We start from the raw sequence: 56,135 nt of genomic DNA, 5'->3' as shown, positions 1-56,135 counted from the left end.
TTTCGATTTCGATTTTGTTCATTAGACGATTGACTACCACTGCCGTTTCGCTCTTGCCCGCGAGCGGATGATGGTTGCGATCACGTTCATGGTGAGAACGAAGGCGAGCAAGACCAACGCCGTTCCATATTGGATTTGGATCGGCATTTCAGGCACTTGTGTGGAAATGACGAAGAGATGATACGGCAGTGCCATGGTCGCATCGAAGGGGGAGCCGGGCAGGCGTGGCAGGAAGAAGGCTGCGCCTGTGAAGAGGATCGGCGCTGTTTCGCCTGCGGCACGTTCCAAGCCGAGGATGACTCCGGTGAGGATGCCGGGCAGCGCTTCCTTTATGACGATCTTGCGGATGGTCTGCCAGCGAGTCGCGCCGAGAGAGATGCTTACTGTGCGGAAGGATTGCGGCACGGAACGCAGTGCTTCTTCTGCGGTGCTGATGATGACGGGCAGAGTCATGATGGAGAGAGTCAATGAAGCGGCGAGAATGGATGTACCGAATTGAAGGAACAAGACGAACAAGCCCAAGCCGAACAAACCATATACTACAGAAGGGATGCCTGCCAGATTGATGATCGCCAGGCGAATGAGGCGTGTCAACTGTGTGTCTTTGGCGTATTCAGAGAGGTAGATAGCCGCCGCAATTCCCAATGGCACGGAGAAGATCGCTGTGCCAACGGTTAAATAAAGCGTGCCGATAATGGCAGGCAGGATGCCACCTGCGCGCATACCGTCATGCGGGAAGCCAGTGATGAATTCCCACGAGATGGCAGAGCCGCCTTTAAATAGAATGAAGAGAACTGTGCCAACGATGGGCAGAACAGTGACCAGAGCCATCAGGGTGATAAATCCATACCCAAGCCGTTGGACGGTGTGACGATTACGAGCGAAGACTTTCATCATGAGAGGATCCTCTCTGCAGGTTTCTTGGCTCGGAAGACGACGGAAGATGCAATCACATTGACGGTCAATGAGATCAAGAACAAAATAATGCCGATCAGGAAGAGGGTGTGGTAATGCACGCTTCCATTTGCAACCTCGCCCATTTCGGCGGCGATGGTGGCGGTCATGGTGCGGACGGGGGAGAAGAGGCTACCCAAGCTGGTTGCCAATACGGGAGCATTGCCGGTGACCATCATCACGGTCATCGTTTCGCCGATGGCACGACCCACTCCAAGCATGATAGCGGTCAGTACGCCAGACTTTGCCGCGGGCAGGGTCACACGCCAGATGGTCTGCCATTTGGTGGCGCCCAATGCCCAGGCACCTTCGCGATAGGCGCGCGGCACAGAGTCGAGTGCATCTTCGGCAACGGAGACGACCGTGGGCACGGCGATTCCGCCCAAGAGCAGCGACCCGGTAAACGCGGTCAGACCCGTTGGCAGGTCCAGAAAGATGCGAAGGTTGGGGGAGACGACGAGGATACCGAGAAATCCCAAGACCACCGAAGGGAGTCCACCGAGCAGTTCCACGAGCGGCTTGAGAATTTCGCGCATCCAACGCGGAGCGATCTCGGAGATGTAAACCGCGGTGCCGATCCCAAATGGGACAGCGATAAGTGCCGCGCCGATAGTGACGATGAGCGACCCTGTAATGAGCGGCAGGATGCCGAACATCGCTTCAATGGGATACCAACGCAGGCTAATGAAATTGCTGCCTTCCACTTCACCGAGCGCGGGTAAACCTTCACGCATTAGGAAGAAGAAAATAAGCAAGACAAAAACGATGGCGGAATATCCGCTCGCTTTGATGGCTCTTGTAATGATGAATTCACGCCAGTTTAAAGATTTTTCCATAGTGCTCCACCGTCATTGCGAGGCGCGCTCTTATTCGTTGCGCCGAAGCAATCTCCAGTCTTAAATACTAGATTGCTTCGGGCGAAAAGCATCGCCCTCGCAATGACGTAATAATTTATTTACTTCACAGGCACAAAACCCAACTCCGCCACGATCTCTTGCGCTTCGGGGGAAAGGATCCAATCGAGATATTCTTTCACGATCCCTGTGGGCTCGCCGTCAGTATACATATAAAGGTCGCGCGCGATGGGGTAGGTCTTATCGTTTACTGTGTCAATAGCGGGCAACACATAGGCACTGCCTTCTTCTTCGGCAATCGCGATCATTTTCAGGTCATCAGGCACATACCCAAGACCATCATAACCAATGGCATTTGGGTTGCTGCGCACTTCAGAGATGATCCCCTCCGAAGAGGGCAGCAAAAGCGTATCGGTGGAGAAGAGCGTTTTGTCTTCCTTGCTGCCCAGCCTTAAAACGGTTTCCAGAAAATATACATGCGTGCCAGAGTTGGTTTCGCGCGAGAGTTTTACGATCGGTCTGTCTTCACCGCCGACTTCATTCCAGTTGGTGATCTTGCCGCTGTAAATATCAGAAATCTGTTGCAAAGTTAATTCACTGACAGGGTTTTCAGGGTTCACAATTACCGCAATGGCATCGCGTGCAATGATATGTTCAACGGGCTCGATGCCCTTTGATTGGGCTTCAGCGATCTCTTCATCCTTGATCTTGCGCGAGGCATTCGCCAGGTCTACGGTGTTGTTGATCAGCGCCGCAATACCCGTACCTGAACCGCCGCCCGTCACCGAGATGCGCACATCGCTGTGTTCAGCCTGGTAGGTTTCCGCCCATGCCAGCGCAAGGTTGACGATGGTATCGGAACCTTTATTCTCGATGTATTGAGCAGGGGAGTTGGAAGTAGTATCGGTGGAAGTGGATCCACAGGAAGTAATGAAGAAAGTGGTAAGTACAAAGAAGATTAGTGCACGTTTCATCGGCTGGGATTATACCGCCTCTGACTCAGCCGGGCTTGATTCCAGTCTTGGCGTTTTTGCCAGTTGATGATTTTTATATCGCCTGGAGTTTTCTTTTGATACAATCACTTCCATGATTGCAACTCAACCCGCCTTTACCGTCCAGAACATGGACTTTTACTACAATGCCCCTAAGAAAACACTCTCCAACATTAACTTGGAAATTCAGCCGCAAAAAGTGACTGCACTCATTGGTCCATCCGGCTGTGGAAAATCTACGTTCTTGCGTTGCCTCAATCGCATGAACGATACCATTCCCGGTACAAAAGTGGATGGGAAGATCCTGCTCCATGGACAGGATATCTACGACCCATCCATGGATGTAGTCAATCTCCGTCAGCGGGTGGGCATGGTTTTTCAAAAGCCGAACCCGTTCCCACAGTCTATTTTTGATAATGTGGCGTTCGGTTTGCGAGTGATGGGGCTGGACGTGAATCTGAACGAGGTCGTGGAAAAGTCCTTGCGAGCCGCAGCATTGTGGGACGAAGTGAAAGATGATCTTAAATCCGATGCGATGGGATTGTCGCTCGGGCAGCAGCAAAGATTGTGCATTGCCCGTGTCATTGCTGTGCAGCCAGAAGTGATATTGATGGATGAGTCCACCTCTGCGCTTGACCCGATCGCTACTCTACGCGTGGAAGAACTGATTGCGGACTTAAAGAAACAATACACCATTGTGATCGTAACGCATAACATGCAGCAAGCTGCGCGCGTCTCTGATTACACTGGTTTCTTTTGGCTGGGTGAGATGGTCGAATTTGCGCCCACCAACCAGATGTTCACTGTGCCAAAACAGGAATTAACCGAAGCATATATTACTGGAAGAATGGGATAGGGAGTTACGGAATCCGAAAATTCACTTTCGGGTCATCTAGGTTTCCTGGACTTCAGGAGTTCAGGACAATTAGAACAAAGCGAGTGGATGAGGTTCTCATCCACTCGCTTCTTAATTACTCAGTACGGATTACTTCTTCTGATTTTTCCAAAACTCATCATCGCTGGATTTGATCTCGCCAAATTCGCCGGTGGCGATGAAGATGGTGCGTTCACAAATATTGGTAACGCGGTCAGAAAAACGTTCGAGGTTGTGAGCCACCCAAAGCAGCCAGTTGGCGCGTTCGATGTTCTTGGGATCTTCAATGACGAAGACCATCAACTCCCGGTAGATCTGATTGTAAAGCGCGTCGACTTCATCATCTTCAACGGGCAGGGTTTGAGCGGTTGCTACATCTTCCTGCACGAAGGCGGTCAGGGCGCGATGAAGCATGTCTGCGCCTTTTTGTGCCATGCGCGGAACGTCGATCAATGGTTTGAGCAGGGTTTCTTCGCCCATGCGAATATTGATATTGGCGATGCCTTTGGCGTAATCACCCATGCGTTCGAGCTCGGAGATGATCTCCATGGTCGAGGCGAGCAGGCGCAGGTCGTGCGCCATGGGCTGCTGGGTGGCGATCAGGATCATCAGCTGGTTTTCGATGGCGAAACGCTTCTTGTTGATCTCTTTATCTTCGGCAATGATTTTCTCGGCAGCTTTGACGTCACGTTTCTTCAACGCTTCTACTGAGCCAATAATGGCATGTTCGACCATGCTGCCTAGTAAAAGCACTTCGTCTTTTACCTGCTGCATGTCGCTCTCAAAAGTTTTTTCGAATCATAAGTCCTCTTAGAGTTGATGGTGTTCATTTTACTACTGACAATTACATCTGACGATGGTCTGTTGGATTGATATTTTTTTTCGGTCAGCCAAAAGCGCAAACGCTGCTCGATCTGGTCACGCACGTGGCGGGTCAACTCGAGGCGCTGCTCTTCATCCGCTTTTGCCGGGTCATCGAAGGGGAAATGTTCATGCGTACCCATGTTCAAAAAAATGGCAGGACAATTTTCTTCGGCATCTGCGCAAACTGTGATGACATGCGCGAAGTGAGTCTTGCCAAGATATTCCGTAACGGATTTTGACCACTGCCCTGAAATATCGATGCCAATCTCACGCATCGCTTCCTGGACCTCGGGCAGGATGCTGCCCTTCGGCTCTGTACCTGCGCTGAAAACCTCGAAGTGCTCATCCGCCAGCGCGCGCAGAAGCCCTTCCGCGATCTGGCTGCGCGCTGAGTTGCCTGTGCAGAGAAAGAGGACTTTGGCTTTCATGTTATCCGAACCTTCCGGTTACGTAATCTTCAGTACGCTTGTCTTTGGGACGGGTGAAGATGGATTTCGTCTCGTCGAATTCGATCACACCGCCTGCGCGTTGGTCGTCGATCATCATCATGGCGGTATAGTCGCTGGCGCGTGCGGCTTGCTGCATGTTGTGGGTGACGATGAGGATGGTGTAGTTCTTTTTCAACTCTTGCATCAACTCTTCGATGCGTAGAGTGGAGATGGGGTCGAGTGCCGAGGCGGGTTCATCCATCAAAATAATTTCTGGTTGAATGGCGATGGTGCGGGCAATGCACAAACGCTGTTGTTGTCCGCCGGAAGGGCGTAGGCACTTTCCTGCAGTTTATCTTTTACTTCATCCCAAAGGGCGGCGCTGCGCAGAGACTGTTCAACGAGTTCATCCATTTTGCCTTTGAAGCCGTTGATGCGTGCGCCCCAGGCGATGTTCTCGTAAATGGATTTGGGGAATGGGTTTGGCTTTTGGAAGACCATACCGATCTTGCGGCGCACTTCCACAGGGTCGATGTTTTTGCTGTACAAGTTCTGTCCCTGCAAAGTAGTTCGCCGGTGGCATAACAACCCGGTACGAAATCATTCATGCGGTTGAAGGCACGCAGCAAGGTGGACTTGCCGCAGCCGGAAGGTCCAATAATGGCGGTGATTTTTTGTCTTTCGATCTTGAGGTTCACGCCTCTGACGGCGGTGAAGGTTCCATAATGTATGGAGAGATCGTTTGATTCAATGGCGTAGGTGGGTGAGTTTTGCATATTTACTTCCTTGAAATGACGATTGACGATCTTCTATCGTCTGACTTCTAGTATTTTCTCTGGTAGCGGTTGCGCAGCATAATTGCACTGGCGTTCAATGTGAGCAATAAAACCAACAGCATAATAATGGCGCTCGCAGCAATGGCATGAAATTCAGATTGGGCACGGGTTGTCCACTGGTAGATCTGAATGGGCAGGGCGGTGAATTTTGAGAAAGGACCATCTGGATCAATGCTGATGAAGGTGGAAGCGCCAACAACGATGAGTGGAGCAGTTTCACCGAGTGCCCGAGAGATGGCAAGGATGCTGCCTGTGAGGATGCCCGGGAGTGCATTCGGCAGAACGTGATGCCAGATCGTTTGCCAGCGCGTCGCACCGACACCGTATGCGGCTTGCCGAAGTGAGTCGGGGACAGCTTTGATGGCTTCCTGCGCGTTGATGATAATGAGCGGCAGGACGAGGATGCCCATCGTCAAGCCAGCGGAAAGCACGGTGCGTCCGTTCGAGTCGGTCACACCGAACATGCTGCCACTGGTGAAAGCCTCAAGTGTACGGACGAAGACCGCCAAACCTAACATGCCATACACGATACTGGGGACGCCTGCGAGGTTATTGATATTGGTTTGAATGATGTTGGTGAACCAGCCTTTGGGGGCGTACTCTTGTAAATAGATGGCTGCGCCTGTGCCGATGGGTAGAGCGAAGAGGATGGCAAGCCCGACCATCCATAACGAGCCAAGGATGGCGGTGCGGACACCGGCGAACTCCGCTTTAGAGGACATGGGCGTGACAAGGAATTGCGGTGTGAGCCATGAACGGAATTCGAGAATGGCGTCGGGATATTTTTCGGTAACTTCGGCGCGGATCGCGTCTCCACGCAGGAGTGAGTCGGTCATGCTCCAAGTGTTTTTGGTATCAATGCGTACAAGACGTTCGAGGAAGAGGTTGAGTAAGTCCGCTTGCGAACGTTCTTGCATGGGTTGTTCATTTTCCAGTTTGTTATATGCACCTGAAGAAAGATTTTCTTTTAGGATGACGAGTAGTTCGTCTTTCGTCAGTTCATTCACCGGCGTGGAAGTGAATTCCGCCGGATCATCTTTGTATTCATACGCGATGTAGCCAAAGGCTCCGTCCACGACGTTGTAGAGCAGGGCGGTGAGAGCGATGATGGCGATCAGTAAAGCCGAAAGGAAAAGAATCTGCCAAATAGTGGCGACCCGATACCGGCTGCGTAAAGAGGCGTTGAAATCTGCCCCTTCGGGGAAGTGGTCATGTCTCTGATTCATTCGTAGCGCTCCCTGAAACGATTGACGATGTATTGGCTGATGAGGTTCAGTACGAGGGTCACGAGGAAGAGCATCAACGCGATGGCGAAGAGGCTGGTGTAGTCGATGGAGTTGTACGAAAGGTCGCCGCCGCTGATGCGGGCGATGTGTCCAGTCATCGTTTCAGCGGCTTCGAGCGGATTAAAGGAGAAGTTAGGTCCGGCGCCGGATGCGACCGCGACGATCATCGTCTCACCAACAGCGCGGGAGATACCGAGGATGAGTGCGGCGCCAATGCCAGAGAGGGCGGCAGGCAGAACGACTTGCATACTGCTTTCAAATTTAGTGGCACCCATGGCATAGGCGCCTTCACGCAGAGAACGCGGCACGGCGCTGAGCGCATCTTCGCTCATGGAGGAGATCAGCGGCAGGATCATATGCCCATGACCAAGCCCGCCGAAAGCATGTTGTAGACTTGAATGTTGTCGCCGAAGATTTTTTGCAAAATGGGTGTGACGAACAACAAAGCAAAGTAACCATACACGACAGTCGGGATACCTGCCAGAATTTCAAAACAGGTTTGAGAATACCGCGTGCTTTTGGGGAGGCGTATTCGCTCAAATAGATGGCGGCTGCCAGCCCAAGCGGAAGTGAGATGGCAACATGGCGATCAGGCTTGTCATCAGGGTGGCAGAGATGAGTGCCCAGATTCCATATTGACCGATGCCCGGCTGCCATTTGGTCTTGCCGAAGAACTTGGCAAGGTCACATCGGGATTTGTGAAGAAAAGCAACACGGCTTCCTTGCCTAATTCGTATACGATGGCGACGGTGGCCAAAATAGATAAAATCCCCTGCAAAGAACAAAAGTATTCCTTGGATAATAGTTTCGCTAATTCGGATTTTCTTTTGAGGTCAAATTGCCGAAAACTTTGAGTTTCTGTGGCTTTTATATTCAGGACTTCTTCTTTCATACATTTTCTCTCTGTGCTATGGTGGGTTCGTTGCTACCCTTTTACAGCAGAAATGGGCTGGTCCCATTTTCAGAGACCAGCCCTTTTGTATTCAATTCAATTACTTGGTCGTCGCGGCTTCCCAGGCAGCCATGGAGGCTTCGAGGTCAGCGGCAGGAGCGGGGAAGTAACCTACATCGATGACGTTGTCATTGACATTGGAGAGGTAGAAGTAGATGAAAGCGGCAACTTGGGGCTTTTCCTGCATGATCGCAGCATCAGAGTAGATGAAGAGCGGGCGGGCAAGCGGGTAAGTGCCGTTGTCCACATCTTCCTGATTGGGCTCCACACCTTCGATGTTGAGGGCTTTCAAAGCGCCCTGGTTCTCGACGAAGTAAGCGTAACCGAAGTAACCAATAGCGTAGGGGCTGCCTTCAACACCCTGAACGAGGACGTTGTCATCTTCAGAGAACTGAGCGCCTTCGAGACCGAGGACAGCTTCTTCACCAAGTTTGGTGTCAGCCTTGCCTTCGGCATTGAGGGTCAAAGGAGCAACGACAGCTTCAACGAAGTAGTCGAATGTGCCGGAGTCAGCGCCGGGGGAGTAGATGAGGATGGCTTCAGCGGGGAAGGAGGCATCGACCTGATCCCAAGTCTTGAACTCTCCGGTGTAGATCTTGCCAAGCTGTTCCTTGGTGAGGTTGGTAACGAAATCATTGCTGGAGCTTACGACCACAGCGAGAGCATCGGTGCCCACGCGGAATTCAACGGGGGTGCGACCAATGGCGGCACAAGCTTCAACTTCGCTGTCCTTGATCTTGCGGGAAGCGTTGGAGATATCGGACTCTCCAGCGGTGCAGAAGCGTTCGAAACCAGCGCCAGAGCCGATGCTGTCAACGGTGACGTTGCCAGTAAAGCCTTCGTTCTGGAATTCTTCAGCCATGCGCTCGGAGAGCGGGAAGACGGTGGAGGAACCGGCGGTGACTACATCACCTTCAACGGCATCTGGGGCATACATTGCCATCGGGTCTTCCACAACAGCTTCAGTGGGAGCCTCGGTGGCGACTTCGGTTGCAACTTCAGTAGCGGGGGCTTCAGTTGCCGGGGCGCCACAGGCGGCGAGCACGAGGCTCAACGCAACCAAGACGAAAATGAACGTACGAAAAGTTTTGGACATTTCTCTTTTTCTCCTATATTTTTGACTACGCTCGGATGTTATCAATCTGCGCTTAAGGTCAATGGAAGGACAAGTTAACATCTTGTTAAGATCACCTGGTCAATGGTCCACCGTTCATTAATTTTGTTACAATCAAGATATGAACAAAACTCCCTTCTCACTGGCACCCGAATATCGTGACTATGTTTGGGGTGGAGCGAGACTCCGCCCGGAGGTCGTTCCCACCGCTGAGGCATGGATCATCTTTGCAGGCAACCGCATCACTTCCGGACCGTATGCCGGGCGTGCCCTCTCAGACCTTTCCCTTGAATTTGGCGTAGACCTGCTTGGCACAAAAGCCGTCGCGCAGACGGGCAATCGATTTCCCGTGTTGGTGAAGATATTGGATTGTGCCCAGTGGCTCTCATTACAAGTTCACCCGAATGATGAGCAGGCACAAAAGCTGGAAGGGGAAGGCTTGTTCGGCAAGACCGAAGCTTGGCATGTGCTTGAAGCCAAACTCAATGCTGAATTGGTGGCAGGCATTAAGCCGAATGTTTCTGCCGAGCAGTTGACAGCAGCCATTCAAAGCAAAAGCGAATCTATTTTGGAGTTGGTGGAAAAAGTAAAAGTGACGGCGGGGGACACTTTGTTCATGCATCCGGGCACCGTCCATGCACTGGGACCGGGCATGTTGATCTACGAAATTCAACAGACATCCGATATCACCTATCGCGTTTATGATTGGGGACGCCCCGAAACCGAAACGCGCAAATTGCATATTGATAAAGCCGTGGCAGTCTCCAACCCCAATGCCGCGTCGTTACCGGTCAAGCCGCCGCAGATGGAAGATGGCGAAGTCACCACGCTCACACAATGTCAGTATTTTCAGTTGGATGAAATTCGAGTGGAGAAGAAAACCGTCCGCTTGGAGACGAGGGGCGAATCCTTTCACGGGGTGACCGTGATCGAGGGGCAAGTCCAGGTATCGGCGGAGGGTGAGGCGTTCGTCCTCAATAAATTTGAGACGCTGTTGATCCCCGCATGTTGTGGTGCATATCAAATCACAGCCGTTACAGAAGAGTCGAGTTCTAAAAGCCAGTGTATAACCCCGAAGGGGTGTAATGATTATAGAACTAGGTTAATCCGAAGCAAAATCCCGAAGGGATGATATAGATACAAATCTATGCCACCCCTTTGGGGTTGGTTTTTAAGATCTGCGAAAGCTAGAATCATTTGACCCCTTCGGGGTCGTTTTTATTTCCATTCCCAGGTGCTGACATCTGAGAGGGCGCGATACGCGGTAAGGTCAAGTTGCAGTGGGCTGATGGAGATGTAGCCCTCTGCCAATGCGCCGACATCGGTGCCAGATTCGGGTACACCAGTGGGGGCGTCGCCGCCGATCCAATAATATGGGCGGTTGCGCGGGTCAATCCGTTCGTCAAGACGGCTGTGATATACGCGCAGCCCCTGACGGGTGACTCGGAAACCTTTGATCTCTTCTTTACCTAAAGCAGGAATATTGACGTTGAGCAGGGTGTCTTGAGGTAACCCATGCGATAGCACATTTTCTGCGGCAATGCGGGCGGCATATGCCGAGGCGGAAAAATCCAGCGGGCCGATGTGAGCTTCTGAGACTTCAAGCGAGACAGCCACACCAGGAATACCGGTGATAACGGCTTCCATGGCAGCAGTGACAGTACCAGAGTAGGTTACGTCGTGACCGAGGTTCGCGCCTACGTTAATGCCAGAGACGACCAGGTCAAATTTTTCTTTGAAGTAGCCGAGCAATGCAAGCGAGACACAGTCACTGGGGGCGCCATCACTGGCGAAGGCTTGAGAGCCATCTTCAAGACGGAATTCACGCACACGCAGGGCGCGGTCTAAGGTTTTAACGTGACCGCCGCCTGACCAGTTTCGATCGGGGGCGAGGATGGTCACATCGCCGAGGTTTCGCATTTCTTTCGAGAGGGCGAGCAAGCCGGGGGCGAGCACGCCATCGTCGTTGGTAACTAGGATTCGTTTGGTCATAATGTATGCTTCCTTCGAAATGTTGTTTTCATAATTGTATATGGAAAAGATAATACTGCGATCGGCGCAAAGAGGGCGAATAGCGCGAAAAAACGCGTCATCCGCCTAATTTACGCCATTGTACCTGCAGGGTAAACTCGCGTTAAGGCTCTTTGGTTTGAAGGTTATACGCGTACTGTCGTCAGGCGGGCAAAGGTGCTTTCAATATATCTGAAACCCCAACTACTGACCACGCGAATTGCGCTCCATTCGTTCAGCTTGCGAACGCGCGTGGTTCGTTCGTGTAAGGCTTGAAGCAGATCAGCGGCGGTGCTTCCGGGGAATTCTGTAGCGCCAAACCCGATCGTGTCGATGACGTGCGCATCGCTGTTGCCGGTGTGCGCAATGTTCAATCCTTTGGCAAAGATGTTAGTCGCATGATTACTAATACGGTCAATGGCGGTGCCGTTATAGGTTTCGATTCCGAGCAGGGTTCGGGCTGCCAGGGGATGTTTCAATGCTTTCAAGATGGACGCAGGGGTTAGGCTTTTCATGCCCATTCCGCCTGCCATGGGGTGTGCGGCAATGGCAACCCCGCCTTGATCCTGTATACGCAGCAGGGTTTCGATGAGCGAAAGACCGGGCTTGATTTTTTCGTGAATGAAGAGCGCGAGCAAATCGCCTTCTGCGGTGGTGATCTCACTTCCGGGGATAACTTCCACGCCGTAGTGTGAGGCGAGCTTGACCGCTTCCAGCGCGCCTGCGATCTCATCGTGGTCGGTGATGGCGATGACGTTCAAGCCGATCTCATGTGCGCGGCGCAAAACAGCAGGAACGGTGGCGGTGCCATCGTAGCTGTAGATCGTGTGTAAGTGTAAATCTGCAAGTCCCATTGAATTCTCCAATTTATATCCAGTTAGACCGCGTTAGGCGCGGAAAGTTTCATGAAAAGAATGATGGGTGACAATCCCGCTGGGATGGGTTTGCCCAGATGCCAGTAATTTTCGTGACTGTCACCGCATTCATGCTGATAGTGTATCTGGAGGCTGTTAAGGGAGTTTGAAATATTTGTGCAGATTTTGTTAACGATTCCACCCGCCGGGTGAGGGCGGGTGGCAAAGGAAGGAGGAGAAGAAGTTATGAAAAAGAACTACGCGCGGCTTTGGTTCTGCAAAAACTCGCGGCGTTTGCGAGAGGCGTCTATGGTGAAGACGGTCAGCAGGGATATAAATAAAAACAAAGCGAAGATCGTTTCCATGCTTGTATATTACAACGAACACATTGTGATGGACTTAAGAACCAGTTAACAACTGGTAAACGGTTATGAAAGGTTTTACGAACCTTCTGGTAAAGTCTGTTGGCGGCGTGCTTTTCCGAAAGCTTGGTTGAGATTCACTTCAGGGGTATGTAACATGCGTTGGCAGAGATGTGCGATCTGTGCCGCTGAAGTGCCGCTATTTTGGATGGGCATTAACCGTTTCAATTCGGCTACATTCAATCTGGTATGCACTTCTTTGCCCAATGCTACTGCCACAAAGGTGGAGGTGGATTGCTGGGTGATGACCACTGCCGAATTTGCCATCATGTGAGATACATTCCCATGTGTGAAAACAGTTGCATCAGGCGCTTCTTTGGCAATCTCGCGTATTGCCCTGGGGGCGTTTTCCAATGGATGCAGTTTGAAGATCAATTTTTTATCAGCGGCGATCTCGACACAGCGTTTAATGAAGGCAGAACGATTATCTGGGCGGAAAGTTTCACGCAAGGGGGAGGTGGCAACCAACACATGCCCATGCATCGGGAATTCATTATTCTTGAAGTCAGCCATATTATCGAAATTGGGAATACCTGTTACGGCGATCTTTTCAGGTTTCACACCCTTGCGAATGAAATGCTCGGCATATCCCTCTGATGCAACGCAGAACAGATCATACGCGTTGGATAAGCCATTGGCAGCCGTATTTGCGAAATATCGTGGAAGCCCCAGCCAGCGGACAAACTGATACACCACACCTTCAGGCTCTGTGATCCCTTCTTGAACCAGAATGATGCGTTTATTGCGAATATTTTTTGGGATGATCAGATCACTGCAAGTAAAGACCAGATCGTACTCGTGTTTATCGCCTCTCATATCTACCTTGAGTTTTTTTTGCTGAAGATAAGCATCTGTTTCCCGCCGGTGCCTTCCACCCAGGACAGTGAAATCTAACAGTCCCAATCGCGCAAACATATCTTCAATTCCATCGGCATAGTAGGGAGTGAAATAGCAATCATATACATCCATCAAATGCTGTGCAATCTGGTGCATTTGTGTAGTTTGATTGAGTGATCCACAGATAAATAATATTTTTTTCATATTTAGTTGCTCCAGTGATAGAGCGAGTGTAGCAAAAAGCAATTAAGAGGCTGAAAACGAGAAGTTAAGGTGCGCTTAATACCCCTGTTTCTTTACTTGTTGTTAACAGCCAGAGCATGAGTGCCTTGTGAACTCACTGTATAATTAAGTATAGGTACCTCATGCAAACTCTTGCCGCAATTGATGTCGGCTCAAATGCCATGCGTTTGGTTGTTGGGCGTTTGAGTTATGAAGACAAATTGGAAACGGTCGAAAACCTGCGCCTGCCTGTTCGTTTGGGGCAGGATGCTTTTTCTTTAAAACAAATACAGGAGGGTACAGCGCAGCTTGCTCTCGATGCCTTTATTCGTTTTCGAAAAGTGGCGGATGATTACGGCGTGGAACGCATTCGTGCGGTGGCAACCAGTGCCATGCGCGAGGCGGGCAACAGCGACATCCTGTGCAATCGTATTGCGCGCGCAACCGGTATTAAAGTAGAGATCATTAGTGGGGAAGAGGAGGCGCGTTTAATCCATCTGGCGGTCTCCAGTGTGGTTCCACTCAAAAATAAACACACTATGCTGGTCGATATTGGTGGAGGCAGCGTCGAAGTGACCCTTTCACAGGGAAACAATATCCTTTCCACTGAAAGTTACAACATGGGCACGGTGCGTCTTTTGGCAAAGTTAAGCCAGAAGCCAGCCAAACTTCCATTTGATGAATTGGTGCGCGAATATGCCGAAGCTGCCCGGCGGCGCATTGAACGCGAGATCAAACACAAAAAAATAGATGTGTGTATCGGTACCGGCGGAAACATCGAAGAAATGGGGGCTCTGCGTAAAAAACTTTTTAAACGCGAAAGTGATTCAGCCATTACGTTTGAAGAGTTGGAAAAACTTTCCAAGATATTGAGCAAGATGCCGGTTGAGGAGCGGATGCGAAAGCTTAAACTCAAGCCCGACCGCGCCGATGTCATCCTGCCTGCGATCATCGTACTGAAAACGATCGCCAAAGAAGCTCGTGTCAATGAGATCAAGATCCCGGGTGTGGGCTTGAAAGATGGTTTGCTGCTTGATCTTGCCCAAAGCTTGAGCAAGGCTCCGCGCACTTCGCGAAACGAACAGGTATGGATGTCTGCGATGCGGCTTGGAGAAAAGTATCAATTCGATGGTGAGCATGCGATTCTGATTGCCTTCCTTGCCGGAAAATTATTCGACCAGACTCTCTCCCTGCACAACCTTGAAGCAGAGGATAAGCTGCTATTGGAAGTTGCCGCGTTATTGCATGATATCGGTCACTTCATTAATACGGTTGATCATAACCAGCATACCTACTACATTCTAAAAGCCAATCTCTTGATCGGTCTGACAAACCGTGAACAAAACATTGTTGCCAATGTTGCGCGTTACCATCGCAAATCCATGCCGACCGTGCAGGACGAAAACTTCCGCTCCTTGTCAACGAAAGACCGTTCCATGGTCATCAAACTTTCTGTCCTGCTGCGCCTTGCCGATGCCATGGACGTCAGCCATACGCGCCGTGTAAAAAGCGTGACCCTTCGGCAGGTCAAAAACAAATGGCTATTAAAAATAGAAGGCGGAAGCGGCTCGAGCCTTGAAACCTGGGCGCTTGAAAAACGCTGCTCTTTGTTTCAAGAAGTGTTCGGCATGAAACTGGAAATTGAGGAATGACCATGAACGCCAAAATCGTTTTAGTAGACTCACTTGATACGCGCTGGAAAAGATTTCATTTGGAATTAAAGAATTGCCGCAAGAACTTTTCAGAAGAGGCAGTTCATGACCTGCGTGTGGCAACGCGACGCTTGTTGGCGCTCTTCGACCTGCTGCGCTCTATTATTCCTCATAAACGCATCCAAAAGATTCGCCGCGAACTCAAAGACCATCTCGACGATCTGGATGAACTGCGCGATATTCAGGTTCTACTGGCAGATGTATCTGAATTCATTAATGATGTCCCTGAGTTGGCAGCGGCTCAAGAACGCTGGCTGCATGAAGAGAAAAGACTTATGCGCTCCACGCGTAAACACGTGAAAGCGCACGATATAAAAAACCTTTCGAAGCGTATCGAGAAAACTCGTGAAATGATTCAAAACCTGCCGGAGGAAAATCTCGTAGAACAGAGCCTTGCTGCGGTGGATGAAGCCTACGCGCGCGTTCTGCAGCCTTACAACTTTTTGGATTCAGAGAATATCCCTGGCATTCATAAACTTCGTATTGCATTTAAAAAATTCCGCTATTCCATCGAGATCATCCACCCCTTATTAGTTGAATTCCCGAAAACAAACTTTGAGAGGTTGCACGACTATCAATCACGAATGGGTGATATTCAAGATATGGAAGTTGCCCGCCAGAAATTGACCGAACTAGACCCCGCCTCACAACCCGGATTTACAGCGGCTTCCAATCATTATGATTCGCGCCTTCGCGCGGCCGTCTTAAACTTTTTTGAAGATAAAGGAGAAGCGCTGATCTTCTGGCGTCTTTCCCCTGATCAATCCTTTCCTTGGGAGAATAAATCATGAACCTATACCTTATCCGCCATGCCATTGCCGAAGAAGAGTCGTCTTCGGGTGAAGACAGTCAGCGCGCGCTGACAGATAAAGGCGCGAAGAAGATGCGTCAGGTTGCCAAAGGGTTAAAGATACTCGGAATTGAATTCGACTTCATCCTTTCCAGCCCTTACCTTCGCGCCTATCAAACTGCTGAAATCCTTGGCGACGTTTTTAAGATGAAGAAGAAAGTTGTGCAAAGCGAGAATCTAACACCCATGGGCGATCCCGACCTGTTGCTCGCCGAGATCAATGAGAAATATTCAGTGAACAGCCTCGCCATCGTTGGGCATGAGCCATACCTTTCCACTCTGGTTAGCCTGTTGGTAGCTGGGGGTGCCCCCGTAGAAATGACCTTCAAAAAAGGCGGCATCTGCCATCTTTCAACCGACGATCTTCATCACACACATAAAGCCACACTTGAATGGCTGCTTACCCCGGGCGTCATGGTCGAAATTGCGGAAAGATAATAGAATACAATGACTTCCGACCAACCATCAGAGGTGACCGATCCAATGACGCTATCGTCAATGGACAATCACCCATTGACGACACCCGAGGCGCCACGTATGACCGAAATTGACCTAACATCTCCTTCTCTTTATATCAACCGTGAGCTCAGTCTGTTGGAATTCCAACGCCGCGTGCTGGAAGAAGCTCGCGACGAGGAAAACCCCCTGCTCGAGAGGTTGAAGTTTCTCGCCATCTTTGGCTCAAACATGGATGAGTTCTTCATGGTGCGCGTCTCGGGTATTCGCAAACAGGTGGAAGCCAACATTGCCAAGTTGTCGGAAGATGGACTGACCCCGCGCGAGGAACTGGCTGTTATTCGTAAAAATGCTCAAGACCTGATGCAGGATGCCCAGCAATGTTTTCACCGCAAACTTCAGCCCAAACTGGAAAAAGAAGGCATCCATATTCTCGATTACTCCAAATTGAGTAAATCTCAAAAGGAACGCGCCGACAAATACTTCAACGATGTCATCTACCCGGTGCTGACCCCGCTCGCACTGGACCCGGGACATCCCTTCCCGCATATTTCCAATCTCAGCCTGAACCTTGCCATTGTCATCCGTGATAAAAAAGGGAATGAGAAGTTCGCGCGTCTCAAAGTGCCGGATACCTTGCCGCGTCTTATTCCGATCAAACGCTCTTCGGGCAGTGTCCGTAAAGACGGTACGATCCCCTTCCATCATTATTTTGTATGGCTTGAGCAATTGATCGCTGTCAACCTCACCGGACTGTTCCCCGGTTTGGAAGTCGTCTCTGCTCATCCTTTCCGCATCGTACGTGATGCCGATATCGAGATCCAGGAACTCGAAGCCGATGACCTGCTTGAAAGCATGCAGCAAAGCATTCGAAAGCGCAAGTTCGGGTCTGTGGTGCAGGTAGCGATCTATCCCTCCATGCCCAACGAGATCCGTGACTTGTTGGTGGATAACCTTGAAGTTTCTCAGAACGATGTTTACATTATGAACCATCCGCTTGGGCTGGCGAACTTATGGCAGCTCTATGGCAGTGTTGAACGCTTTGAATTGAAATACCCGCCTTATATCCAACGTATCCCGAAGTCTCTGCGGAATATGGATACCACCGAGAACATGTTCGATATCATCCGTGCAGGGAATATTCTCCTGCATCATCCCTATGAGACATTTTCCCCGGTCATAGATTTCCTCACAGCCGCCGCCCGCGACCCGAACGTCCTCGCCATTAAACAGACGGTCTATCGCGTAGGCTCGAATGCGCCGGTGGTCGAAGCCCTGCTCGAAGCCGCCGAACGCGGCAAGCAGGTTGCCGTATTGATGGAGTTGAAAGCTCGCTTTGATGAAGAATCCAATATTGGTTGGGCGCGCGCATTGGAAGATGCAGGCGTGCATGTGGTCTATGGGTTGGTTGGACTGAAGACCCATTGCAAAGTCGCAATGGTCGTCCGCAAGGAAGGGGAGGGCATTCGCCGTTACCTGCACCTTGCTACCGGGAATTACAACGCAGTCACATCCCGTTTTTATGAAGACTTGGGCATGTTTACCTGTGACGAAGACATGGGTGCTGACGCCACCGACCTCTTTAACTATCTGACCGGTTATTCCACCAAAAAGAGTTACAAAAAATTGCTGGTTGCTCCGGTCAATCTGCGCGAACAGATCGAAAAGCTCATTCGCCGTGAGATCGAACATGCCAAAGCCGGGAATAAAGCCCGTATCATTTTCAAAATGAACTCATTGGTGGATATGGAAATGATCCAGTTGCTCTACCAAGCCTCACAGGCGGGTGTCAAAGTGGATCTGCTCGTGCGTGGCATGTGTTGTCTGCGCCCGGGCATAAAGGATGTGAGTGAGAATATCCGCGTTACCAGCATCGTCGGGCGGTATCTTGAACATAGCCGTGTTTATTATTTCCAGAATAACGGCAGCGATGAAGTCTATATGGGCAGCGCCGACCTGATGCCGCGCAACCTTAACCATCGTGTGGAGGTTGTTTTCCCTGTGGAGAATAAAGCACAGGTCAAGTTCCTGCGCGAGAAAATTCTCGAGAACTATCTCAAAGACAATACCCGTGCCCGCATCCTCGAGTCAGATGGGACATACAAACGCCCGAAACCTGCCAATGAGGAAAAAGGTTTCGACGTACAAGCCCACTTAATGGGTGAGTAGAAAAAATAATAACCTGTTGTTAACACTCATTCTTATTAACGTCCATATAATGAGTCATCTTTTACGCATAGGTGGCTCATTATATGGAATTAAACGTCAGCGAATTGGAAAGAGGGATTACCCTCATCAAACTGCAGGGCAGGCTCGATATTACCGGAGTCAACCAGATCGAAACGAAATTTGCAGCGTATTGTTCAGGGGAGAAACTATCAGTGATCGTTGATCTGTCTGGCGTGGAATATCTGGCTTCCATTGGAATTCGGCTGCTTGTGATAAATGCCAAATCATTGAAAACCCGCAATGGCAGAATGGTTCTCCTAAGCCCAACCACAGACGTTATGAGTGTTTTAGAGATCACAGATATACCAGCCATTATTCCGGTTTATGCACAGCTCGAATCTGCTGAAGCTGTTTTGTTGGGGCGCTGATTTTAAGCGGCGGGGACTTTAAAAAAGAACGCACTGCCGCGCCCTTCATCACTTTCCGCCCATATCTTGCCCCCGTGTGCTTCCACAATATGTTTTGAAATAGAGAGTCCCAATCCCGTGCCGGAACCGGTACGGGATGAATCGACTCGATAGAATCGTTCAAAGATGCGCGAAAGGCTTTCCGATGGTATGCCAATGCCTGTATCCTGCACTGCGCATCGTACCCCGCCGGGAACTGCCTCAGCACCCAGGGTGATCCTTCCCCCAGGCTTTGTGAATTTAACTGCATTATGGATCAGGTTAACCAGCACCTGTTCGAGTCTGCCCTTATCTGCACGGATGTCTGGCAACCCATCAGCACATAACACATCCAATTTTAAATTTGCGCGTTCCACTTGCGCCTTCATCCGGTCAGCTGAAGCATGGAGTAACTTTCGCGGTGAAATGGATTCAAAGTTCAACTGCACCTGCCCCGATTCGATGCGCGAAAGGTCGAGCAATTCCTGGGTCATCTGTGTCAGCGCATCGACTTCAGTGTGAATCCTATCCAGAAAACGTGGACCCGCTTCCGGGTCTGCAAGAGCGCCGCCTTGCAGGGTTTCGGTCAGTGCCTTTAAAGAAGCGAGCGGCGTCCGCAGTTCGTGCGACACATTTGAGATAAAGTCGCGTCGTACGGTTTCCAGTTTCCGCACTTGGGTCAGGTCTTGCACAAGGATCAAACTACCGCCTTCGTGCATATCAGGGATGACGATGATCTGCAGGTGTTGCCTGCGAGTGGGAATCTCCACCGCCTCGATCTGGATCTGACGGGTTTGTTGGCAGCGCTTCCATGCTTCGATCAGTTGATGGCTGCGCACCACCTGTGCCACGCTTTGGTGAGTGGGCTCATCGGTGCCAAAGAGCTTTCCGGCGGCGGGGTTTGCAAATTGCACACGCCCATCTGCATTAGCGATCAAAACACCATCGGTTAGTTGTTCAAGCACAGTGGCAAGGCGTTCATTTTCAGTCTGCAGCGCCTTGATCTCCATGTTGAATGCCAGGCGGCGCGATTCAATGACACCGATCAGGGCATCGATTTCATTTGAGTGTGGGGGAGGTGTTTGCGGGTCACGCATGAACTGCTCAACCTGACGCAGGCTGCGTTTTAGATCATAATATCGCCATGTGCACCAGGCTGCAACCAGCAGAAGAGTGACTGCGAAAACATAAGAGAGTTGATTCATGCTTATTTTTACTGTGCGAAGCCTTATGCCTTGTGCTTCGCTTTAACCTTCAAATCGATACCCGCCGCCACGCACTGTAACAATACGTTTCGGCTCGCTCGAGTTTTCCTCGATTTTTTGTCGCAGCCACCTTACATGAACATCCACGGTCCGGCTGTCGCCGATGTAATCCCAGCCCCAAACACGTTCGAGGATGAATTCTCTCGAGAGCATTTGTCTGCGGTGTTCGGCGAGGAAGAGCAGAAGCTCATACTCTTTGGGCTTTAGCTGGATGGGGGTTTCATTTAACGTCACTTCACGGCGAGTCAGGTTGATGGTCAGGTTGTCGAAGGTCAGGGCTTCATGCGGCGTTTCTTCGGCAGGTCTACCCATTTCCTCTCTTAAAAGTCGGGCACGCCTTAATTGTGCTTTGACGCGTGCGATCAGTTCACGCATTGAGAAGGGTTTTGTCATGTAATCGTCTGCGCCGACTTCCAAACCTACTACACGGTCGATCTCATCGTCGCGTGCCGTGAGCATCAGGATGGCAGTGGTCATTTCTTTGCGTAGTGTGCGGGCAACTTCAAAGCCGTCCATTTCTGGCAGCATGATATCCAGCACGATCAGATCCGGTTTTAGTTTGCGTGCAACAGTAAGCGCAGAACGTCCATCCCCCACGGTTTCAACGGTGTACCCCTCTTTTTTAAGATTATAAGCAAGTGTTTCTTGCAGAGCAATCTCATCTTCGACGATCAGTATTTTATCCGGCATGGCTGGCACTATACCATAGTGAAGGCATCCTTCTGTTAAGGCGATGTTAATGACTTCAGCGTGCTCTTGATGGTGGGTTGGGTGCGGTTATGTTTTCTTTCGCAGTGCGAGAGGGAGTGTGATGACCAATACGATCACGACACCCATCATCAGGATCCCGTCTGTTGAGCCCACTTTTGAATTATCTTCGGGTTGTGGTGTGGCGGTGCTTTGATGCAATGCTGCAGAATTCACCGCCTCGCTGTTTGCGGATACCGTTGGAAGATTGAAATTGGTCAAAACAAGGAGGATGGCCAGGGTGCCCAAAAGGAGGAGGGTGATTCCGAAAAGATGTTTTGCGCTCATTGTACATTCATTATAAATCGAATTGGTAGACTGAACATTCAGGGCATTTTGACCCGTCGGTGATATCTTTAACATCGTATAAGTGTTAAAGATATCAATCGCTTGAATTCAAAGATAAATTTGAGATAACTTGTACTTTTTTACACTTTCATTGTATAATCCGCCCATTATGCCTAGTTCGGCTAATGAATAACGCAGGTTTAGGCAAGCGCGAGGCGATTTTATAGAGTGGTGGATTCTTTTCTTTTAATGGTTTGCTGCGCGCTTTACGATTATTAAGAAGTACATAGGTATTTTGCATACGCCATCGTTTTATACGACGGCGTTACGCTTAGTCTATTTCAGGAGCATCCATGATCAAAAAGTTTTTCGACTGGCTGAAACAGCCTCTTGGTCTGATCGCGGTGGGAATTGTGTTCCTGGCAGTGTTTAGTGCGGCTGCATATGGGATCTACACGACCCAGCAGGCGCCCGAACAACCTGTTCCAGGTTTCCCACATAAGACCCATATTTCTTTTGGCATTCAATGTTTGTATTGCCATCCAGGAGCATCCAAGGGTCCCGCCGCCGGACTTCCCTCCCAAGCGAAATGCTGGGCTTGCCACAATCAGATCGTTAAGACCCGTGACAGTGCCCTGCTTGCCCCGCTTAAGGACGCAGTCTTGAGCGGGCAATCGCTCGAGTGGGTTCCCGTTGCCATCGTTCCGGACTTCGTCCAGTTTAACCACCGTGCGCATATTGCGGCTGGGCGTAACTGTGAGGAATGCCATGGCGATATGACACAGCAGCTCGTTGCCCAGAATCCTCAGGTAATGAACATGGGCTGGTGTTTAAATTGTCACGTTGAAGCTGCTGGTGAAGATCAGGCAAAACTGGTCAAACTTGCAGACTGTGGTACGTGTCACTATTAATCCGGGTGAAAGGACATCCACATATGAATGAACAATTTTCCCGGCGTGATTTTCTAAAACTGGCTGGTTTGGGAGCGGCGACTACAGCGATCCTCACAGGATGTGGTCCCGCTTCGCGTTATGTTAAGCGCGAGCCCTATCAGCAGATGCCTGAATACAACTCGGTCGGGCAGAGTACCTATTACGCCACTACATGCCGCGAATGCGCGGCAGGATGCGGTCTCGTGGTTCGCACCTATCAGGGTCGTGCACTGAAGACCGAAGGCAATGCCAATCATCCGCTGAACCTTGGTAAGACCTGCGCGCGCGGGCAAGCCACCCTGCAAGGGTTGTATAACCCCGATCGCGTACAAGCACCCTCCACCGGAGATTGGGACACCGCCATTCAAGCGGTTGCCGATGCTCTCAAAAATTACAAACCCAATGAAATCGCTTTCCTCATGGGTATGGCTCCTGATCATCTCTTTGACCTCGTGACCGACCTCGCCAAAGCGACCGGCATGAATGCTCCTGTCCGCTTCGGGGCGTTGAGCATGTTCGAAGCCCGCGCCACCTTGAGCAAGGCTGCCGAGAACCTCTTTGGTCAGGCAGGCTTGCCCTTCTTCGATGTTGGCGGCGCACAGACGGTCTTCTCCTTCGGTGCGAACTTCCTCGAAACTTGGCTCTCTCCAGTTTCCTATACCCGCGGTTTCGCTGGTTTACGCGAAGCCGAGACAAAACTTCGCGGTAAATTCGTTCAGTTCGAGCCGCGGATGTCTGCGACCGGTGCCAAATCTGATCATTGGGTTCCGCTTCGCCCCGGGACCGAAGGCTTGGTTGCCCTTGCCATCGGAAAACTCGCCGCTGAAATTCGCGGCGGCTCAACACCGCGTGCCTTCTCCGGTGTGAACCCGGCTGAGGTTGCTGAAACAGCTGGCGTTGAGTTGGCGGCGTTGGAACACCTCGCCGAAATGTTTGCCAATTCCAATGCGCTTGCCATCCCTGGCGGTGCCGCACTGGGTCAATCCAATGGTTTGGAAATTGCCGAAGCGGTTCTGGCGTTGAATGCCCTTTCGGATAATTTCGGCAAACCTGGCGGCGTTTACCTTTCGGCTTTCGCTCCGATGCAGACCGAATACAATCGCCCCGCCTCTGCTGAAGAAATGGGCGCCTTCATTGAAAAAATGAAGAGCGGCGCGTTCAAAGCTGTCTTTATCCACGGTGTGAATCCCGTCTTCGAATTGCCCGCTTCACTTGGCTTCAAAGAAGCTCTTGGAAGTGTCGAGCAGGTTGTCTCTTTTGCCACCTTCCCTGATGAGACTTCTGCCGAAGCGAAGTATGTCTTCCCCGATCACCACGGACTTGAGTCTTGGGGGTATCAGCGTGTAGCCACTGGTGTGGCATTACCTGTGCTCTCCGGCGCTCAACCTGTCGTTTCACCGTTCTACGATACTCGCGCAACCGCCGATGTTCTGATTGCTGCAGCTCAGTTGGCGGGCGGCAAGTTTGCCGAAGCTCTTCCTTACAAGGATGAAGTTGAATTCCTTCAGACAAAGGTTGGGGCTTTGTTGAGCGAAGCGAACGGCTCCTTCACTGCTCCCGATACCGCAACATTCATGGCGTACTTCCAGCAGTATGGCGGCTGGCTCAAGAATACTGATGCACTGGTTGCTCCAGATGGTTCTGGCGTTCTCAATAGCAACCTCAAAGCGACCGATGCTGAGTTTGCCGGTGAAGGTGAATTCTTCTTTGTTCCATTCGTTTCCCCAACCCTTGCAGAAGCTGGCGCGAACAAGCCTTGGTTACAGGAACTTCCCGACCCCACTACCACTGTCATGTGGAATACCTGGATCGAGATGAACCCCGAAACCGCACATGAGCTGGGTATCGTGAATGATGATGTGGTCAAGGTCATCAGCGAAGCCGGCGAAGTGCAAGCTTTTGTTTATTTATATCCGGCTATCCGCCCGGATACGATCGCCATGCCTTTTGGTCAGGGACATACTGCCTTTGGGCGCTATGCTGAAAAACGCGGCGTGAATCCCGCCGACCTGCTCGCTGGTCACTTTAATGGTGCCGGTGATCTTGCATTTGCTGGTATGAAAGTCAAAGTAGAAAAGGTCTCCAGTGCCGTGAGTGGTGTTGGTCTTTCCCGCATGGAAAGCCGCATCGGCGTTTACGGTGAGGCGCTGGGTGAGGAGCATTAATCATGATTAGACCCGAAGAAATCAAAATGAGCACCGAAGAGACCGGCAAGTGGGGTATGGTCATTAATCAGGATATCTGCACGGGTTGCCAGGCTTGTGTAGCCGCCTGTGCGATGGAAAACAATATCTCCTTTGTCGGCGAAGAAGACTCTGGTTATGGTCGCTCCATGCACTGGATCCGCATCGAACGTTTCTGGGAGGGTGAATATCCAGAGATCAAGATGACCTCCCAGCAGCCCATGTTATGCCAGCAGTGTGGTCATGCCACCTGCGAACCGGTCTGCCCGGCGTTCGCCACCGTCCATTCACAGGCGGAACAGTTGAACCTGCAGGTGTACAACCGCTGTGTGGGTACGCGTTATTGCGCGAACAACTGTCCGTACCAGGTGCGTGCCTTCAACTGGCGTGATTACCAACGTCCCGAACCTTTGAACAACCAACTCAACCCGGATGTGACAGTTCGCCGCATGGGTGTGATGGAGAAATGCACCTTCTGTATCCAGCGTATTCACAAGGCGCAAGATACAGCCAAAGCCGAAGGACGCGAAGTAGCGGATGGTGAATTTACCACCGCTTGCGCTCAGGCTTGCCCTGCCAACGCGATCGTTTTCGGACGCGTTGACAATCCCGAGTCGCTGGTTTCACAACTGGCACACAAGAGTCATGGCGTCAAACATCTTGAAGAACTTGGCACGCTTCCCAACGTGACCTACTTCAAGGGAGGGTAAACATGTCAGACAATAAACATCACGCGGAGCACTCTCACGAAGAGCATCTCCGCGAAAAGCACCTCATGTTAGACCCGCTTCCCCGCGGTCGAATGAACGAAATGGTCATGGAATCCATGATGGAACCCCCCACATGGAAATTCTGGGTGATCTTTGGTTTCCTAGCTTTCGTTGTAGTCTACTTTCTGTTCTATAAATGGGGTGTCCTGATCGCAAAAGGTCAGGGTGAAGCCGGTGTGATGCGCCCTGATTATTGGGGTATCTTCCTCGTCAACACCGTGTTCTGGATCGGTATCAGTCATGCCGGTACATTCATCTCCGCGATCTTGCGTGTGTTTAGGGCAGAATTCCGCCGTCCGTTCACCCGCGCCGCAGAATTGATGACTACCTTTGGTTTGGTGCAGGCTGGTTTCAGTATCTTCATGCACATGGGTCGTGTGTGGATCTTCTACTGGCTCATGCCGTACCCCAACCAGCGCTTATTGTGGCCCAACCTGCATTCACCACTTACCTGGGATTTGCTCGCGATCACAACTTATCTGCTGTCTTCCACCATGTACCTCTTCCTGCCGCTCATCCCTGATGTAGCAATGGCACGCGACCGCTCCACTGGCTGGCGCAAGAATTTCTATAAGATCCTTGCTCTTGGTTTCCGTGGTACAGAAGGAGAATGGACCCACCTGCGCAATGCGATGAACATTTTCGCCTTTGCGATCATCCCGGTCATGTTCTCCGTTCACACCATCGTGTCTTGGGACTTTGCCGCTGCCACCCGCCCCGGCTGGTCTTCCACCATCTTCGGTCCGTACTTCATTGTGGGTGCTTTGCACTCCGGTATGGGCGCGGCTGCGGTCGTACTGGCGGTGATCCGCGGTACCATGAAGCACATGAAATACTTTGTGCGCGGCGAGCACTTCGATGCCATTGGCAAACTTATGCTCATCATTTCCATGGCATGGGCGTACTTCTTCTTCAACGATTACATGGTGCAGTGGTATGGCGGCGACAAGTGGACCCAGCAGTTGCTGCATTTCCATGAAGCTGGTCCCCTTGGTTGGATGTGGTTTGGCATGCTGTTCTGTAACATTGTTGTTCCCTGGGCGATCTTGTGGAACCCCAAATGGCGCGCCACCCCCTGGGCGATCACTGTTGTGGGCTTGATCATCAATGTAGGTATGTGGTTTGAACGCTATATTATCGTTCCGGTCTCTGTTACCATCAACCGCATGCCCTTCACTTGGCGTATGTACACACCAGGCATCGAAGTCCCCATGGGCATTGGTACAGTTGCCTTCTTCATCCTGCTTTATATGGCGGCATCCAAACTGATCCCGCTCATCCCGGTTTGGGAAGTGCAGGAAGGTCAGATGGCGCACGAACTCAAGAAATTTGGACGCGAGACCGTTGTTTCGGTCAGCGAACTTGAATAGGAGGATGCGATGACTGAAGAATCTAAAGTTGTCGATCTACTCGCGGTCTTCTCGGACCTCGCTCCTGCTGCGGATGCTGTGGAACAACTCCGCGCCATGGGCGTTCACGATGACTGCATGAACGTGATTTCTGGCGTCCCGGTTACCGAAGCGATGCTTGGGCGTCCGCGTCAGTGGACGAACGTGCCGCGCATTGCCATGGGCGGCGCACTCTTGGGGTTTGCAGCGGGCTTTTTCCTTGCCTACATTTCCCCGTACCTGTATCCTTACCCGATCCAAGTGAGTACTCAGGCGTTTGTTCCGGGTCCTCCCACTGTGGTCGTGTTATTTGAATTGACCATGCTTGGCATGCTACTCTCCACTTTCCTCGGCGTATTCCTTGACAGTTTCTTCCCTAATTACCGCCCGATGAAATATGTACCTGAGATCAGCGACGGCAAGATCGCGATTTTTGTCGAGTGCCCGCATGTGGAAGAAAAGAAGATCACGGACGCCTTGAAAAAACTTGGCGCTGAATCCGTGAAGCCTGCGGAGGCGCAACACTTATGAGACTCTTCAAACAACTCCTTGTTGTATTTGCTGTTCTTGCCGTCCTTGTTGCTGGTCTAATGATCTTTGCCTTTGACGTTATCAAAGTTGACTGGGTTGTATTTATGGAAATCCAGGAATCCTTTGACGACCAGGAAAAACCGCTTGCAGTTCCTGCACAGTCTGTCCCAGTGGATGGTGTTGCCTACCTGCCTGGTATGGGTGAACCTGTGAACCCTGTGGAGGCTGATGAGGCATCCATTGCGCGTGGCGCTCAGTTGTATCAAATCCACTGTCTGATGTGCCACGGCGATACAGCGCAAGGGAATGGTACCGTGGCGGCGTTTCTCGTCAAAAAGAAGCCTGCCGACCTGACCAGCGAAGTTGTGCAAGCCAAATCGGATGGCAGCATGTTCCTGACCATTTCCTACGGCATTTGGAATCCCAACAACACGCTGTTTCCAGAAGTGCAGTTCTCTGGTCAAATGCCGCCGCTGAATGAAAACTTGACCATTCGTGAACGCTGGGATGTTGTCAATTATCTTCGCACCCTCAAAGCGGCGGAGTAGGGAGGGACAAAATGAAAGATGATGTAAAAAAATATATTTTCGGCGCGGTGGCAGTTTTCCTTGTCGGCGTGTTCATTTGGGTGGGGATCGTTTTTGTAAATGCTTGTGGTTTGTCGTTTTCCTGTAAACGTGGAGAACTCGCCGTGGCACGTACACCGATCCCAACCATGATCCCTGCCACTTTGCCTGCCATGGAGATCGCATCCAGCGCATCGGTTGACCCAGATAAGTGTCATGTCGCTGGGGTGGAGCTGGTGGGTGCATGGGTTGAAGCTGGTTCATCCAAGACCGAAGTTTTTGAGTTCACGGACGCGAATGGTGTTTCCTGCGAAGCTACATTTGCGGATGTTTCGCCTCTTTTCACTCAAGCCAACCTTTGGTATTCGGGCTCGCTCTCCTGTGTCTCTTGTCACTCTGTGACACTGGCTGTTTCCCCTGCACAACTGGACCTGAGCAGCTATGATGGTATCATCGCCGGATCACGCCGTGCAGATGACGCTCCCAAGGGGACGGACATCCTTGGCGGTGGAAAGTGGACATCGTCCCTGTTGTATCAGTTCCTTGCTGAAACCAAGGCTGATGTCCCAGGTCATGATGAGGCGCTTTCTTCCGGACTGATGGTGTATGCAGGAACTCCGCTTCCCGCTGCGAAAGCAACACCGAAGCCTTAGTCGAAAGATTTTCAAAAAGACCCGGTCTCACGATCGGGTCTTTTTTGTTGCATATTTCCAGAACCATATGAGCAAGTATCCAAAAAATGCGCCTGTGATGTTGGCAAGAATATCCAGCCAGGTATCGAACCCGCTGCTATCGAATTGGTATCCGGCAACATATTTGGAAACGAATTCGTAAAGCTCAGAGAAAACGCTGAAAAAGGAGGAAAAGAAAGCAATCAGGAAAAGATTTGCGACCAGGTACCCTGCTTTGCTGTTCTGTGTGCTTCGAAGGCTGATCACTCCATCTCCGTATTGGAGATTGAAGTTTAAGACAAAGTATTCATACACCAGGGCGATGGCGATTCCACCGCCTAGAAAATGCAGGATCTTGTCATTGAAAACCCAGTATGGTATCAGCCTGAAGGAGAAAACTACAAATGCTGCTCCAATCAGATGTGAATATGTGCGGCGTTGATAACCCCATGTTAATGGCGGTAGAATGAGATTTAGTTGCTGATTTTTATGAAAGAGAAGCAGAGTAAGCGGGGGCAGGGTGAGTGCATACACCATGAACAACACCCAGGCAATGTTGTAGATCGGATCGTACCAGGAAATGTTCTTGATGAGATATTCAAGGGGATTGAACACAGGATACCTCTATGGTAATTAATAAAAAAACGCCCCTGGAAAAGGGGGCGTTACTCTTCTGGCGGAGAGGGCGGGATTCGAACCCGCGAACCTTTGTGGGTTACACGCTTTCCAAGCGTGCGCGCTAAGCCAGACTACGCGACCTCTCCAAATCAAAAGCGACCGACATTATACCATGTGTTTCCGGATAGGCAAGTTTCTACGGTTTCCAGACGGAGAGGACCTCATCCACGTAAAAGAAGGAATAGGATGATACTTCTGCGTCAAAGACCAATTCACCGCAAACCTGCATCAGCGACCCCGGTTGGGGCAGCATCTCAGTTTCAATGATCACAAAAGATTGTTGATTGGTTTGAAGGTCGATCGTGTAGAAAAGAGTATTCGATGGTCTAATGGATTCCATGATTATGGTGAGGCTGATCTCAGGGAGGCTGTGCGCATTGCGGCGGAAGCCGCTGATGTGAAAGTCTGGCATCCAGTCTAGGAATACTTCGTTTTCCCGGTGGATATTGATCGAGGTGCCTTTGTCGAAGCTTGCAAAGAAGGTATCTGTATTGGGCGGGCAGACAGTTTCGGGCGGGGTGGGAAGCGCGCCTGTCGTTTTTGTGTAGATCGGAGCGGTGAGGAGGAGAACGACAAGAGATGCCGAAATCGTAGTGAGGGGAAAATTTCCCGGCGTTGATTTAAGGTGAGGTTTGAGGAAATTGACTGGCATTTTTTCTTGCAGGAAGGACAATCCCATTCCGGGCAGCAGTATGAAGAAGGGAATCGTTGCTGCATAGAGGCGTACGCGATAAGCATCTGTAGGCGGCACAAAGGGGACAGATGCCAGTACTCCCAGCGCACCCAACACGGCCAGACTGGCGGTTGCATCCCGGAAGTTTCTGAACCATTTAAATATGCCTAGCGCGCTGAGGATATACATTCCCCAGCGGGCTATTTCGTTGACGAGATAATTTTCCCCTGCTACAAAAGCGTATGCGTTGTACCAGGTGCTTGAAAAGAACATTTTCCAGTAGAAGAGTGCGCCAGAGATAATGAGAGAGGGGTTATTGCGAATCAGTTCAAAGGCAAGTCTATATATCTCAGCTGAATCTTTTGCGTTTGGCTGCGCCTCAAAGACATATCTCCAGGATCGTCCGCCTGCTGCCAAACCGTAGAATGCCCATGAAAAATTTTCAAACGCAACGCCGCTTGGACCAGCGACAAAGTCGATCATTTTGTTGTTGGCGTAAAAAACGAAAAGAATGATCGCGGACCCCCATAGGAAGAATTTATAGGAGAATTTTCCCTGTCCTCTGAAAATCCATCCGCCCCATAAAAGCAGGGCAGGCAGGACGAACATGGCACCTGGGCGGATGTTCAGCGCCAGGGCGATCACACCGACCCCGAACAAGGTGAGCCATTCTTTTTGATCGGCGATCCCTTTCCAGATCAAGGCGATGCCAAGCAGGCTAACCGACACGCCCAGCGATTCAGACATGGTTGTGCCGCTGTGATGGCGGTAATACAAAAAGGTGAGTATCAGGAAAAAGACTGCAAGCTCTGTGCCGTGGGTCTTCTGGATTTCACGGCTAGCCAGATAGCTGGCAAAACCGGCAATGGCGGTAAATATGCCCACAGTGACCATTAAGTTCCTGCCTGTGAGGCGGAGAAAGAAAGAAAGCAGCCCCGCAAAGAATGGACGCATGGCTGTGAAGTTTGATACATCTACACCGTATTGCAAGCGGGTCGCATCGGTATAGTACCCGACTGCATCCGTTAGAGGGATCAATCCATTTAGTACAACAGATTGGGTGTTCCCGGAAGCCCATAAACCCGCCAGCCCCAAGGCAAACAATGCCATTGTTGCCGTCAGTGCGAACAACTCACCATAGCGCCCAGGAATACGGAAAGCAGCGTACATGACCAGCCCTGCCAATGGAATAACCATGCCAAAACCCAGCCGCAATGCCATACTGACCGGACGCAATAGAAACGGAGAGCGGTTGACGAGAATTAAAATGAAAACGAGTATGGAAACGCCCAGACAAAGAGTTTGCCAGATACGCGGGGGGATCTTTTCTATATAAGTACTGCTGTTTAGTTTATTTGACATAACCCGGTTATTATAAATGATTTGGTTTTGTGGGCTTATTCATCCCATTCAGGAAGGTGTCTTTTAAATGGGGGAGTGCTTAAATTTATAAAAATCCCGTACCTTTACAAATCAAAGGTGCGGGATTTTTTATTAGACATTTTCTAACATGTAGAGCAGTTTTTCACCCCACCATTTGTCAGGGATCTTAGGCTGCAAGCCTGCCTATATGCAAGAGATCTATTACAAAATTTTTCCGGCTTTTGTCAGGGCATCTTTCAACTCGGTTCTTACATTAAAAATTCCAAAGACCTTGATCGACTCTACTACTTCCAAAGCGAGGGAAACAGGCACATCATCTGGGATTCGGTATACCCCAAGCACATCTACCTTGATCTTCTCACTTTTAGATTTGTAACGCTCAAAATCCTTGATGCTGTGGAAAAAAGCACCCACCCCGAATGAGTGGCGGGTTATAGCCTGTTGAACTTCAACTACGTGCTTATCCAGCTGCGAACGGATCGCAGAACGGATGAAATCTGTGCGGTTCGAGTAATGCCCCTGCTCTACAAGCAGGTCGACCTTCCCAAGGTCAATCGCCCCTAAATTAATAGTGATTTTTTCAGTGTCAGTCATAATACTCTCCTTTTACCATCTGTATGGATGGTTATTGGATTATTTTAGTTGTTTTTGAATTTGTAAGATTAACTCTCTTCGCCCCAAGAGAAAACACCTGCAAATAAAATTGCAGGTGTTTCGAAACAATTAAAGAATGTAGTTTATTTAGGTCCTATGTAATCGCAGGAGCATGAACTGTCGTTCCATACGTATGAAGAATTACAAGACTTGACTACACAGCCTGTTGAACTACCACCAGACGGAGCAAGCGGATCATTTATGATGGGGGAGAACGTTGTGCATAACCCAGGTTCTTTCCCAGTAGGTTGGAACCCAACTGCCATACGGCAGGAGTTATCGATCTCAGCGACTTCCTTAATAGGGTAAAAAATATTCAACCCGGAATCTGCAGCGCCTGCCTGCTCGTGTGTGAATTTATCACTGATATCAAAGAAGGCGGGGTCAATAAGATTTGTACCAGCCCACATGTTGATAAGATATTTCTTCGGTGATTCTAAAACGGTTTGCTTGAGGGCGAATTCGATCGTGTTCGGGTCATTTGGAGAGATGCGTACCCAGGCAGAATCTGCATCATCACCTTGTCCCTGATCAAAGATGTTGGTTTCAAACCCGTCGCTTGTGAATTGGATGTTATCGCTCAACATAGGTTGTTCGCCACCCACATCCTGGTTGGCATCTTTATAAATTTGGACTCCGTCCACGGTCCATTCTGTTGAAGCGGGTTTGCTTGCGATAATCAGCCAATCACCTTTACCGTCGAGATTTACATCCAATTCGATGGCATATTTGACATTTTCTACACCATTCCCCTGAAGTTGATTAAGGGTAATGATGCCGTAGATCCAGATATCATCCTGGTAAACAAGGGTGTTCACGATATCGATCTCGGAATAATACACATCCATGGTATTTGCGTTGAACGGACGCTCGAATTTCTCAAATGAAAAACGATCGCCGCCGATATTGGTTTTGGTTTCGATGATTTTTGAGGAATTGAAGTCTGTAGCTTGTCCGCTTTGTTTTTCGGGCAACCCAACCGGAATATCGGTATGTTGAATGGCAGGAGGAGCTGCTTCTGTTGCTTCCAAAGCTTCTGCTGGGGCTTCTGTTGCTGCTGCAGGGTTTTCAACCGCTGCAATAGGGTTTGCACCTTCAGACGAGGTTTCGGGGGCGGCAGGGATGGGCGAATTGCACGCTGCCAAAAAGACGAACATTACGAGGAACAAAGAATATACTCTAAACTTACTGTGATCCATTTTTTTCTCCTGAATAAAATATATTTGGATTTTACAATTCTCCTTTCAGGAATGAATGGTACGGTAGTCCTTTTTTATGGTGAAGTAGTACTTAAGTATTCAAACAATTTCCGGTTCAATCGAACTGTAGTACTAATCTAATTTTCTTTTTCCATCACTATTCTGATCGGTTGTCTTATAATTTGCACATGTCATTTATCAATCCTCCTAAAAAAATTCCTTTCCTTTTACGTATAGGCATTTGGATTTCTGAGCAGGTCGTAAAGAAGCCCATGCTGCCGCCTCGAATTCTCTCCTGGTACCCCAAGGCTGCGATCGGTGCAGGTGTATTGGAAGCGCTGGTTGCGCATAAAGATGGACGTATGGATAAGCGTATGTTGAAGCTTATCCGTATGACGGCTTCACATGCGGTTGCCTGCCCCTTCTGCGTGGACATGAACTCACACGAATATCGTAGTTATGGCATCACTGATGTCGAAGCCGAAGCTTTACGTGGTGATATTGAAAATGTGGATACGTTTACCGAGCGAGAAAAACTGGCAATTGCCTATGCCCGTCTGATCTCTGCTACACCGCTAAAATTCCACTCTGATGTTGTCGAAAAAGTAAAAGCCGCCTTTACCGAACGCGAATTTGTGATCCTCGTCAGTACGGCGGCTCAGGTTAATTTTTGGGCAAGGCTCATTCAAGGACTTGGCATTCCGCCTGCCGGTTTTGGGGAATGAAACTTTTATTGAAGGATCGCTTTGATCTCTCTCAACATGGTTAATATCTGTTGTCGGGCTTGTTCATCGCCTACGCCTGCCATACCAATGGTGTCACCGCGCCCAAGTACAATGTGATAACCATCCAGACCGATCTCTCGTTGGGTAAAAGCCTCCCAATTCAGGAAAGTGCGTTTGGTATCCACAGACCAGTCATTCTTCCAATATAGTCCGCCGGAGCATATGGCAAACCCCACTTTATTGCTGCCGAAGATGGTGTCATCATAGAGCATGATGACGGTTTCATTTGCGGGGATATTAAAGCTGTTACGCATATTGGTCATGCGTCTCGCGTCTATTGTCTCGTCCATGTGCAGATTCTTTGTTCCCTCATACTTGGTACACACCTCGCGAATGGACCTTGGTTCACCTGTTTTAGGATTATTTTCTGATACTTTGATGGGTGCTCCGCAATTAGGACAATTGGGTTTATGCTCTAAAAATTCAGTGCTGCAGTATTTGCAAGTGAACATTGGATCGCCTCACATTAGGATGGTTTGATTTTACAATAAAAACTTCCCTAGTCTAATAATGACTGGGGAAGTTTTTATACTCTCTGGTGCAAAAAACACTGTATCCCTTACATGGAGATATTATTTGATCGGCTTGCAGCTGCAGCTGCCATCGTCCCAGAACGAGTCGGCGGGGCAAGAGGAGGGGATACAGAATATTCGAATGATGATGCCTGGTTTTCCGCTTCCGCCTGGTGAGCCCGGCTCAGACCCTGCCTGCTGTGATGCTGTGGGGCAAAGCCCGGGTTCCTGCCCTGTGGGTTGAAACCCAACCGCCATACGGCAGGAATTGTCGATCTCGGATACTGCCTTGATCGGGTAGAAATATTCAAGACCTTTATCAGCCGCACCGGCTTCTTCATGTGTGAAGTGGTCGTTTATATCGAATAAGGCGGGGTCAAGCAGATTCGTGCCTGCCCACATGTTGATGAGAAAAGCGCCCGGTTCACCAACGGCGGTTTTCTTGATCGAAAACTCAATGGTATTCTCGTTGTCTGCAGACAAGCGTACCCAGGCGGCATCGGTATCATCGCCTTCGCCGCTGTCAAATATCTTTTTCTCGAAACCATCTCCGGGCGCAATGACCTCATCCGTAAAGTAGGGCGACTCTCCGCCAACATCCCCATTTTCATCTTTGAATATTTGCACTCCGTCGACCGTCCAATCACTGGAAGTTGGTAAAGTGGCAAGAATGAGAAAATCTCCTTTTCCATTCAAGTCTATGTCCAACTCAATGCCATACCTTTTTTCGCTCAACTTGGTTGAAGCGACGTCATTTAGGACGATCAATCCATAGATCCAGGTATCGTCTTGCAAAACCATGGTGTGGACAATATCGATCTCTGGATAATACACGTCCATGCTCTGTGTGTTGAATGGACGTTCCAGCCTCCCATATGTGAAGCGATCACCTCCAATGAAATAGTCTGAACCGGGGATGATCGAAGAATCAAAATCCGCAGCCTGCCCACTTTCCAAACCGGGAAGACTGATGGGAATCGCTTCGTGATTAATGGATGCCTCGGTTGGGGGGATGACCGTGGAGATCTCTTGAGGGGTTGGTTCGGTTTCTATGGCGTCTTGAGAACCGGGCAATCCACATGCAAGTGTAAAAATGATCAGGGCAACAAATGACAGGTTTCTAAGAATTTTAGCGTTCATACTTCGCTCCTTTTGTAATGAATATCCTAATGAATTCAAAGAAGCGAGGCAATAGATAAACTCAGTACATTTGTACTTCCAGTACTTTTGGTAGCTGTAAAACGAATTTGTGGAGTTGGCTAAAAAGACCCCAAGGTCATTTTGACCTTGGGGTCTTTTTGCATTGTGAATTACAAAATTATTTGACTTCGATCAGCACCGCTCTGACAACTCTTCTGAAGAGATAAGATTCATTGAGCGGGTTGTACCCAGAGCAGGTGACAAGAGTGATATAGGATGCATCCTGCTTGGACTCGAAGGCGTAGCTGGTGGCATATGGACGGGAGAGCTTCGTCTCGCGCACTTCATAGATGTACTGCGCGCCTCCCAAGTGGACGATGATCTGGTCGCCATATTTGACCTGTTTCAACGCTGCGAAGGGTCCCGTCAACCCGTCTGCGTTGGTGACGTGGGCCGTGAGCACCGAGTTGCCATTCCAAGTGGGGAAGGCGGTGCCGTTGAGCCAGCCGGTGTCATTGCCGAGCCAACTTACATCCCAGGTCTTGTCGGCGTTTTGGGGTACACCCACAATATTAGACTTTACATTTAAGGAAGGGAATCTCCAGCCAGAGGTCGCTGAGTTCGGCATAGGCGAGTTCTGCGGGTTGGGCTGGGAGGGAGGTGATTTTATTGGGAGCAAAACCAGTTTTGGGTAAGGAAGAGGCGGATGTGGATTTTGCACGATTACCTGCGTTGCCAGTTCCAGCTGCAACACCGATGGTGAAGTCAACGGTGGCATCGTTGGCGCCGTTGTTGAGTTCGAGTCCAGCCACACTCCAAATGGAGGTGGTACCGCAAATGAAAAGACGGTAGGTGCCATTTGTGAGTGGGTTGGCAAGAGTGAGGGTGGACATGAAGACCAGGTTGTTGTAATTTGCTGTGTTGATGGTCTGTGGCACATCGTCAGCGACGAGACCACCATTACAAGAAAGAGTATCGAAGGTGCCGTTGGTGCCGCGCTCGACGAGCAAATAGTTGGCGGTGGTATTGGCTGCTTCGGAAGAACCGTCATTCTTCATATCTTGATTGAAGGTAACGTTAATGGTGGTAAGGCTGGTGAGTGTGGCATTGGCAGAAGGGTTAGACGCCGTGACTCACTGAAGGTGACGGTGAAACTGGAAAGACCTGTGGCATTATTGGTTTGCAGGGTGTGGCTGAGCACAGTAGGTGGGGTGCTATCAAGGTTGAATGCGGCAAAATACTCGCGCGCCGCCCCGCCGATGGTTGTGAAATCCCCTCCTACATAGATCGTGCTCCCGTTTACCGCGAGAGCAAACCCCCAGGTAGGTGCATTTGGGTTCCACGCCGTGGCAAGCCCCGTCGTCGCATTCAGCGCGGCGATATAGTTGCGCACCTGCCCGCCGATGTTGGTAAACCCCCCTACTGCATAGACCGTGGTCCCGCTCACCGCGATAGCAGTCACTTCGTTGCCCGCATTCGGGTTCCACGCCGTGGCGTTGTTCGTGTTAATTGTCGCATCCAGTGCGGCGATACGATTGCGCGTCTGCCCGCCAATGTTGGTGAACTGACCTCCCGCATACACCGTGCTCCCGCTTACTGTAAGAGTTGTTACCCCCCCCCCGGCGCCCCTGGCATTTGCATTCCGGGGTCCCACGCTGGCAAGTCCCGTCGTTGCATCCAGCGCGGCGATGCGGTTGCGCGTCTGCCCGCCGATGGTTGTGAAATCACCGCTCGCATAGACCGTGGTCCCACTCACCGCGAGAGCGTACAGATGGTTGTTCGCATTCGGGTTCCACGCCGTGGCAAGTCCCGTCGTCGCATCCAGCGCGGCTATATAGTTGCGTGTCTGCCCGCCGATGGTCGTGAACTGCCCGCCCGCATAGACCGTGGTTCCGCTCACTGCAAGAGCACTCACCCTAGAACTCGCATTCGGGTTCCAGGGGGTGGCAAGTCCTGTCGTTACATCCAGCGCGGCGATGCGATTGCGCGCTTGCCCGCCAATGTTCGTGAAATCACCACTTGCATAGACGGTGACGGCGCTTACCGCGAGAGGAGCACCCTTTGTTTGCATTTGGGTTCCAAGGGTTAATTGAACCATCAGCATTGATACGTGCAATGTGTTACGCGTCACGGCAGGTCCCCCGCCCGCAGAGTCAACTGCGTGGAAAGTCCGCCAATATATACGCCACCCGCACCGTCTGGAACAATGGTTATTATAGGGTCGTTTGCTGTGGGCATGTTTGGTAGGGGCGTATCGCTCAGCGCATATGCCGGGGTAACAGTCACCGCGCTGCCAAGCAGGGAGAGAAATAGGGCGAAAATAACAAGTAAATTGAACGAACGTAATTTCATGGGTAGTTCCTAATTAAGGAGATTTACCCAAAATCCCCCCAGCCACAACAGCAGCCTGGAACTTTGAGTAGGCAATATGGATTTTGATGATTATAAAAGGGGGAAATACCATTGTGAAGGGACAAAAAAGACCTCCGAAGCCGGAGGTCTTTTTACAAATTAAGTATTACGATTTACTTTCCAAGTTTCTTCTTCATCGCCTCAGTCAGCGCCGGGAGGATCTGGAACAAGTCACCAACCACGCCATAGCGAGCTTGTTTGAAGATCGGAGCATCGGCATCTTTGTTGATGGCAACGATGACCTTGGCATTACGCATGCCAACTAGGTGTTGGATTGCGCCGGAGATACCGTTGGCAATGTACAGATCCGGCGCAACGACTTTACCGGTCTGACCGACTTGATGGGAATAGGGGATGTAACCACCGTCTACGGCTGCACGAGAGGCACCCACGGCGCCACCAAGCAATTGCGCGAGTTCAGTCACCAAGGCAAAGCCTTGCTGGGCGCGCCAGACTTCGGCTTGCTTCTCGTCCATGCCTGCGGGCGGGGTGAGCGCGGGGTTGTTCGAAACGCCGCGTCCGCCAGAGACGATGATGCCTGCGTCGCCGAGGTTGACGGCGCTTTCAGAGGCAGAGTAGCCTTCGACGCTGGATTTCGCTTCACCAGCTGCGGCGACCTTGGTGATGGTTCCGCTTTTGCCAGCCGCACGCTCAGGCTTGGGGAAGGCACGTCCGCGGATGGTTGCCATGACAGGCTTGCCAGAGCAGACAGTCTTTTCCATCAACTTGCCTTCGTAGATCGGGCGGGTGGCGACGAATGAATCTCCGTTCGCTTCAAGACCGATGAGGTCGGTCAGCACGCCGGTGTTCAAGTCCACGGCTGCCATGGCGGCAAGCTCACGGGTTCGTGCAGTGCTCGGGAGCAGAATCAGGTTCGGGCTTTGGGAAGAGGCGAGCGCGGAAAGTGTGGAGGCATACGTCTCAGCGCGGTAATCTGCCAGCGAGGCATCATCCGCAACGAGGACTTCATCCGCGCCAAATTCCACAGCGGCTTTGGCAACTTCATCTACACCAGTGCCGAAGACCAACGCGACGGCTGTGCCAAAACTTTTTGCAAGACCGAGCGCTTCCCACGAAGCGGGCTGAACGTCACCTTTGAAGTGGTCGATATAAACAAACGTTTTCATAGCACTTTCTCCGCGATGATTTTGTCGGCGAGTTTTTCGGCGATCTCGGCGGGGCTTTCACCGGTGATCATTTCCACGGCGCGTGTGTCGCTGGGCGGGGTGACCAACTCGGTGCGGGTCACAACTGCGGCAGGGGCGCTGACGCCGAGGTCGCTCAAAGACCAAACCGGGATGGTTGCCTTCGAGGCTTTGCGGATGCCCATGAACGACGGGTAGCGCGGCTCGCCAATGCTTTGCACGACGCTCAACACTGCGGGCAGATTCGCTTTCATGATCTGACGACCTTCTTCGAGGACGCGCTCAACGGTGACTGCGCTTCCTTCGACCTTTATGCTGCCAGCCAACCCAAGCATTGGGTAACCGAGGAGGCGTGCCGTCTGCGGGGGAGTGAGCCCGGCGCCATTGTCGAGAGTCTGCCGACCGAAGACGACCATATCCGCGCCGCCGATCTTTTGAATGGCAGCCGCCAGCACTTTCGCCGCGCCGACGGTGTCGAGGTCATTCAACGCCGCATCCGAAACGAGGATGGCTTCATCTGCGCCCATGGCGAGCGCGTGCTTGAGCGCCTCCTTCGCGGACTCGGGTCCGACGCACAAGGCAGTGACGGTTCCGCCTGCGGCTTCCTTTTGCTGAAGCGCGCCTTCAACCGCATATTCATCGAACGGGTTGATGACCAGCGGCGCGTCGCCCCATGAGACCTGCCCGCCTTCGGCTTTGACTTTCGCCTCCGAGTCGGGGACTTGCTTGATACATGCGATGATTTTCAAGTGAGACTCCTTTAGTATCTCGTCATGCCCCCCCCCCCCCCCCCCGCCCCCCGCGGACACGGTGCGAAAATGATTACACAAAAACTCGTTGTACAGAAACTTTCTTTCGTCATGCGAGGAGGGTGCTCTTCCGAGACACTTTACCCCCCCCCCCCCCCCCCCCCCCCCCCCCCCCCCCCTCCTTTGTGCTCACTTTAGTAATTGCTGTCACTCCTGTGTAGGTTTGTTTTATCCTAAAAACGCCCTTACAACCAACACATCCATACCGACAACTGCCACAATACCCAATAAACTAAATGCCTTTTGCCAGAACAGCCAACTCTGCTTCTTCTCCAGCCGTTTCAAGAAAAATCCTTTGAAGGGCAGTGGAATTTTTTCATTCGTCAGGCTTGCATAAAGGTCTTTATAGTATTCCTCTGTTTTGAACCAGAGTTTATAGCTGTTCGAAATAAACAAAAAACTAAATAAAAGAAAGACGATCAAAAATCCAAGAGGAGGTTGGGTCATATTTAAATATACTTTTCCATACGTAAGTCTGTCCACAGTTTGCCTTGCCAGAAGGTGAAATCAGGGATCCGGCCGATCTCGGTGTAACCCATCTTTAGGTATAGTTTTTGCGCAAATGTATTGAACTCGAAGACACCCAATTCAATACGCTTGAAACCTGCTGCACGGATTTCTCCTTCTATGTGCTGCATTGCCAGCTTGCCAATTCCCCTGCCGCGCGCAACTTCTTCACCGATGGTGATGCCGATCCATGCGGTGCCGGGTTCTTTCTTGTAAAGGTGCTGCGGGTCAATCTGATAGCTCATTTCACCTACAAGTTGACCATCCAGATAGATCAAGTAGATCCGATTGTAGGAAAGTCGTGCATCAAGCTCGAAAAAATCTGCTTCGCTTTCTCTGTCGATGTCTGCCTGGTTGTGATTGAGGCGGGTGAGATGGACGAGAGCGGGGTCGTTTTCCCATTTTGTGAAAGCGGAATAGACTTCAGGTGGAATCGGGTCGGCTAGTTTCGTAAACTGGACGGTCATCCGCGCTCGTTCCTGCTTAGCTAAAGTTGGAACTGCTAATGATCTTGCCGGTTTCCATGTCGATCTCGCAAAACTGTCCGCTATTGGTGAAGGTGGAGATACTCGAGTCTTCGTTGAGCTTTACTTTGGTAAATAAAATATTCTCAGAGGGTTTTTCCGCCTTCCAGAGAACATCACCGTTGGGTGCGATCATATATAGGTTCGTCTCATTTAATGGGAAACCATTGGGACTTTCCATAATGACAATGCCTTTTTTTAATTCGATAAGCTTTTCGATACTGGTATGAAATGGAGTGATCTGCATAAATATCCTTGTAGCTGGGGAATGGCATCGCCGTATTCCCAACTTGAGTATTATATCTCAAACTTTCTCTCCCTACCGAGCGGTAGGTGGATTTGGATTAAATAAAAAAAGCCCGACGCGTCTTTCATGTGCGTCGGGCTAGGGGATGGAATGGTCTTCCATCATTGCTCTTGAACTCCCATGTTGCTGAGTTCATCCGGGCTGTATTGCGATACGTACATGTCGGAACCAGCCAGAGCGAGCAGGATTACGGTGACAACTGCTGCAAATACAAACATGATGTAACTCCTTTCTTGATGCATAATATAACGATTTAAATTGTAAAAAGATACTCACCTATCAGTACTGCAATGGTTTGACAATACACTTTTGAAAGGCTTGTTCATTAAAACGATTTCATGTATGTTTTTGTTCCTTCAATCACAAGCACTGTCCTTGCATTGACATTCCACCTTTTTGGGATAAAATACATCCCGCTAATCAATTGAATATGCCGAAGTGGCGGAATTGGCAGACGCGCTACGTTCAGGGCGTAGTGAACTTACGTTCATGAGGGTTCAAGTCCCTCCTTCGGCACACAAAGACTCGCAGATGCGGGTCTTTTTTGATGGATAGAACCCGGCTCAAGCGGGGGAGGAGGCGCTTCCATCCATTTGGCTTGGTGCTACGCTCAAAACTTAATCCAAGAGGGCGAAAAACGGACTAGGGTGGTATAATTGCACTATAAAAATACGCTTCTTTCATCTAATGCGACACGAAGTTTTCCCATCTTCGTGTCTTTTTATGCCAGTTTTTTGAAAAAAAGGCGGCGATTTGCCGGGTTTTTGCCCCTCAAGAAGGATTAAAAAGGACTTTTATGGCTGAAGAAAATATGATCGCTGGAAATGTCGAGTCGGTGGATATCGACGCCCAGATGCGCTCTGCGTACCTGGATTACGCCATGAGCGTGATCGTGGCGCGCGCCTTGCCTGATGCGCGTGATGGTATGAAACCAGTGCATCGGCGCATTCTGTATGCCATGCATGAGCTTGGACTTCGTTCAAACACTTCGTATAAGAAGTCTGCACGTATCGTGGGTGAGGTGTTGGGTAAGTATCACCCGCACGGTGACTCGGCGGTCTATGAGTCGATGGCTCGTATGGCGCAGGATTTTTCGTTGCGTTATTTATTGGTGGATGGTCAGGGAAACTTCGGCTCGGTGGATGGCGACGCGCCCGCTGCGATGCGTTATACCGAGGCTCGTCTGCAAAAAATGGCAGAGGAGATGCTGGCAGATCTCGAAAAGAATACCGTGGAATACGGTCCCAACTTCGATGATTCGCTTCAAGAGCCGCTCGTTCTACCTGCCCGCCTCCCGAACTTGTTGTTGAATGGCGCTTCGGGTATTGCTGTGGGTATGGCGACGAATATCCCGCCGCAAAACCTGCGGGAACTAACGGGGGCGATCAATCATTTGATCGATAACTACGAAACGATCGATGACATCAATGTTGAAGACTTGATGAAATTCGTGCAAGGACCAGATTTTCCGACCGGCGGCATGATCGTCGGTACGGAAGGCATCATTTCGGCATATGGCACGGGTCGCGGTCGCATTGTGATGCGCGGTATTGCCCACATTGAAGAGACGAAAGCCGGGCGATATCAGATCAATATCACGGAAATTCCGTATCAGGTCAATAAATCCACGTTGATCGAGCGCATCGCCGAGTTGGTGCGTGAAGACAAGATCGACCAGATCTCTGACCTGCGCGATGAGTCGGACAAGCGTGGTATGAGCATCATTATCGAGCTCAAACGCGGTGCGCAGCCCAAGAAGGTCTTGAATCAACTTTATAAATATACGGCGTTGCAGTCCACTTTTGGCGTGCAAATGCTGGCATTGGTGGATGGAGAACCGCGTACTTTACCGCTCAAACGCCTGCTGCAAATTTTCATCGATCACCGTCATGAAGTCATTACCCGCCGCTCGCAATTTGATCTGGACAAGGCGAAAGCGCGTATTCACATCCTGGATGGCTATCTCATTGCGCTCAATAACATCGATGCGATTATCAAGGTCATCCGTGAAGCGGAAGATGTTGATAAAGCCAAATCTGCGTTGATGACTCGCTTCAAGCTGAGTGAACTGCAGGCACAGGCGATCCTGGATATGCAACTGCGCCGCCTTGCCGCCCTCGAACGTTGGAAGCTTGAGGAAGAACACAAACAGGTTTCTGAGACCATCAAGTATCTCGAAGACCTGCTCGCAAACCCCAAGAAGATCCTGGCTCTCATTAAAGACGATATGAACGAAATGGCGGAGAAATACGGCGATGACCGCCGCACCAAGATCTCTGCTGAAGCCCGCGAAGATATTCACGAAGAAGACCTCGTGCCGGATGAGTCGGTTCTGATCAGCCTAACCGAGCGCGGATATATCAAACGCATTGCCGCTTCGGCGTTCCGTTCGCAAAGCCGCGGCGGGCGCGGTGTGAAGGGGCATACCACCAAGGAAGAAGACGAAGTTGTGATGCTCATCCCGGCGCGCAGCCTCGATACGATGCTGTTCTTCACCGACAAGGGCAAAGTCTACTCTGAGAAGGTCTATCAGATCCCAGATCTAGACCGCGCGACCAAAGGCATTCCGCTGGTTAACATTCTTGCGCTGGGACCAAATGAAAAGGTCACGGCTGCCATGGCGGTTCGGGAGTTTTCGCCCAATCAGTTCTGTGTATTGATGACTGGACGCGGGCGCATGAAGCGCGTGGCAATGGAAGAATTCGCTTCGGTGCGACCCTCAGGCTTGATTGCCATGAACTTAGATGATGGGGATACCCTCGGCTGGGTGCGCCTCACCTCAGGCAAAGATGAGATCATCATCGTGACGGAAATGGGGCAGGCATTGCGCTTCGGCGAGGACAAGGTCCGCTCGATGGGACGTCAAGCCGCTGGTGTGCAGGGCATTCGCCTCGGCAAGGAAGATGCCGTCACCAGCATGGATGTGGTCGAGAAAGAAGGCGCATTGCTTGTGGTAACCACCAATGGATATGGCAAGCAGACATCGCTAAAAGAATACACCCCCAAGGGACGTGCCACAGGCGGCATTTCCACTATTGACCAGAAGGCGCTGAAAGAGATCGGCAAGATCGCTGCGGCGCGTGTTGTTCAAAACGAGGACGACCTGACTATCATGACCGCCAACGGCGTAGCTATCCGCTTGAAGGTGAAGGATGTGAAGCAGTCTGGGCGTTCGACGCGGGGTGTTCATCTCATCAAACCGCAGGATGGCGATAGCGTTGCTTCTGTGGCGCGCATTTCTGCTGAAGATCTGAAAAAGGCTGGAGCGCAGATCGAAGAAAAAGAAGCAGATCCGCAACCCAAGTTGGTTTAATGAAAAAATCCCCGATGATTTCATCGGGGATTTTTTTATTATTACAGCGCTTGGATGCGATTTTTTCCCTGTCTTTTGGCTTTGTACAAAGCTTGGTCTGCCATGGAGATCAGGTCACTTAATTTTTGCTCTGTGCTGGATGTGGCAACTCCGATGCTGGCATGTAGGGGAATTTCCGCTCCCTTTGCTTTTATCGTTACTTCTGAAAATCTTTCGGATGTGCGTTTTGCGATTTCGTGTGCCTGTTCGTGGTTGGTCTGGGGCAGCAGGCATATAAATTCATCTCCGCCATAGCGTGCGAATACATCTGAATTTCGAAACATGAGGTTGCATTGTTCTGTTAACGTTTTCAAGGCGCGATCTCCGGTGGCGTGCCCGTAGGTATCATTTAATACCTTGAAGTCGTCGAGGTCTATCAGCAGGATGGATGTATGGGGTGGAATGTGGGAATCTGTGTTTTCAAGGATGCGGGTTGCTTCAAAAAAATAGCGGCGGTTGTAGGCTTTGGTCAGTTCATCGCGAATGGATGTGTCGTAAATTTCCATACGCAGCGTATCCAATTCGACCAAAAGGCTTAGTACTTGATATAGATGGTATGGCATGAATGTTGTACAAACAATGACGTTAATGACCATCCCCGTCAGGATACTGCCGCCCATCAGCATATTTATGGGAATGATGATCAACGTCACAGAAAAGAACGCAACAACCGAAAAAAGGACGATCGTTTTTGTGAACCCCACTAATTTGTATGTGCGCAAAAGGCTTTTGCTGGCGAATAGAAGAATAGTTTTATTTTCTGGCTGCATTTTGAGTGGTGATTCCCAAAGAAATTAAACACCACTCAGTTCGAAGAGTAACGCAATTAGAAACCGATCCTGCCGGTGACGAACAGACAAAGGAATCCGAGGATGCAGGTGGCAAGCATGATCAAAAAGACCAGCACAAAGCGTTGAATGGAGGTCATGCCGAGGAATTTACCCGAGCGGGCGCGCGTCCCGGTTGTGGAAATGGCGGCGGGCTGGTATTCAGCTTGAGCCTCTTCTTCATATTGTTTTGCAGCATCATTTCGAAGATCATCAAACATGGCAACCTCGTTTTTTAGTAGTGTAGATCATTTTTACCACAGCGTTTTTTATATTCTGCGGCTTGATTTTCAAAAGTATATCACGCGGCAGGGCGCAGGCTCACATCCCCAAATCGGATGCTGACAGGGCTGCCGTGTTCGTCGCGCAGGCGCAGGCTTCCATCGGGTTCCAAACCATCCAATCTGCCGTGGATGATTTCCTCGGCGCCTGCCCGGATCTGAATTTGCTCGCCTCGAAACGCCAACTTCTGTTCCCATGCCTTAAGGAACTCTTCTGTGCCGATCTGCTCACGCCAGCGTATGAATGCGTTTAATATGAGTGCGATAATCTCTTCACGCTTTGGGGCTGCTTCCAATTGTTCTGCAAGGCTTGTAGCTGGGAATTGCAGCGTTTCGGCAGGCGGCGCCGCCGCCTTTTCCACATTGATGCCCATGCCGATCACCAGAGAATCCGCTGCGTCTCCCGACCATACGGTTTCCACGAGAATACCAGCCGTTTTTTTTCCGTTCAGCAGAATATCGTTGGGCCATTTGATCTGGGGAGACAGACCAAGCTTCAGGCAGGCATCCGTTAGGGATAGAGCTGCCAGCCCCACAGTCCGTGAGAGATGCGGGCGCATGGGTATGGTGGGGCGCAGGATGAGGCTCATGGCGATGGCGCTGCCTTTGGGTGTGAACCATTTTCGGTCCAACCGCCCGCGCCCTTGCGTCTGTTCATCTGCAACCACCAGCGAAAGATCTTTTGCGCCATCTGCCGCCCATGCCAGGGCTTCATCATTCGTTGAGCCAATGGAGTCGAAATAGCGCAAGCCGCCGAGATTTAATTTGACAAGTTGTTTTTTGAGGGAGGATTCGTTCATGAAAATTAAAAGACCTGACAGGTTTAAGGAACTGTCAGGTCTTTGCTGTTATTGAACAATATCGTACGGGTTGATATTGGAACCGCCAACGCGAATTTCAAAATGCAAGTGCGCGCCGAAGGAGTTACCTGTGTTGCCTGCCAGCCCGATCACCGAACCTTGGCCAACAGTCTGGCATTGGCTGACAAGGATGGAGCTTAAGTGGGCATAGACCGTTACATAGCCATTTCCGTGATCGATCTGTACCACGTTGCCATACCCGTAATTCCAGCCGCCAGCCGCCATGGTTACCACCCCTGTACCTGCCGCATACACGTTCGCACCCTCAGGTGCGCTGATGTCAATGCCAAGGTGACCGGGTCCGTAGGCGTTGCCAGAGAGGGTGTGGTCATCAGCAGGCCAACCAAGCCCGCTGCTAACAGGTCCGCCGCCGCATGAATTTGTGGCGTTGGCACCGCCGGTGCCTGTGTTAACTCCACGGGCATTGGTGGGGAGTTGCGCTGCCCAGTTCACAAGTTCACGCGAGCCGTCAGGGATGAAGACGGTCTCTCCGGGCTTTACCTGAGGGTCGGTCAGGTCGATATCGTTCCCGGTGAAGTTGATAATATCACTCGGTTCGGCAAAAAATTCTTTCGCCACTGTTTCGAAAGTATCGCCTTCCTTCCAGGTGTAATACAAGCCGTCCAAGGGCGGGATGGTCAATTCCATGCCGGGGCGCAAACTGTGCGGGTTGTCTTCCAACTGGTCGTTGACATACAAAATGGTTTCGGATTTGATCTTGAAGTTTTCGGCGATGCGGTACATCGAATCACCGCGCACGACGCGATATAACTCAGGGTCATAACGCGGACGTTCTGGAAAGTTAGTCTTGACCTGAAGTTTGCGGAAGATGGTTGGGAAGAGACCGCTTCCATCCACGCTCGCGCCGGGGTCTGCCAGCGCAATTTCACCCGTCCCTGAAGATGCTTCCTGTGTAGCTCCCGATGGGACTGTAACGACAACAGGGGGGAGAGTGCTCTTATAGTACAACGTTCCTGCCAGTAGACCGGCAACCAGTACGAAAGTTACTGCCCAACTAATGATGCTGAAACGGTCCGCTTTTTTTTCCTTGCGCGGACTTGTCGCCGGTTCATTCACAGCCGAAACGTCCGCAGGCTGTTCAGCCTCGGATTTCTTTCGGGCGGGGAAGATGGATCTGATTCTATCGAGGAACGGTTTCATAATTAAGGTTAATAAATTTTAGTCGCGCTTATGCGTCCTTGGTCAGGTTTTCCAAAAATTCAATATTGTTCTTGGATTTTTCCAACCGCGTCAAAATCGCTTCGGTTGCCACGGAGGGATCCATGCCTGCACCGGCAGGCTGGGAGGAAGTCATCTGTACGAACATGCGGCGTAAGAGCCAAACGCGCTGGAGCAGGTCGGGTCCGAGCAGCAGGTCTTCGCGGCGGGTGGATGAGCGCTCGAGATCGACGGCGGGGAAGGTGCGGCGTTCCTGCAGTTTGCGCGAGAGGTGCAATTCCATATTGCCGGTACCTTTGAACTCTTCGTACACCACGTCGTCAAGGCGGGAGCCGGTATCCACAAGACAGGTGGCAATGATGGTCAGTGAGCCGCCTTCTTCCACATTACGTGCCGCACCAAAGAAACGCTTGGGTGGGTATAACGCGGAGGGATCCATACCGCCGGAGAGGGTGCGCCCGGATGGGTTGACGGTCAGGTTGTAGGCACGGGCGAGGCGGGTGATCGAGTCCATTAAGATTACCACGTGGCGGCCGATCTCCACTAATCTCTTAGCGCGGTCTAAGGCGAGTTCCGCTGTACGGACGTGCGAGGTGACCGGTTCATCGAAGGTGGAGGCGACCACTTCGGCATCCACAGAACGGTCCATATCAGTCACTTCTTCAGGGCGTTCACCAATGAGGGCAATGATCAAGTGTACGTCAGGATATTTGGTTGAGATCGAATTTGCAATTTGCTTGAGGATCGTGGTCTTCCCCGTTTTGGGCGGCGAAACGATCAAGCCGCGCTGTCCTCTACCGATGGGAGCAATTAGATTTATTAAACGTGGGGCTAATGTTTTTGCGTCAGTTTCAAGATCAAAGCGTTTATCTGGAAAAATAGGGGTGAGGTTCTCAAAAACAGTTCGTTTGGAGGCTTCTTCCGGTTCCAAGCCGTTTATGGATTCTACTTTTAATAAGCCGAAGTGTCTTTCACTTTCACGCGGCGGGCGCACCTGCCCAATCACGAGGTCGCCTGCGCGAAGGTCATACCGCCTTAATTGCGCCTGCGAAACGTATACATCCTGGTCGCTAATTCGATAGTTAGTTGCTCGCAGGAAACCGATGCCCTCGCTCATAATTTCGAGAATACCGCCGCGCAACTCAATGCCTTCCTTCTGCGCCTCCGCCTCGCGGATCATCATGGCGAGGGTTTCTTTTTTCAGGCGGTTGGCATTGGGAATGTTTAAGCCCTTTGCCATGGTGCGAAGTTTTGAGAGAGGTTCGTTCTCCAGTTCAAGTATTTTCATGTTTTTCTCTTTTGGGATGATTGGAATGGGAATGCGAAAAAACCAGTCCCCGCTTTGGGCTGGTGGGTTTCCTAATGTTTTTTGAGAGGTTGTGGGACAAAGATCAAATTTATTCGATTCAACTTGCAGGCAGAAAGGTATTTTAAATTATTTTCACTGCGATAGGTTTTCAAACGGCAGGGGGAACGACCGAATTATAGCACTTCCATGCAAGCCATGCAAGCAGGCTTCACAGCTAATTTTCATCTGAAAGTATACGGTTTTGCAAATCGAGCAGATGACGATAGAACGAATCTTTGCCTGAAAGCTGGGTGTGTGTGCCGCGCTCAATGATTTCTCCGTGGTTCATCACGAGGATCTCGTCCATATTTTCAAGCCCGATCAGGCGATGGGTGATGAGCAGTGAAGTCTTTTGTTTCATCACCTTGAACAGCGTTTCCAGTACCTGTTGTTCGGTGAGCGGGTCGAGGTTGGCAGTCGGTTCATCGAGGATTAGGATCGGCGCATCTTTGATCAATGCGCGCGCGATCGCCAGTCGTTGACGTTCACCGCCGGAGAGCGTAAGCCCTGCTCGCCGATCATCGTGTCGTAGCCTTTGGGCAGGCTCATGATAAAGTCGTGAATTTGCGCGGACTTACACGCCGCTTCCACTTCTTCGCGGGTGACTTTCTTGCGGGCGAAGCGCAGATTTTCATAAATGGATGTGTTGAAGAAATAGGTGTTCTGGGATACATACCCGCATCTCGCGCGGACCTCATCCTGATTCAGCGCTTTGAGTGATTCGTCGCCAAGAGTGATATCTCCTACTTTGTAATCCCAGAAGCGGAGTAACAGGTTTGCAATGGTGCTCTTGCCCGCTCCACTCGGACCGACGATGGCGAGGGATGTTTCAGGTTTCAGGTCGAAGGTCAGGTTGTGCAGGGCGGGGGTAGTTTGGGTCGGGTAAGTGAAGGTGATATTCGATAATTCGATATTCGATGTTTGTTCATCGAGTTTCGAATATCGAGTATCTTCTTTTATCTCCGGCTCTGTATCCACAACTTCAAACAATCTTCTTGCCGCTTCACGGGCGGAGTTCCACATTTGGGCGGCGAGGGGCAGCGGGATGACAGCTTCGAAAGAGGCGAGGGTGAGCAGGGTCAACGAAGCCAGCATGGGACCAGGCAGATTCCCGTTGATGACCTGTGGGATGGTGAAGTAAAGCACTGACCACATGCCGAGGTTGGTGAGCAATGTCCCCAGCGCGGAGTGGATGCCTGTCACACGCGCCATGCGGCGTTGGGCATCCCCATACTCTTCTGCGTTTGATGCGATTTGCGTGAGACGTTGGTCGGCGCGTCCGTAGGCGATGAGATCTGCCATGCCTTGAATACTGTCTACAAGGTTGGTTTGCAAGTCTGCACGCAGGGTGATGGTCTGTTCGGCGGATTTGCGGCTGGTCGTCTGCGCGAGGATGGGGAGGAGCAAGCCGAGGCTGAGATAAAAGGTCAAATAGACAGGAGCAAGCAGCGGGTAGAAAGAAGCGAGAAAGATGGCAGTGAACGTTCCAACGACAATGGCGGTCAACGGGGGCGAAACGACACGGACGTAGAAATTTTCCAGCGTTTCCACGTCGCCGATGATGCGCGCAAGCAAGTCGCCGGAGCGGAAATTCATCAGACGGGCGGGGGCGAGGGGTTCGAGTTTTTCGTAGAACCACAGGCGCAGTTTGGCGAGCAGACGGAAAGTGACATCGTGCGAGACGAGGCGTTCGAGATAGCGGAAGATGGCGCGGCTGATGCCGAAGAAGCGTGTGCCCACGGTGGAGACGCCGAGGTCTGCGACGGAGACGGCGATGGCGGCGGTGGAGATGAGCCATGCCGAGGTGCCCATGAGCGCGACGCTGGCTAGGATGGTGATCGAACTGAGAAGAACGGAGAGGGCGACACGGTGCCAGTTGCCTTTGAGGAATTGGAGGAGGCGGGGGAGGATGGGTAATTGGTAATTAGTAATTGGTGATTGGTGATCGGTGATTGGTGGAATGTGGGAAGTGAAAAGTGTTTGGAATGATTCAACAGTTGGGTGGTTTTCAACTTGTAACTTGTCACTTGTAACTTGTAACTCGTACGTTCTCACCATGCTCGCATACATGCCGTTGTTTGCAACGAGTTCGCGGTGTGTGCCTTGTTCGATGATTCTGCCTTCGTCGAGAACGATAATTTTATCGGCTTGGAAGATGGTGTTGAGGCGGTGGGCGATGGTGATGGTGGTACGTCCCTGCATCAGTTCGCGGGTGGATTCTTCGAGCAGGGATTCGGTTTCGGGGTCGAGGGCTGAGGTGGGTTCGTCGAGGATGAGGATGGGGGCGTCTTTGAGGAAAGCGCGGGCGAGGGCGAGGCGTTGGGCTTGTCCGCTGGAGAGGCGGGCGCCGCTTTCGCCAACGAGAGTTTCATATTTTTCAGGAAGTGATTCAATGAAATCATGCAGGCGCGCGGCTTTGGCGGCTTGGATGACTTCTTCGTGAGTCGCGTCCGCTTTGCCGAGGCGGATGTTTTCGGCGATGGTGGTGTGGAAGAGGTGCGGGCGTTGGGGAACCCAGGCGATGGAATGATGAAGGTGGTGAAGGCGGAATTAGTAATTGGTGATTGGTAATTGATGTTGCCTTGTGTTGGATTGATGAAGCCAAGTAGTAATTGAACAAGCGTGGATTTGCCTGCGCCTGTTTTGCCGACGAGGGCGATGTGTTGTCCCTGGTTGATTTGCAGGTTGATGTTTTGCAGGGCGGGGGTGGTTTCGTTGGGGTAGGTGAAGGAGATATTTGATAATTCGATAGTTGAGAAGTCGACATTCGATATTCGATTATCGATGTTCGAATTTCGAGTATCGATTGGCGTATCCAGAATCTCATAGATCCTCTTCGCTGCCGTCGTGCCGTTCATGCCCGCGTGGAATCTTGCGCCGAGGGCGCGGAGGGGCATGTAGAACTCAGGGGCGAGGACGAGCAGGAAGAGCGCGGGTTGAAACTCCATGTTGCGGTAGAGCAGGCGGAAGCCGATCTCGACGGCGACGATGGCGGTGCTGATGGTGGCGAGCATTTCCAGCGCGAGCGCGGAGAGGAAGGTGATGCGCAAAACGCTCATGGTTGTGTCGCGGTATTGATCGGAGATCTTGGCGATGGTCTTCGCCTGTCCCTTCGATTGACCGAAGAGTTTGAGTGTGGTCAGCCCTTGCAGGCTGTCGAGGAAGTGGGCGCTGAGCAGGCGCAGGGTTTCATATTGGCGTTTGGTAACCGTCTCTGCGCCTTTGCCGATGATGATCATGAAAAAGGGAATCAATGGGGCGGTGATGAGGAAGACGAAGCCAGTTAGCAAGTCAATGGGGAAGACGAAAAATAAAATGGAGAGGGGAACAAGTGCTGTGACCACCAGTTGCGGCAGGTACTGGCTGAAATAGGCGTCCAACGCTTCAATGCCTTCGACGGCGGCAGTGGTTAGTTCGCCGGTGCGTTGTCCGCGCGAATAGGCGGGACCGAGTTTGAGGATGTGCGCGAAGAGTCGTTCGCGCAGGTCGGTTTTGATTCTGACGGCGACGGCGTTGGCGGCGACTTCGTTGAGCCAGGTGAGGACGGCACGTCCGCTGATGGCGAGGAGGATGAGGACGAGGGGAGTGGTGACTTGCGCGAGAGTCTGCTTTTGCAGGAAGACTCCGTCGATGACGCGGCTGAGGAGCCAGGATTGCCAAATGGTCAGGAATCCGGCTAAAAGTCCAGAAAGAACCGTTAAAGTCAGGGAGAGGCGGGTGTCGCGGGTGAGGGAGAGGAGTCGGCGGTGCATGGGGGAAGTGTCAAGTGCGAGGTATCAGGTATCAGGTTAAAAAGTTGACAGGTTGAGGTCAGTATACCCTTTGATGATTTCAGGGCAAGACCTTCAACCTGCCAATTTTCAGATTAACTTATGAGATTGCTTCGGGAAGAGCCCCTCGCAATGACATTAATAGACGAGACTCTTCTTGTCGGTCTTGATGCGCTCGCGGAACATGTAGTACGTCCAGCCTTGATAGACGAGCACGATGGGAACGAAGATGAGCGCGACGATGGACATGACGGTCAGCGTGTACTGCGAGGAGGATGCGTTGGTGATGGTGAGAGAGAACGCAGGGTTGGTGCTGGAGATCATCACGTTCGGGAAGGTCATGCTGAAGAAGGTGACCTGGGTCAACACGATGTTGAGCGAGGTCATGATGAATGCCCAGCCTTCCATCTTGTTGTTGAGGAAGTAGCCGGTGGCAAGCAATACGGCAACAGCAGCCACAGGGACGAAGCCAGGGTTGACCACGCCGCGCGCCCAGAAGCCCGCTACATAGGTGAAGATACCGAGGACGACATATAACACAGAAACTGCAACCCAGAGTTTCTTGGCAAAGACGTTCACGCGTTCGCGCAGTTCGCCTTCGAGTTTGAGACCGAGGAAGTTCGCGCCGTGCAGGAGGAAGATCACCACAGTGGTCAAACCGCCGAGCAAACCATAGGGGTTGAGCAGGGTGAAGAGATTGCCGGTGAACATCATGTTCTCGTCAATGGGTACGCCGCGTGCAAGGTTGGCGAAGGCTGCGCCGAGCAATAAGGCGGAGAGGAAGGAGCCGACGGCGATCATCCAGTCGAAGGTATTGCGCCATTTGGGGCTGGGATCTTTGAGCGATATTCAAAATGCAATGCCGCGAATGATCAGACCGACGAGCAACAGGAACAGCGCAAGGTAGAAGCCGCTGAACATGGTGGCATACCAGTGGGGAAATGCAGCAAAGGTCGCGCCGCCTGCGGTGAGCAGCCAGACTTCGTTGCCATCCCACACGGAGCCGATGGAGTTGATGATGGCGCGGCGTTCTTCGTCTTTCTTGCCGAGGAAGGGCAGCAACATGCCCACGCCGAAGTCGAAGCCTTCGAGGAAGTGGAAGCCGATCCAGAGAACGGCGATCAGAATGAACCAGAGGATTTGAAGAAATTCGTAAGACATGGGTGTTCTCCTAGTCGTCCGCGCCGACACGGGCGGGAGCGACATCAACGGATTCGTGCATGGCGGCATCGGGTCCGGCAATGGCATATTTGCGCATCAGGTAGACCATTGCGCCAGCGAGTGAGCCGTAGACAACGGTGTAACCGATCAATGAAATGAGCAGGTCAACAGTGGTGAGGTTGGGGGAAACTGCATCCTGCACTCTGAGCAAGCCTTGTACGATCCAGGGCTGGCGTCCCATTTCAGAGAGGATCCATCCGCTGGCGTTGGCGATGTATGGCAGAACGATCACGTACGGAACCCACTTCATCCACTTGGCGTTTTCGTATTTGCCGCGCATGGCGAGCAGGAAGAGGAAGGTGAGCAGCATCATCAAGAAGCCGATCGCCATCATGAAGCGGAATGTCCAATAGGTGACGACCATCAGCGGGATGTAGTCGCCAGGTCCATAAGTTGATTCGTACTCTGCCTGAATGGCATCCACACCTTTGACTTCGCAGTCAAAATTGTTACAAGCCAGGAAACTCAACACGCCAGGGATGCCGAGTTGACTGGTGCGCAATGACCAGACTTCACGCTTGCCGCTCAGGTCACCGATGGTGAGGATGGAGAAATCAGCAGGGGCAGAAGTTTCCCAGTGCGCTTCAATGGAGGAGAATTTCATCGGCTGGGTTTCGAACATGTACTGTCCGTTTGTGTGACCGCCGAAGAAAACCAATGTGCTGGCTACCAAACCAACAATGGTTGCGGCTTGGAAGGAGCCTTTGAACAGGCTCACATTCTGTTTGCGAATGATGTGATAAGCGCTTACGCCAATGATAAGGAAACTGGCGGTGGTGAGACCCGCGGCAATGGTGTGCCAGAAGAACAGCCAGCCCTTGGGGTTAGTGATGAGGGCAAAGAAATCTACCAGTTCGGCGCGACTGTTGGCTTCGTTGATGACGTAACCGACGGGGTGCTGCATCCAACCGTTGGCGAGCAAAATCCACAGCGCGGAGAGGTTCGAGCCGATAGCGGCAAGCCAAATGGCGGCATGGTGAACTTTCTCAGGTACTTTGCCTTCGCCGAAGACCCACACGCCAAGGAAGGTCGATTCGAGGAAGAAGGCCATAAGCGCTTCCACGGCAAGGGGAGCGCCGAAAATATCACCGACAAAGCGGGAGTATTCAGACCAGTTCATACCGAACTGGAATTCCTGTACAATGCCGGTGACTACGCCGATGGCAAAGTTAATGAGGAAGAGCTTGCCCCAGAACTTGGTCATTTTGCGGTATTCCTCATCACGAGTCTGGTAGTAGCGGCTTTGGAAATACGCCACGAACCAGGAAAGACCCAGAGTGAGGGGGACGAAGAGGAAATGGTAGACGGTTGTGAGACCGAACTGCCACCGTGAAAGGGTGATTGGATCCATGTGATTAGTACTCCGAATAGAAAATTTGATTTGTTGAGTAATCGATTCAAGGTTTATAAGACATTATTTTTTACTGGTTGTTTCTCCTTCGATCATTCTTTTGAGTTTATTGCAGGTGGGGATAATTATTGAGATAGCCAACCGAGCGGCAATATAACCTTGGGAGCGCGAGTGGCTTTGGCAAGGTCTTCAAAATTCACTTGCTCCAACTCGCTTAACATTTTGACCTGTAATTCTTTCCATTGAACACAGATCGGGCAGTCCATTTCAAAGGGACAGGTCTTTTCCATTTGTTCGCAGTTGGTATCGAACATCTTCTCTTCAAAGTGTTCCACCAATTGACGTAGATTGATTTCGTTAGCAGGGCGGGCAAGTGTCATGCCGCCGTCTCTACCTGGGTAGGTGAGAATAAAAGCTCCCCGTGCAAGATCGGCAACAATGCGTTGTGCCAGGGATGGTGGAATAACCATCTCTTTCTGTATTTCTGTTGTGGAAGCACGCATACCTGCTCCACGCTTTGCAAGCGAGAGCAGCATACGAATGGCATAATCGGTTTGGCGATTTACTCGAAACATATTGTTATTTTATGTTATATTGCGTTATATATAACTATTTATAACAAAAAGATTACGTCATGACAATGGAAAAAAGTAATAACTATTTATGACAAATGAGATGAAATCTAAAATCGTTTACTGAAAAAGTAAACAAAACAGGGTCGGAAAATTTTCCGACCCTGTTTTCA

Annotated in this window: 57 protein-coding genes, 2 tRNA genes and 4 pseudogenes (1 of these 63 running past the window's edge); 18 read left to right on the top strand and 45 right to left on the bottom strand. The window is 51.0% G+C overall.

Annotation, left to right across the window (positions count from 1 at the left end):
• The 4 genes from IPG80_RS02860 to IPG80_RS02845 all read right to left on the bottom strand — a co-directional run.
• Window positions 1-22: the 5' end (the start) of a phosphate ABC transporter ATP-binding protein gene (locus IPG80_RS02860; RefSeq protein WP_345102473.1), read on the bottom strand. The gene continues 734 nt to the left of window position 1, outside the view; only the first 22 of its 756 coding nucleotides appear in the window; its start codon is at window positions 20-22; the stop codon falls past the left edge of the window.
• Window positions 23-33: 11 nt separating this feature from the next.
• Entirely contained in the window at window positions 34-897 is an 864-nt protein-coding gene (gene pstA / locus IPG80_RS02855; RefSeq protein WP_345102471.1) for a phosphate ABC transporter permease PstA, read from the bottom strand.
• Window positions 894-1,790: a phosphate ABC transporter permease subunit PstC gene (pstC, locus tag IPG80_RS02850; RefSeq protein WP_345102469.1), complete on the bottom strand. Its 897-nt coding sequence runs from the start codon at window positions 1,788-1,790 to the stop codon at window positions 894-896. The genes pstA (IPG80_RS02855) and pstC overlap by 4 nt, the downstream gene beginning before the upstream one ends.
• A 119-nt stretch (window positions 1,791-1,909) precedes the next feature.
• Window positions 1,910-2,782: a phosphate ABC transporter substrate-binding protein gene (locus tag IPG80_RS02845; protein ID WP_345102467.1), complete on the bottom strand. Its 873-nt coding sequence runs from the start codon at window positions 2,780-2,782 to the stop codon at window positions 1,910-1,912.
• Between the two features lie 112 nt (window positions 2,783-2,894).
• Between IPG80_RS02845 and pstB (IPG80_RS02840) the strand changes: the two genes are divergently transcribed.
• Window positions 2,895-3,656, top strand: a complete 762-nt coding sequence (pstB, locus tag IPG80_RS02840) for a phosphate ABC transporter ATP-binding protein PstB (RefSeq protein WP_345102465.1) — start codon at window positions 2,895-2,897, stop codon at window positions 3,654-3,656.
• A gap of 129 nt (window positions 3,657-3,785) precedes the next feature.
• On the opposite strand, the gene phoU is transcribed toward pstB (IPG80_RS02840), so the two are convergent.
• The 7 genes and pseudogenes from phoU to IPG80_RS02805 all read right to left on the bottom strand — a co-directional run bounded on the left by phoU (window position 3,786) and on the right by IPG80_RS02805 (window position 9,136).
• Entirely contained in the window at window positions 3,786-4,448 is a 663-nt protein-coding gene (gene phoU, locus IPG80_RS02835) for a phosphate signaling complex protein PhoU (RefSeq protein ID WP_345102463.1), read from the bottom strand.
• Window positions 4,436-4,966 (bottom strand): arsenate reductase ArsC, encoded by a 531-nt coding sequence (locus tag IPG80_RS02830; protein ID WP_345102461.1) that lies wholly within the window; start codon window positions 4,964-4,966, stop codon window positions 4,436-4,438. The genes phoU and IPG80_RS02830 overlap by 13 nt, the downstream gene beginning before the upstream one ends.
• A gap of 1 nt (window position 4,967) precedes the next feature.
• Window positions 4,968-5,742: pseudogene (gene pstB / locus IPG80_RS02825) on the bottom strand (phosphate ABC transporter ATP-binding protein PstB).
• A 47-nt stretch (window positions 5,743-5,789) separates the two neighbouring features.
• Window positions 5,790-7,028, bottom strand: a complete 1,239-nt coding sequence (pstA, locus tag IPG80_RS02820; protein WP_345102459.1) for a phosphate ABC transporter permease PstA — start codon at window positions 7,026-7,028, stop codon at window positions 5,790-5,792.
• Window positions 7,025-7,444, bottom strand: a complete 420-nt coding sequence (locus IPG80_RS02815; RefSeq protein ID WP_345102457.1) for an ABC transporter permease subunit — start codon at window positions 7,442-7,444, stop codon at window positions 7,025-7,027. The genes pstA (IPG80_RS02820) and IPG80_RS02815 overlap by 4 nt, the downstream gene beginning before the upstream one ends.
• Before the next feature lie 245 nt (window positions 7,445-7,689).
• Complete coding sequence (locus IPG80_RS02810) at window positions 7,690-7,980, bottom strand: hypothetical protein (protein WP_345102455.1); 291 nt, start codon at window positions 7,978-7,980, stop codon at window positions 7,690-7,692.
• Between the two features lie 100 nt (window positions 7,981-8,080).
• Window positions 8,081-9,136 carry a PstS family phosphate ABC transporter substrate-binding protein gene (locus IPG80_RS02805; protein ID WP_345102453.1) on the bottom strand — a complete coding sequence of 352 codons (1,056 nt, stop codon included), beginning with the start codon at window positions 9,134-9,136 and terminating at the stop codon, window positions 8,081-8,083.
• Window positions 9,137-9,275: 139 nt separating this feature from the next.
• Between IPG80_RS02805 and IPG80_RS02800 the strand changes: the two genes are divergently transcribed.
• Window positions 9,276-10,286 carry a type I phosphomannose isomerase catalytic subunit gene (locus tag IPG80_RS02800; protein ID WP_345102451.1) on the top strand — a complete coding sequence of 337 codons (1,011 nt, stop codon included), beginning with the start codon at window positions 9,276-9,278 and terminating at the stop codon, window positions 10,284-10,286.
• An 86-nt stretch (window positions 10,287-10,372) separates the two neighbouring features.
• Here IPG80_RS02800 and surE read toward each other — a convergent pair whose 3' ends face one another.
• Window positions 10,373-11,146 carry a 5'/3'-nucleotidase SurE gene (surE, locus tag IPG80_RS02795; protein ID WP_345102449.1) on the bottom strand — a complete coding sequence of 258 codons (774 nt, stop codon included), beginning with the start codon at window positions 11,144-11,146 and terminating at the stop codon, window positions 10,373-10,375.
• Between the two features lie 164 nt (window positions 11,147-11,310).
• Window positions 11,311-12,018: a PHP domain-containing protein gene (locus IPG80_RS02790; protein ID WP_345102447.1), complete on the bottom strand. Its 708-nt coding sequence runs from the start codon at window positions 12,016-12,018 to the stop codon at window positions 11,311-11,313.
• Between the two features lie 246 nt (window positions 12,019-12,264).
• Here IPG80_RS02790 and IPG80_RS02785 point away from each other — a divergent pair, with 246 nt between their 5' ends.
• A complete protein-coding gene (locus IPG80_RS02785) occupies window positions 12,265-12,432 on the top strand; it encodes a hypothetical protein (protein WP_345102445.1) in 168 nt (55 codons plus the stop codon).
• Window positions 12,433-12,458: 26 nt separating this feature from the next.
• On the opposite strand, the gene IPG80_RS02780 is transcribed toward IPG80_RS02785, so the two are convergent.
• Window positions 12,459-13,433, bottom strand: a complete 975-nt coding sequence (locus tag IPG80_RS02780; RefSeq protein WP_345102443.1) for a hypothetical protein — start codon at window positions 13,431-13,433, stop codon at window positions 12,459-12,461.
• A gap of 209 nt (window positions 13,434-13,642) precedes the next feature.
• On the opposite strand from IPG80_RS02780, the gene IPG80_RS02775 reads away from it, so the two are divergent.
• The 5 genes from IPG80_RS02775 (at window position 13,643) to IPG80_RS02755 (ending at window position 19,114) form a co-directional block, all read left to right on the top strand.
• Complete coding sequence (locus IPG80_RS02775; protein WP_345102441.1) at window positions 13,643-15,151, top strand: Ppx/GppA phosphatase family protein; 1,509 nt, start codon at window positions 13,643-13,645, stop codon at window positions 15,149-15,151.
• 2 nt (window positions 15,152-15,153) lie between these two features.
• A complete protein-coding gene (locus IPG80_RS02770; RefSeq protein WP_345102439.1) occupies window positions 15,154-16,002 on the top strand; it encodes a CHAD domain-containing protein in 849 nt (282 codons plus the stop codon).
• Entirely contained in the window at window positions 15,999-16,499 is a 501-nt protein-coding gene (sixA, locus tag IPG80_RS02765; RefSeq protein ID WP_345102437.1) for a phosphohistidine phosphatase SixA, read from the top strand. The genes IPG80_RS02770 and sixA overlap by 4 nt, the downstream gene beginning before the upstream one ends.
• A gap of 99 nt (window positions 16,500-16,598) precedes the next feature.
• A complete protein-coding gene (gene ppk1 / locus IPG80_RS02760; RefSeq protein WP_345102435.1) occupies window positions 16,599-18,686 on the top strand; it encodes a polyphosphate kinase 1 in 2,088 nt (695 codons plus the stop codon).
• 83 nt (window positions 18,687-18,769) lie between these two features.
• On the top strand, window positions 18,770-19,114 hold the full coding sequence (locus IPG80_RS02755) for an STAS domain-containing protein (RefSeq protein WP_345102433.1): 345 nt from the start codon (window positions 18,770-18,772) through the stop codon (window positions 19,112-19,114).
• A 2-nt stretch (window positions 19,115-19,116) separates the two neighbouring features.
• Here the strand turns inward: IPG80_RS02755 and IPG80_RS02750 are convergent, their stop codons facing one another.
• The 3 genes from IPG80_RS02750 to IPG80_RS02740 form a co-directional block, all read right to left on the bottom strand.
• Window positions 19,117-20,337, bottom strand: coding sequence for an ATP-binding protein (locus IPG80_RS02750; RefSeq protein WP_345102431.1), 1,221 nt, complete (start codon window positions 20,335-20,337; stop codon window positions 19,117-19,119).
• A 42-nt stretch (window positions 20,338-20,379) separates the two neighbouring features.
• On the bottom strand, window positions 20,380-21,087 hold the full coding sequence (locus IPG80_RS02745) for a response regulator transcription factor (RefSeq protein ID WP_345102429.1): 708 nt from the start codon (window positions 21,085-21,087) through the stop codon (window positions 20,380-20,382).
• Window positions 21,088-21,174: 87 nt separating this feature from the next.
• Window positions 21,175-21,432 carry a hypothetical protein gene (locus IPG80_RS02740; RefSeq protein ID WP_345102428.1) on the bottom strand — a complete coding sequence of 86 codons (258 nt, stop codon included), beginning with the start codon at window positions 21,430-21,432 and terminating at the stop codon, window positions 21,175-21,177.
• Between the two features lie 353 nt (window positions 21,433-21,785).
• On the opposite strand from IPG80_RS02740, the gene IPG80_RS02735 reads away from it, so the two are divergent.
• The 7 genes from IPG80_RS02735 to IPG80_RS02705 are packed head-to-tail and all read left to right on the top strand — an operon-like array spanning window position 21,786 to window position 28,455.
• The gene (locus IPG80_RS02735; RefSeq protein ID WP_345102426.1) at window positions 21,786-22,343 is read left to right on the top strand and encodes a cytochrome c3 family protein; all 558 of its coding nucleotides are present in this window, start codon (window positions 21,786-21,788) and stop codon (window positions 22,341-22,343) included.
• A gap of 23 nt (window positions 22,344-22,366) precedes the next feature.
• The gene (locus tag IPG80_RS02730; RefSeq protein ID WP_345102424.1) at window positions 22,367-24,529 is read left to right on the top strand and encodes a molybdopterin dinucleotide binding domain-containing protein; all 2,163 of its coding nucleotides are present in this window, start codon (window positions 22,367-22,369) and stop codon (window positions 24,527-24,529) included.
• 2 nt (window positions 24,530-24,531) lie between these two features.
• Entirely contained in the window at window positions 24,532-25,257 is a 726-nt protein-coding gene (locus IPG80_RS02725) for a 4Fe-4S dicluster domain-containing protein (RefSeq protein WP_345102422.1), read from the top strand.
• A 2-nt stretch (window positions 25,258-25,259) separates the two neighbouring features.
• Window positions 25,260-26,687 carry an NrfD/PsrC family molybdoenzyme membrane anchor subunit gene (gene nrfD / locus IPG80_RS02720; protein ID WP_345102420.1) on the top strand — a complete coding sequence of 476 codons (1,428 nt, stop codon included), beginning with the start codon at window positions 25,260-25,262 and terminating at the stop codon, window positions 26,685-26,687.
• Between the two features lie 9 nt (window positions 26,688-26,696).
• Window positions 26,697-27,236, top strand: a complete 540-nt coding sequence (locus tag IPG80_RS02715) for a quinol:electron acceptor oxidoreductase subunit ActD (protein WP_345102418.1) — start codon at window positions 26,697-26,699, stop codon at window positions 27,234-27,236.
• Window positions 27,233-27,784, top strand: a complete 552-nt coding sequence (locus tag IPG80_RS02710) for a c-type cytochrome (protein WP_345102416.1) — start codon at window positions 27,233-27,235, stop codon at window positions 27,782-27,784. Before IPG80_RS02715 ends, IPG80_RS02710 begins: the two co-directional genes overlap by 4 nt.
• A gap of 11 nt (window positions 27,785-27,795) precedes the next feature.
• Window positions 27,796-28,455, top strand: a complete 660-nt coding sequence (locus tag IPG80_RS02705) for a hypothetical protein (RefSeq protein WP_345102414.1) — start codon at window positions 27,796-27,798, stop codon at window positions 28,453-28,455.
• Between the two features lie 27 nt (window positions 28,456-28,482).
• Here the strand turns inward: IPG80_RS02705 and IPG80_RS02700 are convergent, their stop codons facing one another.
• From IPG80_RS02700 to IPG80_RS02680, 5 genes are all read right to left on the bottom strand, one after another.
• The gene (locus IPG80_RS02700; protein ID WP_345102412.1) at window positions 28,483-29,088 is read right to left on the bottom strand and encodes a hypothetical protein; all 606 of its coding nucleotides are present in this window, start codon (window positions 29,086-29,088) and stop codon (window positions 28,483-28,485) included.
• 59 nt (window positions 29,089-29,147) lie between these two features.
• Window positions 29,148-29,237: transfer RNA gene (locus tag IPG80_RS02695), tRNA-Ser, on the bottom strand.
• 50 nt (window positions 29,238-29,287) lie between these two features.
• Complete coding sequence (locus tag IPG80_RS02690; protein ID WP_345102410.1) at window positions 29,288-31,186, bottom strand: hypothetical protein; 1,899 nt, start codon at window positions 31,184-31,186, stop codon at window positions 29,288-29,290.
• A 222-nt stretch (window positions 31,187-31,408) separates the two neighbouring features.
• Window positions 31,409-31,801, bottom strand: coding sequence for a CopG family transcriptional regulator (locus IPG80_RS02685; RefSeq protein WP_345102408.1), 393 nt, complete (start codon window positions 31,799-31,801; stop codon window positions 31,409-31,411).
• Window positions 31,802-31,944: 143 nt separating this feature from the next.
• Window positions 31,945-33,060, bottom strand: a complete 1,116-nt coding sequence (locus tag IPG80_RS02680; RefSeq protein WP_345102406.1) for a hypothetical protein — start codon at window positions 33,058-33,060, stop codon at window positions 31,945-31,947.
• A 188-nt stretch (window positions 33,061-33,248) separates the two neighbouring features.
• On the opposite strand from IPG80_RS02680, the gene IPG80_RS02675 reads away from it, so the two are divergent.
• Complete coding sequence (locus IPG80_RS02675; protein ID WP_345102404.1) at window positions 33,249-33,785, top strand: carboxymuconolactone decarboxylase family protein; 537 nt, start codon at window positions 33,249-33,251, stop codon at window positions 33,783-33,785.
• A gap of 5 nt (window positions 33,786-33,790) precedes the next feature.
• On the opposite strand, the gene IPG80_RS02670 is transcribed toward IPG80_RS02675, so the two are convergent.
• From IPG80_RS02670 to IPG80_RS02620, 11 genes are all read right to left on the bottom strand, one after another.
• Entirely contained in the window at window positions 33,791-34,108 is a 318-nt protein-coding gene (locus IPG80_RS02670) for a hypothetical protein (protein ID WP_345102402.1), read from the bottom strand.
• 309 nt (window positions 34,109-34,417) lie between these two features.
• Entirely contained in the window at window positions 34,418-35,497 is a 1,080-nt protein-coding gene (locus tag IPG80_RS02665; protein WP_345102400.1) for a hypothetical protein, read from the bottom strand.
• A 178-nt stretch (window positions 35,498-35,675) separates the two neighbouring features.
• Complete coding sequence (locus tag IPG80_RS02660) at window positions 35,676-36,065, bottom strand: sortase (protein ID WP_345102398.1); 390 nt, start codon at window positions 36,063-36,065, stop codon at window positions 35,676-35,678.
• A gap of 4 nt (window positions 36,066-36,069) precedes the next feature.
• Complete coding sequence (locus tag IPG80_RS02655; protein ID WP_345102396.1) at window positions 36,070-36,555, bottom strand: hypothetical protein; 486 nt, start codon at window positions 36,553-36,555, stop codon at window positions 36,070-36,072.
• Window positions 36,552-37,595 (bottom strand): pyrroloquinoline quinone biosynthesis protein, encoded by a 1,044-nt coding sequence (locus IPG80_RS02650; protein ID WP_345102394.1) that lies wholly within the window; start codon window positions 37,593-37,595, stop codon window positions 36,552-36,554. Before IPG80_RS02650 ends, IPG80_RS02655 begins: the two co-directional genes overlap by 4 nt.
• A 29-nt stretch (window positions 37,596-37,624) precedes the next feature.
• Window positions 37,625-37,849, bottom strand: coding sequence for a hypothetical protein (locus IPG80_RS02645; RefSeq protein ID WP_345102392.1), 225 nt, complete (start codon window positions 37,847-37,849; stop codon window positions 37,625-37,627).
• A 173-nt stretch (window positions 37,850-38,022) separates the two neighbouring features.
• Window positions 38,023-39,036 (bottom strand): electron transfer flavoprotein subunit alpha/FixB family protein, encoded by a 1,014-nt coding sequence (locus IPG80_RS02640; protein ID WP_345102390.1) that lies wholly within the window; start codon window positions 39,034-39,036, stop codon window positions 38,023-38,025.
• Window positions 39,033-39,803 (bottom strand): electron transfer flavoprotein subunit beta/FixA family protein, encoded by a 771-nt coding sequence (locus IPG80_RS02635; protein ID WP_345102388.1) that lies wholly within the window; start codon window positions 39,801-39,803, stop codon window positions 39,033-39,035. Before IPG80_RS02635 ends, IPG80_RS02640 begins: the two co-directional genes overlap by 4 nt.
• A 228-nt stretch (window positions 39,804-40,031) precedes the next feature.
• Entirely contained in the window at window positions 40,032-40,310 is a 279-nt protein-coding gene (locus IPG80_RS02630; RefSeq protein WP_345102386.1) for a hypothetical protein, read from the bottom strand.
• 2 nt (window positions 40,311-40,312) lie between these two features.
• The gene (locus IPG80_RS02625; protein WP_345102384.1) at window positions 40,313-40,837 is read right to left on the bottom strand and encodes a GNAT family N-acetyltransferase; all 525 of its coding nucleotides are present in this window, start codon (window positions 40,835-40,837) and stop codon (window positions 40,313-40,315) included.
• A gap of 16 nt (window positions 40,838-40,853) precedes the next feature.
• Entirely contained in the window at window positions 40,854-41,141 is a 288-nt protein-coding gene (locus tag IPG80_RS02620; RefSeq protein WP_345102382.1) for a hypothetical protein, read from the bottom strand.
• A gap of 492 nt (window positions 41,142-41,633) precedes the next feature.
• Between IPG80_RS02620 and IPG80_RS02615 the strand changes: the two genes are divergently transcribed.
• Both IPG80_RS02615 and gyrA read left to right on the top strand, forming a co-directional pair.
• Window positions 41,634-41,717 (top strand) — tRNA-Leu (locus IPG80_RS02615).
• A 280-nt stretch (window positions 41,718-41,997) separates the two neighbouring features.
• Entirely contained in the window at window positions 41,998-44,514 is a 2,517-nt protein-coding gene (gyrA, locus tag IPG80_RS02610; RefSeq protein WP_345102380.1) for a DNA gyrase subunit A, read from the top strand.
• A gap of 41 nt (window positions 44,515-44,555) precedes the next feature.
• Here the strand turns inward: gyrA and IPG80_RS02605 are convergent, their stop codons facing one another.
• The 12 genes and pseudogenes from IPG80_RS02605 to IPG80_RS02550 form a co-directional block, all read right to left on the bottom strand.
• Window positions 44,556-45,323, bottom strand: a complete 768-nt coding sequence (locus tag IPG80_RS02605) for a GGDEF domain-containing protein (RefSeq protein WP_345102378.1) — start codon at window positions 45,321-45,323, stop codon at window positions 44,556-44,558.
• 56 nt (window positions 45,324-45,379) lie between these two features.
• Window positions 45,380-45,601 (bottom strand): hypothetical protein, encoded by a 222-nt coding sequence (locus tag IPG80_RS02600; RefSeq protein WP_345102376.1) that lies wholly within the window; start codon window positions 45,599-45,601, stop codon window positions 45,380-45,382.
• Between the two features lie 80 nt (window positions 45,602-45,681).
• Window positions 45,682-46,461 (bottom strand): biotin--[acetyl-CoA-carboxylase] ligase, encoded by a 780-nt coding sequence (locus IPG80_RS02595; protein WP_345102374.1) that lies wholly within the window; start codon window positions 46,459-46,461, stop codon window positions 45,682-45,684.
• A gap of 48 nt (window positions 46,462-46,509) precedes the next feature.
• The gene (locus IPG80_RS02590) at window positions 46,510-47,682 is read right to left on the bottom strand and encodes a LysM peptidoglycan-binding domain-containing M23 family metallopeptidase (protein ID WP_345102372.1); all 1,173 of its coding nucleotides are present in this window, start codon (window positions 47,680-47,682) and stop codon (window positions 46,510-46,512) included.
• A 28-nt stretch (window positions 47,683-47,710) separates the two neighbouring features.
• A complete protein-coding gene (rho, locus tag IPG80_RS02585; RefSeq protein WP_345102370.1) occupies window positions 47,711-48,988 on the bottom strand; it encodes a transcription termination factor Rho in 1,278 nt (425 codons plus the stop codon).
• A 235-nt stretch (window positions 48,989-49,223) separates the two neighbouring features.
• Window positions 49,224-49,505 carry a hypothetical protein gene (locus IPG80_RS02580; RefSeq protein ID WP_345102368.1) on the bottom strand — a complete coding sequence of 94 codons (282 nt, stop codon included), beginning with the start codon at window positions 49,503-49,505 and terminating at the stop codon, window positions 49,224-49,226.
• Entirely contained in the window at window positions 49,502-51,250 is a 1,749-nt protein-coding gene (gene cydC / locus IPG80_RS02575; RefSeq protein ID WP_345102366.1) for a thiol reductant ABC exporter subunit CydC, read from the bottom strand. The genes IPG80_RS02580 and cydC overlap by 4 nt, the downstream gene beginning before the upstream one ends.
• Before the next feature lie 111 nt (window positions 51,251-51,361).
• Window positions 51,362-51,529: pseudogene (locus IPG80_RS02570) on the bottom strand (hypothetical protein); the annotation flags it as partial.
• 140 nt (window positions 51,530-51,669) lie between these two features.
• Window positions 51,670-52,800: pseudogene (locus IPG80_RS02565) on the bottom strand (ABC transporter transmembrane domain-containing protein); the annotation flags it as partial.
• A gap of 156 nt (window positions 52,801-52,956) precedes the next feature.
• Window positions 52,957-53,979 (bottom strand): annotated as a pseudogene (gene cydB, locus IPG80_RS02560) (cytochrome d ubiquinol oxidase subunit II).
• 10 nt (window positions 53,980-53,989) lie between these two features.
• A complete protein-coding gene (locus IPG80_RS02555; protein WP_345102364.1) occupies window positions 53,990-55,390 on the bottom strand; it encodes a cytochrome ubiquinol oxidase subunit I in 1,401 nt (466 codons plus the stop codon).
• Between the two features lie 125 nt (window positions 55,391-55,515).
• Window positions 55,516-55,965: an Rrf2 family transcriptional regulator gene (locus IPG80_RS02550; protein ID WP_345102362.1), complete on the bottom strand. Its 450-nt coding sequence runs from the start codon at window positions 55,963-55,965 to the stop codon at window positions 55,516-55,518.
• Window positions 55,966-56,135 lie beyond the last annotated feature (170 nt).

The organism is Candidatus Villigracilis vicinus (assembly GCF_016702885.1).
Lineage (GTDB): Bacteria > Chloroflexota > Anaerolineae > Anaerolineales > Villigracilaceae > Villigracilis > Villigracilis vicinus.
This window is presented reverse-complemented; position numbering and strand designations above follow the sequence as displayed.

Excerpts from the sequence above, each read along its gene's own strand:
- pstA (WP_345102471.1), bottom strand. The coding sequence starts at position 897 with ATGATGAAAGTCTTCGCTCGTAATCGTCACACCGTCCAACGGCTTGGG.
- pstC (WP_345102469.1), bottom strand. The coding sequence starts at position 1,790 with ATGGAAAAATCTTTAAACTGGCGTGAATTCATCATTACAAGAGCCATC.
- IPG80_RS02845 (WP_345102467.1), bottom strand. The coding sequence starts at position 2,782 with ATGAAACGTGCACTAATCTTCTTTGTACTTACCACTTTCTTCATTACT.
- pstB (WP_345102465.1), top strand. The coding sequence starts at position 2,895 with ATGATTGCAACTCAACCCGCCTTTACCGTCCAGAACATGGACTTTTAC.
- phoU (WP_345102463.1), bottom strand. The coding sequence starts at position 4,448 with ATGCAGCAGGTAAAAGACGAAGTGCTTTTACTAGGCAGCATGGTCGAA.
- IPG80_RS02830 (WP_345102461.1), bottom strand. The coding sequence starts at position 4,966 with ATGAAAGCCAAAGTCCTCTTTCTCTGCACAGGCAACTCAGCGCGCAGC.
- pstA (WP_345102459.1), bottom strand. The coding sequence starts at position 7,028 with ATGAATCAGAGACATGACCACTTCCCCGAAGGGGCAGATTTCAACGCC.
- IPG80_RS02815 (WP_345102457.1), bottom strand. The coding sequence starts at position 7,444 with ATGATCCTGCCGCTGATCTCCTCCATGAGCGAAGATGCGCTCAGCGCC.
- IPG80_RS02810 (WP_345102455.1), bottom strand. The coding sequence starts at position 7,980 with ATGAAAGAAGAAGTCCTGAATATAAAAGCCACAGAAACTCAAAGTTTT.
- IPG80_RS02805 (WP_345102453.1), bottom strand. The coding sequence starts at position 9,136 with ATGTCCAAAACTTTTCGTACGTTCATTTTCGTCTTGGTTGCGTTGAGC.
- IPG80_RS02800 (WP_345102451.1), top strand. The coding sequence starts at position 9,276 with ATGAACAAAACTCCCTTCTCACTGGCACCCGAATATCGTGACTATGTT.
- surE (WP_345102449.1), bottom strand. The coding sequence starts at position 11,146 with ATGACCAAACGAATCCTAGTTACCAACGACGATGGCGTGCTCGCCCCC.
- IPG80_RS02790 (WP_345102447.1), bottom strand. The coding sequence starts at position 12,018 with ATGGGACTTGCAGATTTACACTTACACACGATCTACAGCTACGATGGC.
- IPG80_RS02785 (WP_345102445.1), top strand. The coding sequence starts at position 12,265 with ATGAAAAAGAACTACGCGCGGCTTTGGTTCTGCAAAAACTCGCGGCGT.
- IPG80_RS02780 (WP_345102443.1), bottom strand. The coding sequence starts at position 13,433 with ATGCACCAGATTGCACAGCATTTGATGGATGTATATGATTGCTATTTC.
- IPG80_RS02775 (WP_345102441.1), top strand. The coding sequence starts at position 13,643 with ATGCAAACTCTTGCCGCAATTGATGTCGGCTCAAATGCCATGCGTTTG.
- IPG80_RS02770 (WP_345102439.1), top strand. The coding sequence starts at position 15,154 with ATGAACGCCAAAATCGTTTTAGTAGACTCACTTGATACGCGCTGGAAA.
- sixA (WP_345102437.1), top strand. The coding sequence starts at position 15,999 with ATGAACCTATACCTTATCCGCCATGCCATTGCCGAAGAAGAGTCGTCT.
- ppk1 (WP_345102435.1), top strand. The coding sequence starts at position 16,599 with ATGACCGAAATTGACCTAACATCTCCTTCTCTTTATATCAACCGTGAG.
- IPG80_RS02755 (WP_345102433.1), top strand. The coding sequence starts at position 18,770 with ATGGAATTAAACGTCAGCGAATTGGAAAGAGGGATTACCCTCATCAAA.
- IPG80_RS02750 (WP_345102431.1), bottom strand. The coding sequence starts at position 20,337 with ATGAATCAACTCTCTTATGTTTTCGCAGTCACTCTTCTGCTGGTTGCA.
- IPG80_RS02745 (WP_345102429.1), bottom strand. The coding sequence starts at position 21,087 with ATGCCGGATAAAATACTGATCGTCGAAGATGAGATTGCTCTGCAAGAA.
- IPG80_RS02740 (WP_345102428.1), bottom strand. The coding sequence starts at position 21,432 with ATGAGCGCAAAACATCTTTTCGGAATCACCCTCCTCCTTTTGGGCACC.
- IPG80_RS02735 (WP_345102426.1), top strand. The coding sequence starts at position 21,786 with ATGATCAAAAAGTTTTTCGACTGGCTGAAACAGCCTCTTGGTCTGATC.
- IPG80_RS02730 (WP_345102424.1), top strand. The coding sequence starts at position 22,367 with ATGAATGAACAATTTTCCCGGCGTGATTTTCTAAAACTGGCTGGTTTG.
- IPG80_RS02725 (WP_345102422.1), top strand. The coding sequence starts at position 24,532 with ATGATTAGACCCGAAGAAATCAAAATGAGCACCGAAGAGACCGGCAAG.
- nrfD (WP_345102420.1), top strand. The coding sequence starts at position 25,260 with ATGTCAGACAATAAACATCACGCGGAGCACTCTCACGAAGAGCATCTC.
- IPG80_RS02715 (WP_345102418.1), top strand. The coding sequence starts at position 26,697 with ATGACTGAAGAATCTAAAGTTGTCGATCTACTCGCGGTCTTCTCGGAC.
- IPG80_RS02710 (WP_345102416.1), top strand. The coding sequence starts at position 27,233 with ATGAGACTCTTCAAACAACTCCTTGTTGTATTTGCTGTTCTTGCCGTC.
- IPG80_RS02705 (WP_345102414.1), top strand. The coding sequence starts at position 27,796 with ATGAAAGATGATGTAAAAAAATATATTTTCGGCGCGGTGGCAGTTTTC.
- IPG80_RS02690 (WP_345102410.1), bottom strand. The coding sequence starts at position 31,186 with ATGTCAAATAAACTAAACAGCAGTACTTATATAGAAAAGATCCCCCCG.
- IPG80_RS02685 (WP_345102408.1), bottom strand. The coding sequence starts at position 31,801 with ATGACTGACACTGAAAAAATCACTATTAATTTAGGGGCGATTGACCTT.
- IPG80_RS02680 (WP_345102406.1), bottom strand. The coding sequence starts at position 33,060 with ATGGATCACAGTAAGTTTAGAGTATATTCTTTGTTCCTCGTAATGTTC.
- IPG80_RS02675 (WP_345102404.1), top strand. The coding sequence starts at position 33,249 with ATGTCATTTATCAATCCTCCTAAAAAAATTCCTTTCCTTTTACGTATA.
- IPG80_RS02670 (WP_345102402.1), bottom strand. The coding sequence starts at position 34,108 with ATGACCAATATGCGTAACAGCTTTAATATCCCCGCAAATGAAACCGTC.
- IPG80_RS02665 (WP_345102400.1), bottom strand. The coding sequence starts at position 35,497 with ATGAACGCTAAAATTCTTAGAAACCTGTCATTTGTTGCCCTGATCATT.
- IPG80_RS02655 (WP_345102396.1), bottom strand. The coding sequence starts at position 36,555 with ATGAAGAATGACGGTTCTTCCGAAGCAGCCAATACCACCGCCAACTAT.
- IPG80_RS02650 (WP_345102394.1), bottom strand. The coding sequence starts at position 37,595 with ATGGTTCAATTAACCCTTGGAACCCAAATGCAAACAAAGGGTGCTCCT.
- IPG80_RS02645 (WP_345102392.1), bottom strand. The coding sequence starts at position 37,849 with ATGAAATTACGTTCGTTCAATTTACTTGTTATTTTCGCCCTATTTCTC.
- IPG80_RS02640 (WP_345102390.1), bottom strand. The coding sequence starts at position 39,036 with ATGAAAACGTTTGTTTATATCGACCACTTCAAAGGTGACGTTCAGCCC.
- IPG80_RS02630 (WP_345102386.1), bottom strand. The coding sequence starts at position 40,310 with ATGACCCAACCTCCTCTTGGATTTTTGATCGTCTTTCTTTTATTTAGT.
- IPG80_RS02625 (WP_345102384.1), bottom strand. The coding sequence starts at position 40,837 with ATGACCGTCCAGTTTACGAAACTAGCCGACCCGATTCCACCTGAAGTC.
- IPG80_RS02620 (WP_345102382.1), bottom strand. The coding sequence starts at position 41,141 with ATGCAGATCACTCCATTTCATACCAGTATCGAAAAGCTTATCGAATTA.
- gyrA (WP_345102380.1), top strand. The coding sequence starts at position 41,998 with ATGGCTGAAGAAAATATGATCGCTGGAAATGTCGAGTCGGTGGATATC.
- IPG80_RS02605 (WP_345102378.1), bottom strand. The coding sequence starts at position 45,323 with ATGCAGCCAGAAAATAAAACTATTCTTCTATTCGCCAGCAAAAGCCTT.
- IPG80_RS02600 (WP_345102376.1), bottom strand. The coding sequence starts at position 45,601 with ATGTTTGATGATCTTCGAAATGATGCTGCAAAACAATATGAAGAAGAG.
- IPG80_RS02595 (WP_345102374.1), bottom strand. The coding sequence starts at position 46,461 with ATGAACGAATCCTCCCTCAAAAAACAACTTGTCAAATTAAATCTCGGC.
- IPG80_RS02590 (WP_345102372.1), bottom strand. The coding sequence starts at position 47,682 with ATGAAACCGTTCCTCGATAGAATCAGATCCATCTTCCCCGCCCGAAAG.
- rho (WP_345102370.1), bottom strand. The coding sequence starts at position 48,988 with ATGAAAATACTTGAACTGGAGAACGAACCTCTCTCAAAACTTCGCACC.
- cydC (WP_345102366.1), bottom strand. The coding sequence starts at position 51,250 with ATGCAGGGACGTACCACCATCACCATCGCCCACCGCCTCAACACCATC.
- IPG80_RS02555 (WP_345102364.1), bottom strand. The coding sequence starts at position 55,390 with ATGGATCCAATCACCCTTTCACGGTGGCAGTTCGGTCTCACAACCGTC.
- IPG80_RS02550 (WP_345102362.1), bottom strand. The coding sequence starts at position 55,965 with ATGTTTCGAGTAAATCGCCAAACCGATTATGCCATTCGTATGCTGCTC.